Source organism: Bartonella bovis 91-4 (assembly GCF_000384965.1).
GTDB lineage: Bacteria > Pseudomonadota > Alphaproteobacteria > Rhizobiales > Rhizobiaceae > Bartonella > Bartonella bovis.
Genome location: NZ_CM001844.1, coordinates 1,552,681 through 1,610,351 on the forward strand (window position 1 = coordinate 1,552,681; position 57,671 = coordinate 1,610,351).

46 protein-coding genes, 1 tRNA gene and 2 pseudogenes (2 of these 49 only partly in view) are annotated in these 57,671 nt (G+C 37.7%); 15 read left to right on the forward strand and 34 right to left on the reverse strand.

What is annotated here, in order from left to right; translation table 11 throughout:
- The 3 genes from BBBE_RS06790 to htpX all read right to left on the reverse strand — a co-directional run.
- Nucleotides 1–404 carry the start of a heparinase II/III family protein gene (locus BBBE_RS06790; protein WP_022708798.1) on the reverse strand. 1,321 nt of this gene lie to the left of the window's left edge, so the window shows 404 of its 1,725 coding nt (coding positions 1–404); it begins with the start codon at nt 402–404; its stop codon lies beyond the left edge, outside the window.
- An 85-nt stretch (nt 405–489) separates the two neighbouring features.
- A complete protein-coding gene (locus tag BBBE_RS06795; RefSeq protein ID WP_192812773.1) occupies nt 490–1,833 on the reverse strand; it encodes an RsmB/NOP family class I SAM-dependent RNA methyltransferase in 1,344 nt (447 codons plus the stop codon).
- Nucleotides 1,834–1,890: 57 nt separating this feature from the next.
- A complete protein-coding gene (htpX, locus tag BBBE_RS06800) occupies nt 1,891–2,907 on the reverse strand; it encodes a zinc metalloprotease HtpX (protein WP_010701775.1) in 1,017 nt (338 codons plus the stop codon).
- Between the two features lie 86 nt (nt 2,908–2,993).
- Between htpX and BBBE_RS06805 the strand changes: the two genes are divergently transcribed.
- The gene (locus BBBE_RS06805) at nt 2,994–3,221 is read left to right on the forward strand and encodes a DUF1674 domain-containing protein (RefSeq protein ID WP_010701776.1); all 228 of its coding nucleotides are present in this window, start codon (nt 2,994–2,996) and stop codon (nt 3,219–3,221) included.
- Nucleotides 3,222–3,357: 136 nt separating this feature from the next.
- On the opposite strand, the gene rpsP is transcribed toward BBBE_RS06805, so the two are convergent.
- The 4 genes from rpsP to BBBE_RS06825 form a co-directional block, all read right to left on the reverse strand.
- On the reverse strand, nt 3,358–3,756 hold the full coding sequence (gene rpsP / locus BBBE_RS06810; protein ID WP_010701777.1) for a 30S ribosomal protein S16: 399 nt from the start codon (nt 3,754–3,756) through the stop codon (nt 3,358–3,360).
- 63 nt (nt 3,757–3,819) lie between these two features.
- On the reverse strand, nt 3,820–4,098 hold the full coding sequence (locus BBBE_RS06815; RefSeq protein ID WP_010701778.1) for a chorismate mutase family protein: 279 nt from the start codon (nt 4,096–4,098) through the stop codon (nt 3,820–3,822).
- A gap of 22 nt (nt 4,099–4,120) precedes the next feature.
- Nucleotides 4,121–5,683, reverse strand: a complete 1,563-nt coding sequence (gene ffh, locus BBBE_RS06820) for a signal recognition particle protein (protein WP_010701779.1) — start codon at nt 5,681–5,683, stop codon at nt 4,121–4,123.
- Nucleotides 5,684–5,931: 248 nt separating this feature from the next.
- A complete protein-coding gene (locus BBBE_RS06825; RefSeq protein WP_010701780.1) occupies nt 5,932–6,585 on the reverse strand; it encodes a carbonic anhydrase in 654 nt (217 codons plus the stop codon).
- 255 nt (nt 6,586–6,840) lie between these two features.
- Here BBBE_RS06825 and BBBE_RS06830 point away from each other — a divergent pair, with 255 nt between their 5' ends.
- Complete coding sequence (locus tag BBBE_RS06830) at nt 6,841–11,553, forward strand: NAD-glutamate dehydrogenase (RefSeq protein ID WP_010701781.1); 4,713 nt, start codon at nt 6,841–6,843, stop codon at nt 11,551–11,553.
- Between the two features lie 471 nt (nt 11,554–12,024).
- Here BBBE_RS06830 and BBBE_RS06835 read toward each other — a convergent pair whose 3' ends face one another.
- The 3 genes from BBBE_RS06835 to BBBE_RS06845 all read right to left on the reverse strand — a co-directional run bounded on the left by BBBE_RS06835 (nt 12,025) and on the right by BBBE_RS06845 (nt 15,592).
- Nucleotides 12,025–12,744 (reverse strand): glutamine amidotransferase, encoded by a 720-nt coding sequence (locus tag BBBE_RS06835; RefSeq protein ID WP_010701782.1) that lies wholly within the window; start codon nt 12,742–12,744, stop codon nt 12,025–12,027.
- Between the two features lie 115 nt (nt 12,745–12,859).
- On the reverse strand, nt 12,860–14,392 hold the full coding sequence (locus BBBE_RS06840) for a heme biosynthesis protein HemY (RefSeq protein WP_022708800.1): 1,533 nt from the start codon (nt 14,390–14,392) through the stop codon (nt 12,860–12,862).
- A 12-nt stretch (nt 14,393–14,404) separates the two neighbouring features.
- Nucleotides 14,405–15,592, reverse strand: coding sequence for a COG4223 family protein (locus tag BBBE_RS06845; RefSeq protein ID WP_010701784.1), 1,188 nt, complete (start codon nt 15,590–15,592; stop codon nt 14,405–14,407).
- A 695-nt stretch (nt 15,593–16,287) separates the two neighbouring features.
- Between BBBE_RS06845 and tsaD the strand changes: the two genes are divergently transcribed.
- Both tsaD and BBBE_RS06855 read left to right on the forward strand, forming a co-directional pair.
- Complete coding sequence (tsaD, locus tag BBBE_RS06850) at nt 16,288–17,382, forward strand: tRNA (adenosine(37)-N6)-threonylcarbamoyltransferase complex transferase subunit TsaD (RefSeq protein ID WP_010701785.1); 1,095 nt, start codon at nt 16,288–16,290, stop codon at nt 17,380–17,382.
- Nucleotides 17,383–17,477: 95 nt separating this feature from the next.
- Nucleotides 17,478–17,912 carry an EVE domain-containing protein gene (locus BBBE_RS06855; protein ID WP_010701786.1) on the forward strand — a complete coding sequence of 145 codons (435 nt, stop codon included), beginning with the start codon at nt 17,478–17,480 and terminating at the stop codon, nt 17,910–17,912.
- Here BBBE_RS06855 and BBBE_RS06860 read toward each other — a convergent pair.
- Nucleotides 17,904–18,467 (reverse strand): L,D-transpeptidase family protein, encoded by a 564-nt coding sequence (locus tag BBBE_RS06860; protein ID WP_010701787.1) that lies wholly within the window; start codon nt 18,465–18,467, stop codon nt 17,904–17,906. The two genes, BBBE_RS06855 and BBBE_RS06860, sit on opposite strands and share 9 nt — an antisense overlap.
- Before the next feature lie 67 nt (nt 18,468–18,534).
- Between BBBE_RS06860 and BBBE_RS06865 the strand changes: the two genes are divergently transcribed.
- Nucleotides 18,535–19,218, forward strand: coding sequence for a response regulator transcription factor (locus BBBE_RS06865; RefSeq protein WP_010701788.1), 684 nt, complete (start codon nt 18,535–18,537; stop codon nt 19,216–19,218).
- Between the two features lie 21 nt (nt 19,219–19,239).
- On the opposite strand, the gene BBBE_RS06870 is transcribed toward BBBE_RS06865, so the two are convergent.
- From BBBE_RS06870 to argH, 5 genes and pseudogenes are all read right to left on the reverse strand, one after another.
- Nucleotides 19,240–20,022, reverse strand: a complete 783-nt coding sequence (locus BBBE_RS06870) for a class I SAM-dependent methyltransferase (RefSeq protein WP_010701789.1) — start codon at nt 20,020–20,022, stop codon at nt 19,240–19,242.
- Nucleotides 20,023–20,295: 273 nt separating this feature from the next.
- Complete coding sequence (locus BBBE_RS06875) at nt 20,296–22,725, reverse strand: TIGR02302 family protein (RefSeq protein WP_010701790.1); 2,430 nt, start codon at nt 22,723–22,725, stop codon at nt 20,296–20,298.
- Between the two features lie 116 nt (nt 22,726–22,841).
- Nucleotides 22,842–24,116 carry a diaminopimelate decarboxylase gene (gene lysA / locus BBBE_RS06880; protein ID WP_010701791.1) on the reverse strand — a complete coding sequence of 425 codons (1,275 nt, stop codon included), beginning with the start codon at nt 24,114–24,116 and terminating at the stop codon, nt 22,842–22,844.
- 8 nt (nt 24,117–24,124) lie between these two features.
- The gene (gene lptM / locus BBBE_RS06885; RefSeq protein ID WP_022708802.1) at nt 24,125–24,304 is read right to left on the reverse strand and encodes an LPS translocon maturation chaperone LptM; all 180 of its coding nucleotides are present in this window, start codon (nt 24,302–24,304) and stop codon (nt 24,125–24,127) included.
- A gap of 97 nt (nt 24,305–24,401) precedes the next feature.
- A pseudogene (gene argH, locus BBBE_RS06890) lies at nt 24,402–25,685 on the reverse strand (argininosuccinate lyase).
- A 98-nt stretch (nt 25,686–25,783) separates the two neighbouring features.
- Between argH and BBBE_RS06895 the strand changes: the two are divergent.
- Nucleotides 25,784–26,473: a TlpA disulfide reductase family protein gene (locus BBBE_RS06895; protein ID WP_010701793.1), complete on the forward strand. Its 690-nt coding sequence runs from the start codon at nt 25,784–25,786 to the stop codon at nt 26,471–26,473.
- 500 nt (nt 26,474–26,973) lie between these two features.
- On the opposite strand, the gene BBBE_RS06900 is transcribed toward BBBE_RS06895, so the two are convergent.
- Entirely contained in the window at nt 26,974–27,828 is an 855-nt protein-coding gene (locus BBBE_RS06900) for a YihY/virulence factor BrkB family protein (protein ID WP_010701794.1), read from the reverse strand.
- Between the two features lie 514 nt (nt 27,829–28,342).
- Nucleotides 28,343–29,386: a DNA polymerase III subunit delta gene (gene holA / locus BBBE_RS06905; protein ID WP_010701795.1), complete on the reverse strand. Its 1,044-nt coding sequence runs from the start codon at nt 29,384–29,386 to the stop codon at nt 28,343–28,345.
- A gap of 827 nt (nt 29,387–30,213) precedes the next feature.
- Here holA and BBBE_RS06910 point away from each other — a divergent pair.
- The 3 genes from BBBE_RS06910 (at nt 30,214) to BBBE_RS06920 (ending at nt 32,807) form a co-directional block, all read left to right on the forward strand.
- Nucleotides 30,214–30,288 (forward strand) — tRNA-Gly (locus BBBE_RS06910).
- Between the two features lie 536 nt (nt 30,289–30,824).
- The gene (locus tag BBBE_RS06915; protein ID WP_010701796.1) at nt 30,825–31,631 is read left to right on the forward strand and encodes a lysophospholipid acyltransferase family protein; all 807 of its coding nucleotides are present in this window, start codon (nt 30,825–30,827) and stop codon (nt 31,629–31,631) included.
- Nucleotides 31,632–31,727: 96 nt separating this feature from the next.
- Nucleotides 31,728–32,807: a D-alanyl-D-alanine carboxypeptidase family protein gene (locus BBBE_RS06920; protein WP_010701797.1), complete on the forward strand. Its 1,080-nt coding sequence runs from the start codon at nt 31,728–31,730 to the stop codon at nt 32,805–32,807.
- A gap of 249 nt (nt 32,808–33,056) precedes the next feature.
- Here BBBE_RS06920 and BBBE_RS06925 read toward each other — a convergent pair whose 3' ends face one another.
- The 3 genes from BBBE_RS06925 to BBBE_RS06935 all read right to left on the reverse strand — a co-directional run bounded on the left by BBBE_RS06925 (nt 33,057) and on the right by BBBE_RS06935 (nt 35,823).
- Entirely contained in the window at nt 33,057–33,806 is a 750-nt protein-coding gene (locus tag BBBE_RS06925) for a L,D-transpeptidase family protein (protein WP_010701798.1), read from the reverse strand.
- A gap of 44 nt (nt 33,807–33,850) precedes the next feature.
- A complete protein-coding gene (locus BBBE_RS06930; protein ID WP_010701799.1) occupies nt 33,851–34,807 on the reverse strand; it encodes an acetyl-CoA carboxylase carboxyltransferase subunit alpha in 957 nt (318 codons plus the stop codon).
- Between the two features lie 77 nt (nt 34,808–34,884).
- Nucleotides 34,885–35,823, reverse strand: coding sequence for a site-specific tyrosine recombinase XerD (locus BBBE_RS06935; protein WP_010701800.1), 939 nt, complete (start codon nt 35,821–35,823; stop codon nt 34,885–34,887).
- A 248-nt stretch (nt 35,824–36,071) separates the two neighbouring features.
- Between BBBE_RS06935 and BBBE_RS06940 the strand changes: the two are divergent.
- The 4 genes and pseudogenes from BBBE_RS06940 to BBBE_RS06950 all read left to right on the forward strand — a co-directional run bounded on the left by BBBE_RS06940 (nt 36,072) and on the right by BBBE_RS06950 (nt 38,629).
- Nucleotides 36,072–36,702 (forward strand): annotated as a pseudogene (locus BBBE_RS06940) (shikimate kinase).
- Nucleotides 36,677–37,810, forward strand: coding sequence for a 3-dehydroquinate synthase (aroB, locus tag BBBE_RS06945; RefSeq protein ID WP_010701802.1), 1,134 nt, complete (start codon nt 36,677–36,679; stop codon nt 37,808–37,810). Before BBBE_RS06940 ends, aroB begins: the two are co-directional and overlap by 26 nt.
- 173 nt (nt 37,811–37,983) lie before the next feature.
- A complete protein-coding gene (locus BBBE_RS07605) occupies nt 37,984–38,109 on the forward strand; it encodes a hypothetical protein (protein ID WP_022708807.1) in 126 nt (41 codons plus the stop codon).
- Nucleotides 38,110–38,224: 115 nt separating this feature from the next.
- Complete coding sequence (locus BBBE_RS06950; protein ID WP_010701803.1) at nt 38,225–38,629, forward strand: MliC family protein; 405 nt, start codon at nt 38,225–38,227, stop codon at nt 38,627–38,629.
- Nucleotides 38,630–38,658: 29 nt separating this feature from the next.
- Here the strand turns inward: BBBE_RS06950 and mnhG are convergent, their stop codons facing one another.
- Genes mnhG through BBBE_RS06980 form a run of 6 tightly spaced genes read right to left on the reverse strand, consistent with a single transcriptional unit; the run spans nt 38,659 to nt 44,692 of the window.
- Nucleotides 38,659–39,051 carry a monovalent cation/H(+) antiporter subunit G gene (mnhG, locus tag BBBE_RS06955; protein ID WP_010701804.1) on the reverse strand — a complete coding sequence of 131 codons (393 nt, stop codon included), beginning with the start codon at nt 39,049–39,051 and terminating at the stop codon, nt 38,659–38,661.
- Complete coding sequence (locus tag BBBE_RS06960) at nt 39,048–39,329, reverse strand: K+/H+ antiporter subunit F (RefSeq protein WP_010701805.1); 282 nt, start codon at nt 39,327–39,329, stop codon at nt 39,048–39,050. The genes mnhG and BBBE_RS06960 overlap by 4 nt, the downstream gene beginning before the upstream one ends.
- Nucleotides 39,329–39,811, reverse strand: coding sequence for a Na+/H+ antiporter subunit E (locus BBBE_RS06965; RefSeq protein ID WP_010701806.1), 483 nt, complete (start codon nt 39,809–39,811; stop codon nt 39,329–39,331). Before BBBE_RS06965 ends, BBBE_RS06960 begins: the two co-directional genes overlap by 1 nt.
- The gene (locus tag BBBE_RS06970; protein WP_010701807.1) at nt 39,808–41,433 is read right to left on the reverse strand and encodes a monovalent cation/H+ antiporter subunit D; all 1,626 of its coding nucleotides are present in this window, start codon (nt 41,431–41,433) and stop codon (nt 39,808–39,810) included. The genes BBBE_RS06965 and BBBE_RS06970 overlap by 4 nt, the downstream gene beginning before the upstream one ends.
- A complete protein-coding gene (locus BBBE_RS06975; RefSeq protein ID WP_010701808.1) occupies nt 41,430–41,771 on the reverse strand; it encodes a Na+/H+ antiporter subunit C in 342 nt (113 codons plus the stop codon). Before BBBE_RS06975 ends, BBBE_RS06970 begins: the two co-directional genes overlap by 4 nt.
- Entirely contained in the window at nt 41,771–44,692 is a 2,922-nt protein-coding gene (locus BBBE_RS06980) for a monovalent cation/H+ antiporter subunit A (RefSeq protein ID WP_010701809.1), read from the reverse strand. Before BBBE_RS06980 ends, BBBE_RS06975 begins: the two co-directional genes overlap by 1 nt.
- Nucleotides 44,693–45,458: 766 nt before the next feature.
- On the opposite strand from BBBE_RS06980, the gene BBBE_RS06985 reads away from it, so the two are divergent.
- Nucleotides 45,459–46,556, forward strand: coding sequence for a carboxynorspermidine decarboxylase (locus BBBE_RS06985; protein WP_010701810.1), 1,098 nt, complete (start codon nt 45,459–45,461; stop codon nt 46,554–46,556).
- A gap of 58 nt (nt 46,557–46,614) precedes the next feature.
- Nucleotides 46,615–47,853: a saccharopine dehydrogenase family protein gene (locus BBBE_RS06990; RefSeq protein ID WP_010701811.1), complete on the forward strand. Its 1,239-nt coding sequence runs from the start codon at nt 46,615–46,617 to the stop codon at nt 47,851–47,853.
- Nucleotides 47,854–47,985: 132 nt separating this feature from the next.
- Here BBBE_RS06990 and lpdA read toward each other — a convergent pair whose 3' ends face one another.
- The 7 genes from lpdA to zapE form a co-directional block, all read right to left on the reverse strand.
- Nucleotides 47,986–49,392, reverse strand: coding sequence for a dihydrolipoyl dehydrogenase (lpdA, locus tag BBBE_RS06995; protein ID WP_010701812.1), 1,407 nt, complete (start codon nt 49,390–49,392; stop codon nt 47,986–47,988).
- 33 nt (nt 49,393–49,425) lie between these two features.
- A complete protein-coding gene (gene odhB, locus BBBE_RS07000; protein WP_010701813.1) occupies nt 49,426–50,631 on the reverse strand; it encodes a 2-oxoglutarate dehydrogenase complex dihydrolipoyllysine-residue succinyltransferase in 1,206 nt (401 codons plus the stop codon).
- A 33-nt stretch (nt 50,632–50,664) separates the two neighbouring features.
- Nucleotides 50,665–53,658 carry a 2-oxoglutarate dehydrogenase E1 component gene (locus BBBE_RS07005; RefSeq protein ID WP_010701814.1) on the reverse strand — a complete coding sequence of 998 codons (2,994 nt, stop codon included), beginning with the start codon at nt 53,656–53,658 and terminating at the stop codon, nt 50,665–50,667.
- 138 nt (nt 53,659–53,796) lie between these two features.
- On the reverse strand, nt 53,797–54,699 hold the full coding sequence (gene sucD, locus BBBE_RS07010; RefSeq protein WP_010701815.1) for a succinate--CoA ligase subunit alpha: 903 nt from the start codon (nt 54,697–54,699) through the stop codon (nt 53,797–53,799).
- Nucleotides 54,700–54,702: 3 nt separating this feature from the next.
- Entirely contained in the window at nt 54,703–55,899 is a 1,197-nt protein-coding gene (gene sucC / locus BBBE_RS07015; RefSeq protein ID WP_010701816.1) for an ADP-forming succinate--CoA ligase subunit beta, read from the reverse strand.
- An 81-nt stretch (nt 55,900–55,980) separates the two neighbouring features.
- Nucleotides 55,981–56,946: a malate dehydrogenase gene (mdh, locus tag BBBE_RS07020; protein ID WP_010701817.1), complete on the reverse strand. Its 966-nt coding sequence runs from the start codon at nt 56,944–56,946 to the stop codon at nt 55,981–55,983.
- A gap of 286 nt (nt 56,947–57,232) precedes the next feature.
- Nucleotides 57,233–57,671, reverse strand: the 3' end of a protein-coding gene (gene zapE, locus BBBE_RS07025; protein WP_010701818.1) for a cell division protein ZapE. Its footprint extends 740 nt past the window's final position; 439 of the gene's 1,179 nt are visible here — the last part of the coding sequence; the start codon falls outside the window, past its right edge; the stop codon is at nt 57,233–57,235.

Here is a 57,671-nt window from a genome sequence, read left to right on the forward strand (position 1 = left end):
TTACCACTGTGGTCAAGCCAATCTTCTAATAAAGAACGCGCATGTGCTATAGCCAATGGATTGCGTGCTACCGTCATATGCCGCAACCAATGAAAATCATGAAGTGCTGCTTCCCATTCTGGCGTTGGTGGAACTACTGTAAAAGGCGAAAGACAACAAGACTGAACAACCCGACCAGCAAAAGCAAAACGGCCATGGTAAAATTCATGCGCTACTTTTGAATCAGCTAAGTGTAAATCAATGGGGTGCGCTAAAATTCTTTGCGGATGAAAACCCAAAAATCGCCAACGAAATAAAGGTCCCATCCATAAACGCCGTAGAGATTGTAGCACTTTATACACAAAAACTGATGTCTTTATCTGATGACTTCCCACCGCAATCGCCACACTTATCTCTCCAGTCATTCTTTATCAAACAAAATGCCTAACCATTTTTTTATTAAACATAATGAATAGTGAATGTCGGCGATTTACGTAAATGAAACGTTAATTAAGCCACCTTGCGTAAACGTGCTGCAAAAAAACCATCCATTCCAAATAACAGCGGGTCCTTAATATTACAATCATCATAGCAACAATCAGCAGGCGTTGTGCGCAAAGTACCATTAGAAGATAGCAAATGCTTCATAGAACCCATCTCCTCTGCTAAAATAGGCTCTAAAACAATATCATCACGCGCAGACAAAATCTTTTCAATAAGGTCTTCCCCCTCTTCTTTCGCCAATGAGCAATTGGAAAAAATAATGCGTCCACCCTTTTTCACAAAAGCAATTGCCACTAAAAGTAAATCATATTGTACAGCCGCCAATTTAGCGATATCGTCAAGCGATTTAGTCCATAAAATATCTGGATGACGGCGTATCGTCCCCGTAGAAGAACAAGGCGCATCAAGAAGAACAGCATCAAAAAGCTGCTCAGAATAAAAATCTCTCATATCACCAGTCCAATAATGCACTGACAAATGAAGTCGATCCATATTTTCTTTTAAACGTTCTAACCGATTAACTGAACTTTCAACAGCAGTTACATCTGCCCCTTGTAAAACCAATTGTGCTGTTTTTCCACCAGGGCTTGCACAAAAATCAACAACACGTTTGCCACGAATATCTCCTAATAAACAAGCAGGTAATGCTGCTGCAAAATCTTGAATCCACCAAGCCCCTTGCGCATATCCTGGTAAATCAGCCACAGGGCCATCTAAAGTGCCAAGCCGAATCGAACCATTAGGCAAAACAATACCCCCAAGCTGCTTTGCCCAACCAACGCTGTCTGATTTTACAGTCAAATCAAACAATGGTGCTTTGTTTTGTATCGCTAAAATCTGATGCGCCTTATCAACCCCATATGTTGACACCAAAAGCTGCCCGAACCAAGATGGAACATCTTTAATGGTTGGCTCTTGCATGCGCAAACACACCGCTTTACGTGCAAAATTGCGTAAAATAGCATTCACTAACCCTGAAAAACGGCGTATACGGGGATCAATTTTAGCCATTTGCACCGCTAAATCAATTGCCGCATGATCAGGAATATCAAGATAAAGAATTTGCGCTGCACTGACATGTAAAAGATGCTGAAGTGGCAATGCTTGAAGCGGCAAAGGTCGTTTTAAAAAACGTGATAAAGCAGCTGTAATCTGACCTCTATGACGCAAAGCTGCCATTAAAATAGCTCGACACAATAAGCGATCACGATGTGAAAGTTTTAAATAATGTGGATGTCCATATTCATGGTCGGTCAAACCAGAAAGAGATTTATGCTTATCAAGTACCACACTTAAAAGACGGGCACAAACTTGGCGAACAACCAATCCCGGAACACTCTTTTCAGACATACATTCCGCTTTTTTATTTTGCACAATAACACCTCTACACCTCCCCCTTTTAAAATATTATGATCGAGGCTTTTTAAAGTTCTGATGACGAAGCCAAGAAGGACGATCTGTTGTACGCCGAAGAGCACCCCTTTCCTGATGATTAAGAGCATTGTTTTGAGTGCTAAAATTTAAATCTTTATTCTTTAAATCCAAACCACTTCCTTTTTCATCAAATATATTCATTTCCTCGGCTTGTTTATAAAGAGCTGCAATACGATTTGCAGTCGCTGGATGAGTAGAAAAAAGGCTATCAGCCCCTTCACCTTTTAAAGGATTAATAATAAACATATGAGCCGTTGCCGGATTATGCTCTGCCTCTTCATTATGCACCATATGCCCCCCACCTGCAATCTTACCTAAAGCCGAAGCTAACCATAAGGGATTACCACATATTTCAGCTCCACGCCGATCAGCAGCATATTCACGTGTGCGGCTAATAGCCATTTGTACTAACATAGCTACAAAAGGCGCCACAAATAGAGCAATAAAACCACCAAGTACCCCAGCTCCATGCGACTGCTCTGAAGAATTGCGCTGCCCTCCCATCAATAAAGCAAAATTACCAAGCATAGAAATGGCCCCTGCAATTGTTGCGCTAAGAGTCATGATCAGTGTATCATGATGTTGAATATGCGCTAATTCATGCGCCATGACCCCAGCAATTTCTTCTGGACTTAACCGTTCTAACAGCCCTGTACTCGCAACAACAGCTGCATTATGCGGATTGCGCCCTGTAGCAAAAGCATTGGGTTGCTCATTGTTCATAATATAGACCTTCGGCTGAGGAAGAGAAGCTTTTTTTGCCAATTCACGCACAATCTTATAATAAACAGGTGCTAAATGCTGATCCACTTCACGCGCACCATACATACGCAAAACTATTTTATCCGAATTCCAATAAGAAAAAAAGTTTAACCCCCCTGCCATCAAAAGCGCAATAACCATACCCTTGCTTCCTGCGATAAGATAACCAACCCCCATAAAAAGAGTAGTCATAAAAGCCACAAGTATTGCTGTGCGCAGAATATTCATTGCTTTAAAACTCCACGATAATGCGTAATAATATCTTATCTATATGATAAGGATTTTTTGATTCTTCAATGGAAGAAAGGTATAAAATGGACCAAAAAAACAAGACAATAAAACAAGATGTAACAAAACAAAATGCAGCTTCCCTTAAACAACGCCCCCTTCCTCCAGAAGCACAACGTGCCCTTAAAGAAGCTGCACAAAGACGTAAACAAGCACTCCATGAAAATATGCCTTTGGAAAATGGTGGGCGCGGCGGGAAAGACCCAGCACGCTATGGAGACTGGGAAATTAAAGGCCGCGCTATTGACTTTTAAAAGGCTCAAATTAATGGCTTAAAAAGCAAACCACTTTTTAAAGACAAAGCAAACATCTTTAAAATAAAAACAAACAACGATTGCCTGCTTAAAACACAAGCTTTCACAATTTTTCTCTTGATGAGATTTAAAGCACTCATACTTCTTCTGATGCAGCAACCTCTTCTGATACAGCTTTTTCAGCAATTGAAGCTGATGCTTCTTCAGCAGCTTGCTTTTCTGCTGCAGCACGCTCTTGTGCTTTTTTACCAGGCTCACCTTTGTGTGGGTTGTTACGTGCTGGACGTTTTTTCAAACCAGCAGCATCCAAAAATCGCAAAACACGATCTGTCGGCTGAGCACCATGACCAAGCCAATATTGAATACGTTCTTCGTTTAGCTTCACGCGCTGTTGATCTTTAGGCAACATGGGATTCCATGCACCAACACGCTCAAGAAAACGCCCATCGCGCGGACTACGCACATCCGCAACAACAATATGGTAATAAGGACGCTTCTTTGAGCCCCCACGAGACAAACGAATTTTTAATGCCATCTTTTTCTCCTGTTGATCAACTTTAACTTTTATCTAAACTAATTTGTTTTGCTTCTTTGCCCTTTAGCAATAATTATATGATGAATCACTTTTAGTAATGAAATTTAAAAATTTTTCAGCAAAATCAGGATCACGACAATTGTCTACACCCAATTGCTGCAGACTTATAGCCTGACTTTTTTTACACGTTACATAAACTGTAGGTAAATTATAACGAGCTTTTACCCCCCCAACTGCTTGTATATAATAAAAGTATTTTGCCAAAATACAAACCAGTGCCACACCGAAATTATCAATAGATATTCGTAAATGCGCCAAATTATTTGGTACTTTCTTCTGCATCAGGCTTCCCTTTTTCTTTTCTTTACGATTTCTTCTTAGGAAGCGGAGGTAACTTTTCTTCATTCCCAGAAAAACCACTAGAAAGCCCCGGAAATGGTAATCCACTCTGAGGAAGACCAGGTAATTTCTTGCCTAAATTACCATTTTTAATTTGCTTTTGTAACACCGATAACTGGGCTGGATCAATTCCCGATAAATTAGGCATATCACCAGGAACACCTCCAGCCCCAAATCCTAGTTTAGAACCAAGCCCTCCTAACATTTTTCCCATCAAACCGCCCTTGCCTTTCCCCCCCATAGCTTTCATCACATCAGCCATTTGACGGTGCATTTTTAAAAGCTTATTAATATCAGCCGCACTCGTACCAGATCCTTTAGCGATTCTTTGTTTACGGCTATGTTTCAAAATCTCAGGATTAGCACGCTCTGCACATGTCATTGACGAAATAATAGCCAATTGACGGTTCAAAAGATGATCATTAAGACCTGCAGCTGCTATTTGATCCTTCATCTTTCCCAACCCCGGCATCATTCCCATAATGCTGCCCATACCCCCAAGTTTTTTCATTTTCTGTAACTGCTCTGCAAGATCATTAAGGTCGAATTTTCCAGCCTGCATTTTTTTTGCAAAATTCATCGCCTTTTCATGATCAATCGCTTCAGCAGTCTTTTCAACTAAAGAAACAATATCTCCCATGCCAAGGATACGATCTGCAATACGACGAGGGTGAAATTCTTCCAAAGCATCTATTTTTTCACCAACCCCAATCGCCTTGATCGGCTTTCCTGTAACAGCGCGCATTGAAAGAGCCGCACCACCGCGGCCATCACTATCCATTCGTGTTAAAATAATCCCTGTAAGGCCTATACGTTCATCAAAAGAACGCGCAAGATGAACAGCATCTTGACCGGTAAGACTATCAGCAACCAACATAATTTCATGAGAAAGAGACAACGCCTTGATCTCAGCCAATTCAATCATCAAAGCATCATCAAGGTGATTACGTCCTGCCGTATCAAGAAGCAAAACATCATAACCACCCAATTTTGCTGCCTGTACTGCCCGTGCAGTAATATCAATAGCAGATTGACCAGAAATAATAGGTAAACTTGCAAGTTGCGCCTGCTCTCCTAATTGACGAAGCTGTTCTTGCGCTGCGGGACGGCGCGTATCCAATGACGCCATTAAAACTTTTTTATTGTGCTTGTCGGTTAAACGCTTTGCAAGCTTTGCTGTCGTAGTTGTTTTTCCCGAACCTTGCAAACCAATAAGCATGATAACAACCGGTGCTGGTGCGTTTAAATCACTAAGGACAGCCTCATCACCCAACATGCTCACAAGTTCATCGTGAACAATCTTAACAACCATTTGGCCAGGTTTAATAGATTTAACAATAGCAGAGCCAACAGCTTTTTCACGAACCTTATCCGTGAAAGAACGCACCACATCCAGTGCAACATCAGCTTCCAACAAAGCACGACGAATCTCACGCAGCGCTGTTGTAACATCCTGATCCGACAACGCACCACGCCCTGTCAAATTAGACAGAATGGAACCAAGACGTTCCTGCAAGGATTCAAACATCATCTACCTCATTGACTACATAACAAACAAATCAAAATGGCATCCGAGGACGCAACGCGTTATCGGATGTTGACCTCTGGGATCTGTTTATACCCTTATAAGTGGGATCCCAGTCGGTGGCTCCAAGTTAATTCTTGTCACTGAATATTCGTTTCTTCAAACAACAAAAACCACTTTTTGTCAAGATTGATCATACACTCCCTTTGCACACAAAGATCACGCAAGACAAAAAGATATTAAAGATTTACTCAAGTAAGCAACTTTTCTTCAACGCGCATAAAACGCCCCGTTTTTTTCTCTAAGCTCCACAATTCACCGTTTGAAATATCAAACCAAGCGCCATGTACTGTCAAAAGCCCCTGATCTTTACGTTCTTTTAACCATGGAAATGTCTCCAAATTCCTCAACGAATAACGAATAGAAAAATGCTCCAACGCAGCCTGTCGCTCTGTTTCACTCATCGATTCACGGCAGCAAGTCTCTTTTCCTACAGAGACCAAAAGATCCATCCATAGCCCCATACAATTATTCGATGACAAAGGCTTGTACACCTCATCAAGAACAATATTAATTCCCCCACAACGCCCATGACCTAAAATAACAACATGTTTAACTTTCAATGACTGCACCGCAAACTCAATTGCTGCTGCTGTTGCATCATATTGATCACCAGGACAAAAAGGTGGGACAAAATTTGCCACATTGCGCATAACAAAAATTTCACCAGGGCTGGCATCAAAAATCGTTTCTGGCGCTGCACGTGAATCACAACACGCAATCATCATAATTTCAGGCTTTTGCCCTTCCTCTGCTAATTGCCGATAACGCGCCGCCTGCTGCGAAAAATTATTGGCCATAAAGGACCGATAACCATTTAAAAGTCTTTCTGGTAAATCTGTCATCTTTATATCTATTGTTAGTGTGTATTTTTAGAATATTACTTTAATCATAGCAACAATATCAATAAAAATATTCACCATCTATGCAATTGTTTATCCAAAATTTACAGCATTACCCTAAATTGCATAAAAAAATTTATAATTATCTGAATAAATTACTATTCATTCAGAAATAAAATGATACAGTATAAAGATGACATAAACGACCTGCTCTTGTGAGGAGAAAAGGTCACCAAGAGCAAAAAGGGGAGTATCACTATGTCAAAACAAGAAACATTGGATATCAAGAATAATCAAAAGCAATTAGTAAAAATCCTCTTTGCCCATACCGATAAAGAAGATATTGCGTGTTATAAAAAAGATGAGCTCGAAAAAGCTGCAGCTATCGCTGCTCAAGCACTCAGCTTACATCAAGCAGGAAAAAGCACCATTTGCTTTGAACAAAAAGAACTAACGCGTAGTGGCAAACCTATAACAGCTATCACACTTGTCAACGATAACAAACCTTTTCTGCTTGATTCTGTTTTAAATGTCTTTAACCAACAAGTAAGCCACATTTATTTGATTGCACATCCTGTTCTTGATTGCCCTTCTGGACAACGCATTAGCCTTATACAAATTCATATTGAAGCATTAAGCAAACAAAAAGCTAAAATACTCAAAGATGAGCTCACTTTAGTCCTTGAACAAGTCAATGCCGCTGTGCAAGACTGGAAACCTATGTTGGAGGAACTTAAAAAGCACATCCACGCCTATCAAACAAACCTCCCACAAAATTACCAAAAAGAAGGTGAAAAAGCCATTGAGTTTCTTAACTGGCTTACAGATAATAATTTTATCTTCCTTGGAATGCGCACTTATAACTTCATTAAAAATAAAGAACCCCAAAACAGTTTGAAAGCTGGCAATGTTGAATTGGGTATTCTCACAGATGCCTCCATTCGCATTATTGGCGATACACATGTAGAAGAACGCCCCCAAGAAGTCTTATCCTTTATGGAAAACAATGACCTTCTTATTGTGACAAAAGCCAATAGCCGCTCAAAAATCCACCGTCCTATTTGGTTAGATTATATTGGAATTAAAATTTTTAATAAAGAAGGGCGTGTATGTGGAGAATTACGCATTGTAGGATTGTTCACATCTTCTGCTTATACCCGCTCTGTTTTGCAAATCCCTTTCTTAAAAGAAAAAGCACAAACCATTATTCAACGCCTTGGATATAATCAGGCTGACTATTCTGGAAAAGCACTTATTAATGTTTTAGAAACTTATCCAAGAGATGAAATGTTTCGCTCTGATGTTGATACGCTCACAGAAAATGCTGAACTTATTTTACAATTAGATGAACGCCCACGTTTGCGCGTACTTGCTCATACTGATTCTTTTGGCCGCTTTATTTCCATACTTGTTTACGTACCGCGCGACCAATACAGTAGCAATATTCCTGAAAAAATTGGCACGTATTTTGTCGATATTTATGAAGGTGATTTTTTTGAATCTTATCCACTCTTCTTAGAAAGCACACTCATCCGCATTCATTATATCATTCACCGCAAAGGAAACAACAGCGTTCCTGCTATTGAACGCACCACACTTGAACAACACATTCGTTCAATAACAAGAAATTGGGAAGATAATGTTCAAGCTGTGGCGCTTGCCCACAAAGCAACAGAACAACAAACGCTTCTAGCAAGCCAATTCCCAAACAGTTATCGCGACTTATTTTCAGCTGAAGATGCCATTGTAGATGCAGATCATATTTTAAGCCTTAATGATGAAAAGCCACTTTTTGTCACTTTTTATCACACCCATCATAAAGAAAAACACAATATTGCTCTTAGACTCTTTCATCGCCACGAAGCACTTGCCCTTTCTATACGTGTACCACTTCTTGAAAATATGGGCTTTCGCGTCATTGCTGAACAAACACTTGAATTACCAGATGGGCATGGGAAATATGTGTATCTTCATGATATGCTGCTAGAAAGTGCTTTCCAAACTTGTATTGATCTTAATAAAAATGGTCAAAAACATGCTGAAACCTTTGAAGCCATTTGGGCTAAAGATGCTGATGATGATGCCTTTAATGCCTTAACACAAACGGCTCAACTTGATTGGCGTGAAATTGTTATTTTGCGCCATTACGGGCGCTATCTCCAGCAAGCTGGAATTCCCTATTCACAAAAACGTGTCGCTCAAACCTTAAATGCTTATCCTGACATTACCAAAGATCTTTACGCTTTATTTCATTTGAAATTTCATCCAAGCCACAAAGAAAAAGAACGGCAAAACAACGAACAAATCATTCAACAACGTATTGAAGAAAAATTGCAGATGGTTCCCAATTTGGATGATGATCTCATTTTACGTCGTTATCGCAATCTTATTGCCGCAAGTTTACGGACTAATGCTTTTGTCCCCCTTCCAAATGGCAACCCACGGCGTATTTTGGCAACCAAGCTAGACCCACGCCAAATTGAAGGCTTACCTGAACCACGCCCTTATCGAGAAATTTTTGTTTACGGACCAGAAGTAGAAGGGGTTCATTTGCGCTTTGGCCCTATTGCCCGTGGCGGCATTCGTTGGTCTGATCGCGCATTAGATTACCGCACTGAAGTGTTAGATTTAGTTAAAGCCCAACAGGTTAAAAATGCAGTTATTGTCCCTGTGGGTGCAAAAGGTGGCTTCTATCCCCACCACCTTCCCAAAACAGACGATCGCGCTGTGGTGGCAGAAGCGGCACGACAAGCTTATATTGACTATATCACAGCGCTGCTTTCCATTACTGATAATCTCATCAACAGCAAAATAAGTGCCCCCACAAATGTGATTCGCCATGATGGTGATGATCCTTATTTTGTTGTTGCTGCAGACAAAGGTACAGCAACTTTTTCTGATACGGCAAACGCAATCAGTCAAGCGGATAATTTTTGGCTTGATGATGCTTTTGCTTCTGGAGGATCAGCAGGTTATGACCATAAAGCCATTGGAATCACAGCTAAAGGTGCTTGGGAAGCCGTCAAAAGACATTTTCGGGAATTGTTTGATCATAACATTCAAACAACCCCCTTTAGTTGTGTCGGCGTTGGTGATATGTCGGGAGATGTCTTTGGCAATGGAATGTTACTGTCCAAACAAACAAAGCTTATCGCTGCTTTCGATCACCGCGATATTTTCATTGATCCAGAACCTAATATAGCTGAAAGCTACGCAGAGCGTATGCGCCTATTTCAGCTCCCCCGCTCAAGTTGGCAAGATTACGACAAAGCAAAATTGTCAAAAGGTGGTGGTATTTTTTCACGAGCAGCCAAAACCATTACTCTTTCTCCTGAAGCTGCACAAGCCATTGGTTTTGAAAAACAAACAGGAACACCCTTTGAAATCATTACAGCTATTTTAAAAGCTCCTGTTGATCTTTTATGGTTTGGGGGCATTGGTACTTATATACGTGCAACAACAGAAACCGATGCTCAAGTGGGCGATCGTGCTAATGACGCGCTTCGCATTACCGGTGAGCAAGTACGTGCTAAAGTTATTGGTGAAGGAGCCAATCTTGGTCTCACCCAACGTGGTCGTATTGAATATGTCTTAAATGGTGGGCGGTGTAATACTGATGCTATTGACAATTCCGCAGGGGTCAATTGTTCTGATCTTGAAGTTAATATTAAAATCGTTCTTGCATCAGCAATGCGTGCTCAAATGCTTACGCGTAAAGCACGTGATACGCTTTTAAAACAAATGACACCACAAGTTGAACAATTAGTTCTACGCAACAATTATCTGCAAACTCTTGCCCTCTCTTTAGCTGAAAATCGTGGCATTATTGACCTGCCTTACCAAGCACGCTTTATACACGATTTAGAACAGAAAAAACTGCTCGATCGCAGGGTTGAAATTCTGCCTGATGATCAAATTTTGCGCCAAAGAATGGATCAGGGTCAAAGTCTTACACGCCCAGAACTTGCTGTTATTTTGGCTTATGCTAAATTAACACTGCAAGAAGAAATCACTAGCAATTCCATTGTTGACAATCGCTATTTCGACGCAACCTTGTTAAATTATTTTCCAACCCAGCTTCAAAAAAGTTTTAAGAACGAAATTATTGATCACCAATTGCGTCGCGATATTATTGCCACTCTCATCGCCAATGATATTGTTAATCGTGGAGGACCTACTTTCGTCAGTCGTCTGCAAGACAAAACAGGGCAAAAAGTTGAAAATATTATTCGTGTTTTCATTGCTATTCGTGATGGGTTTGAAATTCCTCAGCTTTCTGACCAAATTGATAATCTTGACAATAAAATACCTGGTCTTGTCCAAAATAAATTTTATGCAGCAATCACCTCAATGCTCTTTGAAACAACCAATTGGGGATTGCTCAATATCGATTTATCTGTGCCATTAGAAGAGCTTGTAACAACAATTCAACAAGCGCGTAAAACCATTGAAAAACAGCTTACGCACTCCAACAACAAAGATATACATGAAAAAATTGCAGAAAAAATCGCATTATATAGCGAACAAGGGATACCTAACACTTTAGCAAAACAATTAGCTCTCCTTGAAACTGCCCCAATGATTTGTGATATTTCGTTAATCGCAAAACAAAGCCAAAGTGATCTTACTAAAACTGCAAAAATCTATTTTTCATTGACTCAAATTATTCGCGTAAACCGTATTAATGAAGCCAGTCAAACAATTCCTGTTCTTGATTATTATGATGGTATGGTCTTAAGCCAAGCTAAAGAAAATATTGCTGAAAATGTGCGGCGAATTGTTATAAAAATCTTAAAAAACTATGGTGATAAAAATGATCCGCTTGCAGCATGGCTCAAAACAGAAGAAGACAAAATTTGCGATGTAACAAACCGAATTGGTGCACTTATTGAAAACGATCTTAATATTTCTCGCTTCATCTTTGCTGCCAACATGATTGCCCAGCTCAAAAATATTGCTTTCCAAACTTAAAGTGGCGCAAAGCAGCCAAGTTAAAATACAGTTTTACTCCTCCCTGTGATAACTTTAAAATGGTGAATAAGCTGGCTGCTCACTGTCTTGAGTCATCAATTTAAAAAAGCTTAAAGATTTACGTGCTGTGTATTAAGAAAACAAACACTTCCCCGTGAAGAAGAGCCTTGTGTATAAAGAGATAGAAATTTAAATTTTTCTGTCAAATATCCTTAATTGTTAAAAAAAAAGCCATTTATGTTAGATATTTCATCTGCATGAAAATCAATTGGCTGTACTTAAAAAACAAAATACCTCTCATGTACAAACGCTGTTTCTAATCACCCCATTATCTATGACCCCATCTACTCCAAAAATAAAGCACATCATTGAGATTTCATTTATAAGACTTTATCAACTTTGAGAAAATCAACAAAGCGAAAATTTTTCTTATTTAAAAGTTATTTTCAAAAATAAATATAATCTTTATATTTATTTAACACAAAAAATCTGTTGCAATGCATTTTTAAACCACTGGCGCAAAATCTTGTCATACATTAAGTGGCCTTGTAAATGTAAATAGGTAGGCTGAGCGCCTTTTTTAGTCAATTTTTTAGCTGAACGCGCCACTAAACGCTGCATCATAGTCCGTGTTAATTCGGCATGAAATTGCAAACCCCACGCACTATTTCCATAACGAAAGGCTTGTACAGGGTATGTTTGACTACTTGCTAAAAGAACTGCCTCTTTAGGTAAATCATAAATACCTTCATCATGAAAATTATAAACCATTTCAGGCCAATCCATAATCGCTTTACCTTGAGGTGTTGCTTCCAATGGATACCAACCGATTTCAACAATTTTATCACTTCTCGCACAAACACGCCCACCCAAATTTTGCGCTAACATTTGTGCTCCAAGACAGATACCTAAAAAAGGTTTATCCTCTTTTATAGACAAAGAAATCCAATTAATCTCCTCACGAATATATTCTTCCCTGTCATTGACACTCATCGGGCCACCTAAAATGACAACACCTGCGTAATGTTCCAATGTATTGGGAAGTTTTTGTCCTACAATAGGACAGTAAAGATCAAGCATAAAACCGTTTTGTTTCAGAAATTGTCCCAAACGACCAGTGTATGAAGATTGACAATGTAAAACCACTGCAATTCTTGGTTTTTTACTTTTTTGTTTTTTACCAAGACACATTTTTGCTAAAAAATTCTTTTTTAATTATTATTATAGCAAATACAGATTTAGTTACACACTTTTAAAACATAAAAAAGTGATTTTTGTCAACAAGGCTTATTCTAAATTTTTTTCTTTAAAATAATTGAAATTTCTTTTTTGATTTAGAAGCCTTTTTTTCTGTTGTTTTAATATTTAAGTCATCAACATCTAAATGAATCTGATTGAATATCTCTTCATTTTGCTTCTTTGTATAAACCTCAAAGGAGCTATTATTTTTTTCAGGAAGACATTCATCTAATAGATTATCCTTAAAAGCTATTTCGGGAACACTTTGTTTGTCTTCCTTTTTCAACATAATGTCATCAGCTTCTAATGTTAAAGGAAACCGGCGGGGAGGTGCTTTCCATTCAAAACAGCCCAATCGTCCACTTATTGGGGAGACTGCTGACCAAGAAGAAAAAAGAGTATTATCACAAATCCATGTTGGATCACGTTCTGCATTGCGTGCTAAAAAAAGCCACCGATGTACTAACCCCTGATCATTTCCTTGAACCTTTTCAATATCTGCTAGTAATAAATATACACTTTCTCGTGGATGATAATTTAATGCTTTTTGTGCCTTTTCTCTTGCTAATGTCAATTCACCTGCCTCTAGAGCAGCTTTAGCAATAAGAAAAGCTGATTCAAAAGTGTTTTTATTATAAGAAGCCAGTTTTTTAGCTCTTTTCAAACGTCCAACAGCTCTTTCTTCTCTTCCAAGATAAAGTGCTCCAAAATCAGGATGAGGATCTTTTTTCCAAGCTTCAATGATTATCTTATCAGCCTTGCGGGTTTCGTTTAATTTATAAAGAATACCTGCCGTTATAACTCTTATTGGCCCAAAATCAGGTACTAACTTATGCGCTTTTAAAATGGCGGTACGTGCTTTTACAGGGTGGGTTTTAAAGACATGAAGTGCCTTTCCACTTAGTAACAGAGCATGTGTAAGATTGCGCTCTGCAGTTAAACGAGCAGGGCGCGGTAAAGCTTTTTGCGCTTTTTCAAAAACATCAAGTGCTTCGTCCCACTGCCCTTCAGCACTCAATCGATCGAGCACAGCTTGATGAGCCCACACCAGTGATGGCGATAAAGTAAATGCCTCTTGTGCATAGTGTTGCGCTGCTTCATAAGCTTTCGTATCCATAGCCTCACGAAACAAACCATAAAGCCCAGCAAGTTTTGTCAATTTTTTTTGTCTCATCTCCTCGTAGAGATGAATAGCTCCAATAGAATCTTTCTGCAAAACTAAAGTTTGAGCTTGTAAAAGTTTTATCAACGGTTCATGATTTTCTTCAAGATATTTTAACGTTTGTATTTCCATTTTTCGCGCTGTTAGATGATCACCAACAAAAGCTGCAAGAAGGCCCTGTGAAAGAGCTTCACGACCGCGTCTTTGACGACGTGTATAAAAATAATTGTAGAGAGCTCCAGGTGCAAAACAAATAAGATACAAAAGCCACCATAAAATCCCCAAAAATATAATAAACGTACTAAAAAAAGCTAACAATGAAATAGATAATCGCATTTGCATAAATGTTATGGTCACCACACTATTATGGCCAATAACCCATCCAAAAGCTCCACCAAGAATACAAACAACAAAAATATAAATAAAAACACGTATCATTCTTGGCCCCATTTACATTTTCACAGCCTTAGAAGATCCTTGCTGCACAAAAATCAGTAATTGCTGAACAACACGTTGCACCATTAAATGCCGTTTTAACTGGCGCATAAAATCTACTGAAATATCCTGAGCATTTTGGGGTAATGTTTGCCACTCTGCTAAAGCATTTTGGTAATCTCCAACTTGAATGGCCATTTCCATCCGCGCCACAATCGCACCTACCGTTGTACCTTCAACATTCCCAACTGGCCGTAAAATAAATAAACTTTTTATCCAAGCCCAAATCCGTGCAAAAAAACCAGCATCTGATGCAACAGTATTTTGTTGCCCAACAATCGTATCTGCAATACTAGAAAAATCAGCCGCAAGTTTAGCAGGGCTTGGAAGACCTGTATCTGCTGTTTCTTGCAAAATATCAAACCCAGAAATTGAAGACGAAAAACGCTGCATTACTTCCAATTCATTGACATAAGGCTTACCATGATCGATAGCGTTTTTTAAAGCATTAATCGCCATTAAAAGTGTAGAATCTATTCCCTCTTTTGCATTATTTCTTGCAGCAATTTCTTCCCGTAGAGTGTCTATTTGTTGCTTTAATGCAGCAAAATCATTTGTATTGTCTTGCCCAGCTAATAAAGCTTTATGAACATCGTGCGACATTGCAACCAAATTTTGTATATTCTCTTCAAGAGCATTGACCTTATTCTCTAAAGCCGAAAAAACTTTTCTACTTTCCTCTTGCGATGCCTCATCCCTTTGAAAAGAATTATCATGTTGTGATGAAAAAGTAGAAAAAGCTGTCTTTAATGCATTAAGTTCTTGGATAATATGGTGTAATTGTCCCGCTGTTTCTTTAGCTTGGCTTTTTGCAATTTCAGCAATCTGTAAAGCTTGCTCTCCCTTAACACGCTCGTCCCCTAAAAAAGGAGAAAGAAAACCCACCCATTGAATTCCTACCCAAAAACTTAAAGTGATAAAACTACCAATAATTACTAAAATCAACGAATGAAACCAAGCAATACTAGATGCATTTCTCCCTTTTGGTTTTTGTTTGTTTTGTTTTTCTTTTGTCATTGATTCTGCTGAGTTTTGTATTTCTTGCTCTAAATCACAATTTATCACATCACCTTCAATCACAGATGCCTTATGGTTAATACTGGTGTAATGGGGGGGTGTTTTAGGTTTTGAAAATTTTACCATAAATGTCTCTCTTCTCCCGCTCACTTTTATTATAAAATAACAAAATGAAAGAAACTTTAAAAAAAGCTAAGCATTGATTGAATATCTCGCTTTTTAGGTATTTTTATTCAATTCCTCTCAAGTAAGCTAAATATTGCAACTAAACTAAACATTGCAATAGCCTATCTCCCTTGAAGGCACTTAACTATTTTAGAGAAAATAGTCTTGGAAATACATCAAAATCGATGCTAAAAAATCCTTAAAACTTGCTGATTATAAACATAAAATACAACAATTCCAACGATATCACCATTGATTTCCAAAAAAGTAAAACGCATATCAATTTTAGAATAAACGCACCAATTCTAAAAAAATCCAATTGTACCAAAAATTTTTTTTAGGTTTAAACGCCATCAACTTCTTACAGTTGTATATCACATGTACATCACATCGTTTGATCACAAAAATTTCCAAAACCCAATCATCAAACATAATTAGTATACAAAAAAAACACATCTCGCGTCAGTCATTTGGCCTTTTCTCATTAAAAATTCTCAAATGGAGCAATAATCCATCGTTGACTAAAGCGCCCTACAGATCGTATCCAAATGTATTGTCTTTTATATAACTGAAATTTCAAGAGGACTCTTTGCATCCTTCTTGATCCGTGATACCCACTACATGCAAAAATCTTTCAACAATAAGGTTATCCTGCAATGCGTCTGCTGGGAATAGAAACAAGCTGTGATGAAACTGCTGCTGCTATTATTGAACACAACAATAATGGAAAAAGCCGTATTCTTTCTAATATCGTTTGGAGCCAAATTGAACATCATGCACCGTATGGTGGTGTTGTTCCTGAAATTGCTGCACGCGCTCATGTCGAAATCCTTGATAGCTTAATTCTTAAAGCGCTTACAGAGGCTAATATAAAATTGAAAGACATCGATGCTATTGCAGCCACAAGTGGCCCTGGTTTGGTTGGGGGGCTTTTAGTAGGGCTTATGAGTGCAAAAACATTAGCCTTTGCTACGGGAAAGCCTTTTATTGCCGTCAATCACCTAGAAGGACACGCTTTAACAGCGCTCATGACTCATGATGTAAATTTCCCCTATTTATTGCTCTTAGTCTCAGGTGGTCATACACAAATCATTCTTGTCCACGGTATAGGAAATTACCAACGCCTAGGAACAACCATTGATGATGCCTTGGGAGAAGCCTTTGATAAAACTGCAAATCTTTTGGGTCTTCCTTACCCCGGTGGCCCAGCTCTTGAAAAGGCCGCTTTATCAGGGGATAAAAATCGTATCTCTCTCCCACGCCCTCTAAAGGGTGAAAAACGGTTGGATTTTTCTTTTTCCGGCCTTAAAACCGCTGTTCGGAAAGCCGCAACAACGATGGCTCCTTTAACACAACGCGATATCGCTGACATCGCTGCAAGTTTTCAAGCAGCAGTCATCGATACATTGCAAGACCGTATTAGTTTAGCTTTGCAATATTTTGCCCGCCATTATCCCCTTGCTCATCAGAAAGAATGTCGCCCCCCTGCTTTGGTTGTTGCAGGCGGGGTATCGGCCAATCAAGCCATTCGTTTAAGTTTGCAAGAGCTTGCTTACCAATATGGTTTTGAATTTATTGCTCCCCCTCCTTCTTTATGTACAGACAATGCTGCAATGATCGCTTTCGCCGGCGCAAAACGCATAGAACAAGGGCAGACGAGCTCTCTTGATATTGCTCCTCGCTCACGCTGGCCACTGGATGAAAAAACACCCCCCTTAATCGGTACAGGGCGGCGAGGAGCAAAAGTATGAAAACAATAAACCCCTATAGCTAAAACCCTTCCAACATTTATTTTCTATAAAATTACACGCAAAAACAAAATATAGTGCATACAAAAGGAGACTAAATGGCTTATTGGCTTTTTAAATCTGAACCCCAAAAATGGTCGTGGACCATGCAAAAGCAAAAAGGCACACATGGCGAACAATGGGATGGTGTACGTAACTATCAAGCTCGTAATAATATGCGTGCCATGAAATATGGTGATAAAGGATTCTTTTATCATTCCAATAAGGGGTTAGAAATAGTAGGCATTGTGGAAGTATGTGCGCAAGCGCATCCCGATTCTACAACTTCTGATCCACGCTGGGAATGTGTAGATATTCGTGCCCTTTGTGATATGCCAACCCCTGTTTCATTAAAACAAATCAAAGCTAATCCAAAATTGAAAAATATGGCACTGGTCAAAACCATACGCTTATCAGTACAACCTGTCACAGAAGATGAATGGAAAGAAATTTGCTCTATGGGTAGGCTCAAACCAGAAATGTTTTTAACCTAAAACAACAATTTTTGTCCGCCAATTAATATAAGGTAAAAGACGCTCCATATCACGGCGGGAAAGTGCAATACATCCTTCTGTTGGGGTATAATTATCTCGCGCTAAATGCATAAAAATAGCGCTTCCTCTTGCCATTTTGCGCTGTGTAATATTCCAATCTAGAATAAGACCAATCGCGTAAAGACCATCTTCACGGTGCATTTTTTCAGCCCTTTTAGGGTAAGGAAGGCGCACCAAACGATTATAATTGGCATCACCACTAGCATCACACCAACCATCTTGTGCACGAATATGGTGAAAAGGCAAAACTGAGCGCACGAAAGGACGATAAAAATTATCGCGAAATCCCCCTAAACAACGCATATTTGCCAAAGGTGTAGCACCATCACCCTCGCGCTTACAAGGGGAAATACCACCTCGCCCTAAAGCGCAAAAAAAACGATGCTGACCAACACAAAGAATACCCCGTGTACGCACACCTGCTTGTCGGCGAATGACCATAAAAGCAACAAAAGTTTGTTTTTTATAGGACTTCCTTTTTAATTCTACTTGCATAAAATCTTTATTTCATGAAACTATTTTCCACAAAGTATAGCGCAAATAAGCTTTATAAGGAAAAAAAATGAACAGCTACACCCTTTTAATTGTTGAGGAAGAGGATGATTTGCGCTCCATTCTGGTAGAACAATTGCAAATCCACAAAGAATTTGAAGTGCTCCAAGCAAAAACAGCTAAAGAAGGAATTGCAATAACTCATAAAGAAAAAATCGATCTTGCCGTTTTTGATATTAAACTGCCCGATCTGGATGGTCGCGAAGCTGTTAAAAAATTACGTGATCAAAAATTTCGTGCTCCCATTATTATGATAACTGATCATGATACAGACTGTGATACTTTTTTAAGTCTTCAAGCAGGTGCCAATGATTATGTAACAAAACCCTTTCGTTTTGCGATATTATTAGCGCGTATTCGAACCCAATTACATCAATACGAACACCAGGAAGATGCAACTTTTCATATTGGTCGTTACACTTTTAAACCCGGACAAAAACTTCTGATTGATTGCTATGGTAATAAAATCCGCCTTACCGAAAAAGAAGCAGCGATTCTTAAATATCTCTATGACGCTCGTAATAAAATAGTAAGCCGCGAAACATTACTGGAACACATTTGGGGCTATAATAAAAACATTGTCACCCACACATTAGAAACCCATATTTATCGTTTACGCAAAAAAATTGAAAAAGACCCCTCTAATGCCCAGATTCTCATTACAGATCACAATGGCTATCGCCTTAATCTTTAAACTTTATGAGAACGATTAGTTTTAAAATAGCTCTGACATCATCAATTTTTTATCTAAAACAAAATCAGATTCAGATAAGATATACCTCTCGCGAGCCTGTGGTGATAAAGCAGGAATGAACACACGTCGTGATTGGCGGCGTTGTATACTTATACCTTGATAAATACGTTTGTATGCCTGACACATTAAAAGTCCACCAAAATAAGGGAAAAGATGGCGTACAAATGGTCTATAGAAAAACGAAAACAACTGCGCTGTATAATTTAAGGAAGGTGTATAATATACAATTTCTTGCACAGGTCCGGATATAAAATTTGTTTCTTCAAATAACCGAACAATTTGTCGCCGACTATAAGGTTCGCCATAGCCAAAAGGTGTACGATCATTACGTGCCCAAAAACCGCTACGATTGGGAACAATGACAATCAAATGTCCATTAGGTGCTAAAACACGCCATATTTCTTTAAGAGTTTCGCATGAATTTTCTGTATACTCAAGCGCATGTACCAATAAAATACAATCAATCGAAGCATCAGGAAGAGGTAAATCTTCTTCAAAAACAAGTGCTGTAGCAACCCTATCGGCACAAGGCCAAGGTAAAGCACCTTGACTAGCAGGCATAAAAGCAAAACAGTGTTGTGTACGTGTACACAACGCAGAAAGGTAAGGAACTGCATAACCAAAACCCATCACTCGCTTATCAGCAAGATTTGGCCAATAGAAATTCAATTGGTCACAAATCGCCGTTTGCACCCGAAGACCAAGTGCAGAAGCATAAAAATCTTTGAGTGTAACTATATCCAATTTATACTACCATGAAAAAACAAAGATCAAACATTCCAGCCCTCTATAGCCAACTTATATGGGTTTGTGTCTCTTCCCCTCAAGAGCAAAAATCTCCACCTCCCGCTCTTTTAACTAAAAATATTCAAAAATAAAGTAACATAAGTAAGGCACACAAGCGTTATTATCACTGCATCAAAAGAACGGTTTACTTTGTTGTGTTCTTTATTTTGAGTGCATCTTATTTCATAAAAATTTTTGAATGTGCTTTTTTCAATATTGATTTAAAGCTGACTAACGAAAATGAAGTAATCTTTCAAGATAGCTTTTTTCTGCCTCAGGAATACGATCCTTATTAAGGCGTTTGCGAATTTCTTCCAAAATCTGTCGTGCACGCATTTGATCATTTTTCTGTGCCCCCCCTATTCCTTCTTGACCTTGACCTGTCTGTGAGGAAAGCGGACGCCCTAATGGATCTTGAGGACTATGGACATCATTGTGATTATCTCCTTCCTTTTTCAGTAGTTTGCGCATTTCTTTTAAAACACTTTGCGCACCTTGCCGCAAGGACTCTAAAGCCTCTGACTGATTTTGCATTGACATTTCATAGTCTCCATTATCAAGAGAGGTCTTTGCTAAATTCATTTTCTTTTCTGCTTCTTTCAACGCGTCATTTTGTTTAAGACCTTGTGCTGAAAGTTCCTTTTCTAATTCTGATAATTCAGACTGCAATTCAATCAGACGGTCTTCCAAAGCTTTGTTCTGCTTTTCCTCATTACTTGGAACATTTTCTCCACTATGGCGTTGTTTCTTTTCTAAATAGTGCGTATCATTAAGAATTTCCTGCTGTCGACGCATCAAATCACCAAGTTGATCTAACTTTTTTTTCATTTGCGTTTCTTGATGGTCATTTTGCTCTTTAGCTTGATTACTTTTTCGACTCTGCAAATGATCAAGTGTCTGTTCAATTTCAGCTAAAAGCTGTTCAGCTGCAGAAGAAGAACCCAATTTGGCCATTTCTTCAATTGAATCCAACTTTTGGGATAATGAATCTTTAGAAAGGGTAGTCTTACGCGCATTGCCATCTTTTGATTCTTTTTCAGGCAAAGCAGTAATATAATCATTCACAGCTTGGCGTAAATTTGCCATCAGTCGTTCAATTTCCTCACTTGAAGTGCCATTGCGCAACGCATCACGCAAAGCAGCTTGTGCTTGTTTTAACCTTTGCTGAGCAGATTCGAACTGATCACCTTCAATACCTAAAGCAATTTGCCATAAATAATGAACCACACCACGCAATTGGTCATCTGTTTTCGCCGCAGAAAGCCTTATCCATGCACTCTGCAATGCCAGGAAATGTGTTACATTTTGAAGACCATCTTCCGGGCGCACAAGCAAAGCAGAAAGCATATCGAGCACACGCTCTCGTGCACACGCATCAAGTGCTAATAAACGACGCTGCTCGTCTACTGCACGAGCAACAGGGTTGGCAAAAATACGTTGTGGTAATATCATGACAAAAGTTTTGCTACGCCCTTGTTGACCAGATCCATCTTCTGCAACCAAAGTGATTTTAACCTCACTACCAGCCCACGGATGACCAGATATATCTTGGACTGTCCGCATTTTGCCTTTTCCACCACGTGCTAAAAGAAGTTTTATCTCCGGTGCTTTATAAAGAGGAGAAGAATTTTTACTATGATCAAGAAGGGGCTCTATTGCAACAAAAGCCTTTGTTACACCATAATCATCATCCATTTCATAGCGTAATTCTAATGAACCGGCTAAAATCCGCTCTGGTTTTGCAAGCCAACCAATCGTCGGCGCTTGATCCTTAATCATATGCAAGTGCCATTGTTGTTGCCTATGACGCGATGAGACAGACAAACGTATTGAACGATCTAAGCGCGTTTCAAAACGAGTCATTGCATTATTTAAAGCCGTTTGTTCATTTTTCTCAGAAAGTAAAATTTTGTGCCCATCTTCTTCAGACACAGCCTTAACCTTAACACCAGCACCATTAACAACACGCACAACAACCTCACTACCTTCAGGAACAGTAAGCTGTGTTGTCTCACTTTGTGTTAAATAAATAGGCGCAATACCTGTATAAGCAGGTGGCGTGACCCAAGCATCAATACGTATTAATGCTTCATCAACCACAGGGCGCAGATCAAACGCGTCTGATAAACGCCCCCCAGACGAGCCAAAAGAAAAACTAAAAGCACATACACACAACAAAATAAATAGTGCCCTAAAAGCTATAGGGTCATAGGCAGCGCTATTAGGGTAAGCAAATCTGATCTGAACATGACGCAATTGTTCTGCCATGCGGCGTTGATGTTCTCGCCAAATAACCACGCTAGAACCATCATCATCTTCAACACACAAACGATCTGTTTGAACACTTAAAGGTTGGTTTTTAAATCCACTTATCTGTTCAATATAACAATCAACATCCCTTATAGTGGGAAAGCGAAAGCCAAAAAGAAAAAACAAGCTTCCCAAAATAGCAAAAAGTATGAGCCAAAGAAAAAATAAATGCCACCAATAACTTAAGAGATTAAAAACACCAAACCAACTAAGCGAAAACAAAAGACTTAACGCTAAAAAAAACGGTAACAGTCGCGGCCATATCCACTCAAAAAATAAGAAACACCAAGCCAGAAGGCGCGCAAATAAAAGCCTTATCTTTAGAAAACTTGTGATGTTTTCATTTTTCATAGGCAATCATTTGTCCTTTTTAATATAATGAGTTAAGAATCATAAGACCTATACAAAATAATTTGTATCATATAAATTGTTCCATAAAAGTTTATTGGAAATAAAGTCAAAAACATTTAAAAATTCTCAATCCAATCTGGAATATGATCAAAACCAATCAATTGTGTATAATCAAGACGGGGACGAACAATAGCATAACGTGTATCTTGAACTAAAACTTCCGGCACCAAAAGCCGGCTATTATAAGTATTTGCCATCACCGCACCATAAGCGCCCGCTCCAGTAATTGCCAAAAGATCACCCGCCTCTAACATTGGTAGACAACGATCCAATGCTAAATAATCACCAGTTTCACAAACAGGGCCAACAATATCTGCATTGATCATCACAGCATTTAATGGTGTTTTTTTCACTGGCACCACATTGTGCCAAGCCTCATAAAGTGTTGGACGCATAAAATCATTCATCGCTGCATCAACAACAACAAAATTGCGCCCCTTTCCTTTTTTGAAATACACAACAGATGTTACCAAAACACCAGCATTGCCTACAATACTGCGCCCAGGCTCTAAAATTACAGTAATCCCTAAAGGTGCAATATGCTTCTTTACCAGTGCCGCATAATCAAAAAGAGAAGGCACTAAACATGACTTTCGCCCATAAGAAATCCCCAACCCACCTCCAATATCTACATGGGTTATAGCATAACCATCATTGCGTAAGTGGCGCACAAAATCTGCGGCAATCACAAACGCTTCTTCAAATGGTTTTAAATCACAAATCTGACTGCCAATATGCATAGCCACACCACATACCTGAAGGCCAGGCAATTGCGCTGCTTTTTTATAGGCATCATACGCTAACACTAATGGAATACCAAATTTATTTTCAGACTTACCAGTTGTAATTTTCTGATGAGTTTTTGCATCTACATCTGGAGTAAGACGCAATGAAATACGTGCATTTTTTGAAAGTGCGACAGCGCGTGCTGATAATTGTTCAAGTTCTTGCTCTGATTCAACATTAAAACAACAAATATCATGTGCAAGAGCAAAATCTATCTCTCTAACTGTTTTACCAACACCAGCATAAACAATACGATGGGCAGGAATACCAACAGCTAAAGTGCGCCGTAATTCACCTTCTGACACCACATCAGCTCCCGCCCCATTGCGTGCCAAAAGCCGTAAAATAGCTTGATTGGAATTTGCTTTAACCGCATAGGCAACAATACTAGGTATATCATGAAATGCATTTTGATAGTCTTGAAAATAAGCAACAAGTGCATTAGCTGAATAACAATAAAAAGGTGTTCCCACCTCATCTGCAAGTGTAGAAAATGAAAGACCTTCAGCATAAAGCATGTCTTTATGATAAGGAAAAAAACGCATAAAAACCTCTATCGTATCAATCGATCAAGAACAAAAGGTTTATCCGTTTTTCTTTCAGAAACAAAAGCTTCTTGCGAAGGCTCCACCGTTATTGAAGAAGGTAATTCTAATGCTCCTTTACGCCCACATCCAACTATAACAACATTAAAAAAAAGGACAATTATTAAATTCTTTAAAATAGTTCTCATACGCCTTTTCTTCTTATATCGATATTTTGCTGCACTTGTTTGCATTTACAATAAAATCTATTCACGCACTCACAAGACGTTTTTCCCAATAAGCAATTTAGTAGAGCACTTCTAAAGGCGCCGTTCTATCAAAATTTTTACGACTTTCAACTGATTTTTCAACTGTTAAAACATCAAAAACAGCTACATTGATATCAGGATAGATCATCTGAAGCTCAACCAATAAATTATTAAGATGGCTTTTCTTTTTTCTGCTAATGCCACAATACGTCCGGTAATATGATGAGCCTCACGAAAGAAAAGTCTCAATTTATGCACAAGCCAATCGGCTAAATCTGTTGCTATTGCAAACCAGAATCTGTTGCTTGTTTCATCATTTCTTTATTTACTTCCAAATCACCAATGACCCTTGTCATTGCTGCAAGCCGATAATTCCAAGTTCAAAGCCCCATCAAATACATAAACTTTTATCTTCCTGCATATCCTTCGAATAAGCAAGGAGTAAATCTTTCATCACTGTAAAAACCCAATAAACGCGCCATTCACAACTGCCCCGATTTAGCTCGTATAAGCTCAGCAGCATCAGGATTTTTTTGTGGCATAATAGATGACCCCGTTAAAAAAGCATCTGATAAATAAACTGAAATTGTGCACTCGACCACAGGATAATTTCTTCTGCTAAAAACGTGAAAGATGCATTGCACAAAGCGCACCAGCGCTTAAAAATTTCAACGCAAAACCACGATCTGAAACACTATCTATTGAATTGCGCGTCGGTTTACAAAACTCTAGTGCTTATGCTTTCATAAAACGATCGATTAGAAAGCCTGTTCCTGCCAATACACAAACCTCTAAAGGCGAATCATTCACTCAAACGCATCACGCATATGTGATAATCTCAACCAAACATTTCAACATAAGCCATCATATAATGACCAAATTTACGGATTGGGTAGTTTGTAAATGTATAAAACCTGGTATAAAGGTATCAACATTTTGTTCTGCTCGAATGAGTAATCTCTCTATGAGCTTTTTTAATGCGTGCGCTATTTTTTGCGTTTCTTCACATACCCACAAACGAAAATCAACTGCAACCTGATCATTACGTGAACGCGCTGTGTGTAAACGGCCCGCTACAGGACCAATCAATTGGCTCAATCGCGCCTCAATATTCATATGAATATCTTCAAGTTCTCGTGAAAAAGTAAACGTGCTTTCTTCAATTTCTTGACTAATAAGCTTTAAACCATGCACAATTTTTTCATAATCAGAGTGTGAAATAATTTCGTTTGTGCTAACTTGCCACATAAGAAAGTGAACCTTCAATATCTTGTCGATAAAGTTTTTGATCACAATCAACGGAAGCATTAATATCTTTCATAACTACAGCAGGCCCTTGTGCAAAACGGCCACCCTACATTTTATTGCTCAATTTATTATTTGTCATACCCTAAAAAGCCCATTTAAAGGATAAAAATTATGATTCCTCAAATTTTCATCAACTGGAAAAATAAAAAAACACAATGCTTGTTCACATCCTTTATCATTGCTTTAAGTCTATACACAACAATAAACCATGATCATAAAACACCTCTCTTTTCTCACTTTATTTCAGTTGCAAAAGCACAAGAAACAAACACCAACAAAATAAAAGCGGAAAAGATAATAGCAATCAAAAAAGAAACCAAAGGCTTTTTTAAGCACATCCGATTTGCCGATACTTCCTATAATATAGGCCAGTTTTCTTTTAAAGATATTCAAGGAAAAGACCATAAATTCTCTGAATTTACCGGAAAACCATTGCTTATTAATCTGTGGGCCATTTGGTGTGCACCTTGCCGTGTGGAAATGCCAGAATTGGCACAACTAAAACGCGACATGAAGGAAGAGAATTTCGATGTCATTGCCATTAATATCGATAAAGCAGCTTCTCCTGAAAAAATTCAACAATTTTTACGTGAAGTACATGCTGATAATTTGACCTATTACCGCGACGAAAAAATGAATATTTTTACCAATATCCGCAAACAAGGATTAGCTTTAGGGCTACCCATTACACTCCTGGTTGATCAAGACGGTGACCTCATTGCTTCATTTAATGGTATAGCTCCATGGGCCAACGACGATGCTAAAGCATTCATAAAAACTATCATTAAAAAAACAAAATAATGTTTTAAATAATAATGCCTTTTAAAGCGTTGTACAATTCAATACAAAACCACTCAAAGACAAAAAAAATTATTGATAAGAAAAAAAAGGGTAAAGTCCATATTGCTCTACCCCCGCAAACCTCTTGTTGTTATAAAAGTTTGGCTAATTGAACTTGCTTAAAAAAATGCACTACTGCCCTAAGGTAAGCTTCACTTTGCTGTTCCTACCCGCATTATCCACCCTGAAGATTTTAACCTATCTTCATGATACAAACCATTATGCTTATAATTTACATTCCAATCCTTGCACCGTAAAACTCTTCTTAAAAAACAAATTTTCTTTTAAATAAGCGTTTTACTAAGAATTAAGAAAAGACAAAATATAATATTTGAAGCTGATAATGACACATAATACGACCACTTTTGCTTTAGGCACAAATATCTTTATCAATAACTAAAAAGCAACAGTAAAATGTACACTTTTTTATTCCTTAATTCTCTAATAAATAAAGAGTTCTTTTATGGATCTAAACGTTGTAAACGAGTGCGATAAAACATAATTGCTGCGTTGATTTCACCTCCCAAAATAAAAATCGCACTCAACATATAAAGAAAAATAATAGCAATCATGATAGATGCTAACCCAGCGTAAGTGGAAACATAATTAAACATTGTTAAATAATGTGCAAAAGTAATCGACGCCGCAAACCACAAAAAAAGTGTCACCACAATCCCTGGTAAAATATCTATCAATTTTCTCCGCTTTGCTGGCAACCATTTATGAACAATCAAAAGACTAATAAATAAAATAACCACCGCAATTGTATAACGCCATAAACGAATAACACCAATATATTCAGCAATAAAGGGAAAATGATTTTGCGTAATTTTTATCAATAAAGGCGCTAAAACTAATAAAAAGCTGATAACAGTAATACCGATTGCTCCAACGATCACAAAAAATAAGCTTTGAAAACGACAAAAAAACAAACTTCGATGATCAACAACGCGATAAGCCTTATTCAAGGCTGTACGTAAAGCTTCTACCCCATTTGAAGCAAAATACGCTACCCCAACAAAAGAAAGCGTTAATAAGCCTCTTCGTTGCGTTGTCAAAACATTGATGATTTCTTTAGAAAAAGGCTCTGCAATTGCATCAGGTAACAAATACATAAGCGCTTCAATCTTTTGCGGTGTATACGCAAAATCCCAAAAAAAACTGGCCAGAGACGCTCCAAAAATACAAAAAGGAAAAAATGCTAAAAGCCCTGAGAGTACGATATGACTTGCAAAAGCACTACCGTCATCACGCACATAATGACTTACTGCATTAATGAGAATACGATAGCTATACCACAACACATTTTTTATCAAATTTTCACACTCTTTGGTGACTTTTTCTTTTAAGTCTCTTTAAGCTTTAAAAAATGATCTAAACTTTATAAATAAAAGTTGTTCTCGCATAAAGCAGATACATTCTTAAGAATAACAATTATGATAGCCAAACTTAGAAAAAACTATACTAAAACCAGCAATTATAAATCAACAAATTTCATTGATATTTCAAATTGTTAAAATTACTGCGTAATTCCCATATTATCATTGATAAATGAGTACTCCCTATTATACCGCAATCCAAAATATTAAGTGACCTTGTATTTTTTACTCAAATCATGTTATACAATAGCCTTTTTAATCTTGGTGGCAAATTTAGTAATTACTAAAATAAACAATACTGACTAATTTCACGCTAATACCACAATCTTATAACAAAAATCCCTTATGAGTTATCGCTCTTTGTCTTTTGATAAAAAAACACCACAAAAGAAAAATACACTTCATAAAATTACCAAGTCACAAAAACTCTTCAATGCCGAGGTAGCCAATTTTAAGAAGAAATGCGTCTTCGTGCATTAACTGCTAATCCTAATAAAACTTGATGAACAATAATTTCACCTAAAAACGGATTTTTACGGCTATCTAAAACAGCACGTTGAATTTTTTCCATAGCATAAGCAATTTGCTCCAGTCCCCAATATTTTAGGGCTTTTTCAACTGTTTTTTCTCTACGAAAAAAAATCGGTGGCCGTGCTTGAGATATGACTGCAAAAGGAGTTTTTCCTTCAACTTCCACTTGATAGCGCAACAGCTGTAATTGTTGAAAATGCCTTTGTGCTGTACTCAAAACAAAGAAAAGCGTATTTTGCATAGCCGTATATCGACTAAAATGCATCTCAAAGCCCGTCACATCCCCCAGTAAAATAGCATCAATGACTTCATCTTGAGAAAGAGCGCTAGCTTCACTTACCACAGTCTTCACATCCTCAAGAGTAATTTGTTCTTTCTTTAGAGCATAAAGACAAAGCTTTTCCAACTCACCACGCGAAATAAGACGGTCTGCCCCCAAACTTTCGTATAACCACTTGCGCGCTTCCAAAGAAAGAGTCATTTTAAAACCACTCAAAACCTCATCTATCACTTTATCAAGAGAACGGGTATCATCCGCATAACAGGGCAAAGCCATTGCTGTTGATGCTGTTTCAACAATATTGCGTAACCCCACCCCTTTTTTCAGATCCCCTGCTTCAATTAAAATAAAACATGCTTTTGGTGGTTCTTTAATTAAAAGTTTAAGAGCCGCAAGAAAACCTTTTTGATTCGCACCATTAGATATCCATATCAAACGATCACCGCCAAAAAGTGATATAGTATGTGCTTCATCTTGTAATCGCACAGGATCTTTATCAATCTCAATTGCATTGAGACGAATCGTAGAAAAAGGGTCCTCTATTGCTACTTGCGTCAATTTAGCAAAACGCTGCGCACGCTCACAAACAAGACCACGATCAGGACCATAAATTAAAACAATAGGAAAAGAACGCGAAAAATGCGTTAGAAAATGATCAACTTCATGTGCTTTCTTTACAGCCAAAATATCAATCCATTATTGTAGATCATTTCAAAAACTTCACTGGGAACCTTTTAAACCATGCCAATAAAGTCACCAAAAAAACCACCAACACTTAACTTATACTTTTTTTAGTGCATGTCCAAGATCATTCTTCCTCCACGCACTATCTTTGTGCACATCTGTACACTGATCCCTTATATTCAAAAACCTGATAGATAAAATACATCATCATAATCGTAATTAACCCATTCTTTTTTTAACAATCTTTTCAGTTAAATATATTAAAAATCAATCACTTAACATATCTAATACTGAAACTGTATTTATTTAACTCCAAAACATCCTCTTGCATTAAAGTAGCAACCATACATGAGATAGATCTCATCTATACTGTTTACTCAATAAACTAACCTACACGATTATGAAAAACTTTAGCAAACTTAAAACTTCATTGAGTAATTCTATTTGGAAAAAACTGTCACTTCTCATGACTTAAAATTTGAATAAAATTTTCAATGTCTCCCGAAGTATCACAAACATCAATTTTTAAATTGTCAAAAAACCATCGTAACTGGATAATCAACTTGAAAAACACAAATAACGCTGCCAAACTTCCTATTTATTGATAAACAAAAGAGTATATTGCTTAAACTTGCAACCACTTACCCTCCCGCGGGAAAAATATTCTCGCTAAAACATAAAGTAAAATCAATTATTCAAAACTATTAGAAGCAATAATTGTCATAAATACTTTTTTAACATTGAAAAATAAATTTTACTGAAACGTTATTTTTTTGTTGCAATTCAAATAATGCTACGTCATACAAAAAGCGTTTAAGAATGTGTGAGCGGGTGTAGCTCAGGGGTAGAGCACAACCTTGCCAAGGTTGGGGTCGTGGGTTCGAATCCCATCGCCCGCTCCAATAAAATATATTTTACTTCCATTAAATTTACTTTGTAATGCAAAACACTTTTTCAAGTGATTCTTCACTTTTTTGAGAAGCGTTTCTCGATTTAAGTATTTACAAAAACAATGAAGTAAATTTGCTAATTAAGTGAAATGTTCTGTAATGACTTATATTATCTGAGAATCTTCGGCCATACATACTTACTTGAATTGCATCAAGTTGAATTGAATTTGATCAGCTATAAATATACCCTTTTCATGAAAACATAAGATCACCTTTACGCATTTAATGCGGCCACAACTAAATTATTACATTTACATTTTAGGTTTTTATTTCTGATAAAACTTTAAATTTGTTCAGATTCCAATCTGATAAAGATCAAAACCAACTAATAGATAATAAAATCTGTTGAGAAAATTTGCTCTTATCAGCCTGTGACATTCTTAATCTCTTGCTTTATATTTTAAAAAATTAAGTATACCATAATGAAGATATTTTCCATACATATGGTGTTATAATTAAAATCTCATTTGCAAATATTAAATAATAATATGGTACTTATCCTTCGTTCTCTTCTTTTTACATTCGTTTTTTATATAGCCACCTTTGTGCAAATGATTCTTTATGCCCCCTTTTATTTTTTAATGCCTCGTAAAAAAGCGTGGATTGTCCCTAAAACATGGGCACATGTTACATTGTTTTTACAAAAATACATTGCTGGAACACATTATGAAATTGAAGGCTTAGAAAACCTACCAAAAGGTGCATATATTATTGCTATAAAACATCAATCCGCGTGGGAAACTTTTAGCCTTGTGCCCTATTTTGATGATCCTGCCCTTATTCTAAAACGCGAATTGATGTGGATTCCTTTTTTTGGCTGGTATATGGCCAAAACACAAGTTATCCCGATTAACCGAGCAACCCCTATTCAAACCCTCAAAATCATCATACAAAAAGCAAAACAAAAAGCAAAACAAGGGCGCCAAATTTTGATCTTCCCCGAAGGAACACGCCGACAACCCGGTCAAGAACCAGATTATAAACCAGGCATTACTGCCCTTTACAATGAATTGAAACTTCAAGTTGTACCCATTGCCCACAACGCTGGTTTATATTGGCCACGTAATAATTTTCGCCGTTATCCGGGAACAATTCGTGTGCGTATTCTTCCTCCTATCGAAATTGGCTTAAATAAACGTGATTTTTTAGATAAACTAATTGAAAAAACAGAAAAAGCTTGTGATGAATTACTCTTATTAGCCGCTCAAGACTCCACTCCCCCACCTATGCCACCTTCTGCTGTTAAGAGGCTCCAAACGCTCGGTCATCCCTGGAAAGGACCTATACGTAATTAAACGTTCTTTTTTTACTTTATACGTTCAAATCTATTGTATTTTAAGCTAAAATAGTTCTAAATCGCTTAAACTAAATAATAATTGGACTTAAATTGTATGCGTCAATTTTTATACAGGCTCTGTTTGTCTTTCATTCTAAGTATGACAAGCACTTTGGCGCAAGCCTATCCTTTTATTTCTGTTGACGCTGCAACTGGACGAATATTAGAACATAATCAAGCTTTTGAACGATGGTATCCTGCCTCTTTAACAAAATTAATGACCACTTATGTCATTTTTCGCGCCATGAGCACAGGAAAAATTTCACCACAAACACACATCACTATAAGCCAAAACGCATCACAAGCTTCTCCCTCTCACTCAGGTTATGAAACTGGTACCATCCTTACACTCGAGACAGCTTTAAGCGTCACTTTAGTTAAATCTGCTAATGATTTGGCCATTGCTTTAAGCGAAGCCGTTTCTGGTTCACAAAAAGCTTTTGTGCAACAAATGAATGCTCAAGCCCAACGTTTAGGTATGTTTGGAACTCATTTTGCCAATGCAAGTGGTCTGCCACATCCAGACAATTACACCACAGCACGTGATATTGCTCTTCTCGCTGTTCAAATCCGTCGGGAATTTCCCCAATATGCTCATTATTTTTCTATTCCGGCTATTGATTTTGGTGATGGGCGAAAAATTAAATTCAACTCAAACAATCTCATTAACCGTTTTAACGGAATAGATGGTATGAAAACTGGCTTTACTTGTGCCTCTGGTTTTAATCTTGTTGCTTCAGCAACTCGTAACAAACGCACGATTATCGCTGTTGTTTTAGGCTCAGATAACATTAACACAAGAGAAGGAAAAGCAGCACAATTGCTTGAAAAAGGCTTTTCTCTTCAAGGCTCTCCACAATCAACATTAGCCACTCTAAAACCTTATGGCACTAAAATGACGCAAATCACCGATATGGATGAACAAATTTGCGATCCTGAGGTTGTAAAAAAACGCCTAGAAGACACCTTCGATAAAGAAGGGAATATTATTTTTACTTCTCCTTTAATAAACGTTTCGCCTTCTTCCGTTCTTCCTTTAACAGTACAACTCATTGCTACACCACAGGCACATAAAACTAATACAAGAATACCGCGCAAAATCCCCATTCCACATAAACGACCTTCCTATATATAATGAAAATAATAAATTATTATTGATGATTCACGTGGAACATAGGAAAGAAAGTAGATTATATTTCTATTACCTTCATGATCAGCTTTTCATGTTTTTCCAGTAGTTTTACTCAAATTTCTCACTAAAACATGATAACATTATCGTCGTAAATAAATTTAGCAAAATGAATATTGATCCTTTTTTGATTTTAAAAAATTATAAAATGTACGATATTTTTTACAATAATATTTTTTACAATAAATGTCATATTTATGGTTTTATCGCACTTAAATTTTTCTCGTTAAAATGATCGAAAACATAACGTTTTTCGTGAACATCAATTTTTGAAAGCACACGCTTTTTCTCAAAGCGATCATAACCTTCTTTGAGCATCACCCAAAATTGATAATGAGGATTGTCACGATAGCGCTTCATATTAGCATCGGTCATGCGAAAGGGGAAGGTATGTAACTGAAACTCTTTCTGCCCACCTTTAAAAGCATCCCGTGCAAAAGCATAAATTTGCCCCATATTGCTATCAGTCATTGCATAACAGCCTACAGAAGTACAACCCCCATGAACCATAAGATAACTACCTGTACGTCCATGTGCTTGATCATAAAGATTGGGAAAACCGATGTTAAAAGAAAGATAACGACTCGAATAAGGATTCATTTGGCTTGCGTTAACGGTATAAAAGCCTTCTGGTGTTTGATAATCCCCTTCCTTATATTTAGGCCCAAGTTCACCTGACCATTTGCAAATGTCATAACTTGCCATAAGTACAAAGCGTCCACTACGATCTTGTTTCCAAATTTCAGCAGTATTTTCTTCCTTAAAAAAACGCATCATAATCGGTGCATATGGATCAACATTATACTCAACCATTTTACGTTGAATTTCTTTTGGCAATGGCTGCTTAACTTTAGCCCGAATAGAGGGGGGCAACCGCTCCTGACACGCTGACAATATCCCAGTTGCTAACAAAAAAAATAATAAAAAACATCGATTTAATTTCATTAAAATAAAACCTAATCTATAAAATCTCACACAAACTGCTTCAATTAAGCCAAAGAACGCCCAATTTGAAGATATTTTTCCCAACGCTCCTGCTTTATAGTTTCACCATCCTTACCCGCCATAGACTGTAAAGCAATAGAAATAATATTGCCTGTCGTTTCCATAACATTTTCCTTCCCTCGATGTGCTCCCCCCAAAGGCTCAGGAATAATGCCATCAATAACCTTTAGCTTATAAAGATCTTGAGCAGTAATATGCATATTGGTTGCCGCATCTTTCGCACGAGTTGAATCACGCCATAAAATAGAAGCTGCCCCTTCTGGTGAAATAACTGAATAAATCGAATGCTCCAACATATACACCTTATTAGCTGCAGCGATCGCTATCGCCCCTCCAGAACCACCTTCTCCAATAATGACCGAAACAACTGGAACGCGCAGACGTAAAGTTGCCGCTGTTGACTGTGCAATTGCCTCTGCTTGTCCACGTTCTTCAGCACTCACACCCGGATAAGCACCCGCTGTATCGACAAAAGTTAACAATGGCAAGTCAAAACGGTCAGCCATTTCCATGATGCGCACAGCTTTGCGATAACCCTCCGGGCGAGCAGAACCAAAATTATGGCGCAAACGCGTTTGTGTATCATGGCCTTTTTCTTGACCTATATAAGCGACTGCCTCACCTTTAAAGCGCGCAAAACCAGCCTGAATAGCCTCATCTTCAGCAAATTTACGATCGCCGGCCAAAGGTGTAACATCACTCAACAAATATGACGAATAATCCATAAAATGAGGTCGATTAGGATGGCGTGCCACTTGTGTTTTTTGCCACGGTGATAATTTTTTATAAAGATCGCGCAAAGCTATTTGAGAACGCATCTCAAGACGCGCAATCTCATCTTTCATATCAAGACTACCCTTTTCTTGAGCAATCTTTTTCAATTCAAGAATTTGCACATCTAAATCAGCAACAGGTTTTTCAAAATCAAGATAATTATACATTGTCTCTAACTTACTTATATATAAGTTATATATCTATAATTTATTTTTAAAATATTCTTCAAAATATTACTCCCTGTTTACCCGGCCTTATGCTGATCGGCAAGTGGGTGATTCTCATTAACCAAACAATACAGCCTTTCTTCCAATACATGTGTATAAATCTGAGTAGTAGAAATATCACAATGCCCTAATAAATTCTGAACCACACGTAAATCAGCACCATTTTGCAAAAGATGACTAGCAAAAGCATGGCGCAACACATGGGGAGAAAAGCTGCTGCTTTTCACCCCTGCTCTTGTAGCGAGATCTTTTAATCCTCGTGCAACAAACTGGCGGGCAATATATCCTGTTGATGAGCGAGCAGGAAAAAGATAAAAGTTTGCCGCATCTTTACCTTGATCACGCAACACCAACCACTGAGAAATAACTTGGCACGCCTTAGCTGATAAGAGGACCATACGTTCTTTTTCTCCCTTACCACGAACAACAATAAATTGCTCCTTTCCCCGTACTGCTTGAACCGGAAGACTCACCAACTCACTAATACGTAATCCTGTTGCATAAAGCATTTCAACCAATACTTGAAGACGCAACGCGCGCAGATGATCTTTCGATCCATGATCTGCTTGATCTACTTCTAGTTGCGCACGATCAAGTAACTTTGTCACCATATTTTCACTTATAGTTTTTGGCAAAAGACGTCTTTGACGAGGCGTATCAATATCATGAGAAGGATCATCTGTCCTTAATCCTTCAGCATAAAGAAATTGATAAAACTGACGCAAAGTCGATAAACGACGTGCTTGTGAAGTAGCTGCAAAACCAGCAGTATGCATAAATGACAAAAGACTAATTAAATCTTCTCTTTGTGCCGAAAAAAGTGAAACAGAGCGTGAACACAATTGCTCATGTGCCCATTGTAAATCATGCTGATAAGCTGCAAGTGTATGGAAACAAGCCCCTCGTTCAGCACTCATCATTTCAAGAAAACGATCTATCACAACACTACTTTTCATGGATCTGCTTTCAAAAACACATTACATAAATTAAAAAACATTGCTATGCATATTTTTTGTTATGAATTCAATCCAAAACAAACACTACCATAAGATTGAAAAAAGCCGATTACAATGGAAGAAACTTATCAAAAACCGGGTTAATATTGGCATAAATAAATTATCCTAAAAACATTACCTAATGTTTATCATGCCTGACAAAGATTAACAGAAATTGATTTTAAAGCAGATAAATGCCGAAAAAAATCATGGAAAATAAACAGCCTCAAAATATTCCAATAACACAAATAAAAAACCAGCTACTATCACATCTTAACCAAAAAGCACTTGTATTTGTTGGTCTCATGGGTTCAGGAAAATCCGTTATTGGAAAACATGTCGCCACTATGCTCAATTTACCATTTTATGATTCCGATCAAGAAGTCGAAAAAGCTGCGCAAATGACAATTACCCAATTATTTGAAATGTATGGTGAATCAAAATTTCGCGCTCTTGAACAGCAAGTTATTCTAAATATCATCAAAAAAGGTCCTCTTATTTTGGCGACAGGTGGGGGTGCTTATATGAACGAAGACATCCGAAAAGCTATTCATCAAAATGGTATATCCATATGGCTTAAAGCAGATCTTCACGTTCTCATAAAGCGCATTTTATGGGGGGGTGCGAGACCATTGCTTCAAACAGCAAATCCTAAAGAAACGATGCAAAAACTCATGGAACAGCGCTACCCTATTTATGCACAAGCAAACTTAACAATTAATAACCATGCAGAATATTGTCATATAGTAGCACACAATGTGATACGGTCTGTACAACGCTATTTGTCCACGAAATAACGATAAAGATAAAAAGCATGCAAACCAAAATCGTTACTGTTAAACTGAACAAACACTGTTATGATGTTGTTATTGGCTCAGGTTTGATTGCACAAGCAGCTTTAAAGATTAAGCATTATTTGCATCAAAAGAGTTCTTATCAAACACGTTTAGCTATCGTTACAGATAAAAATGTCGCTGCTTTTCATTTAGACACATTGCAGGCAAAATTAGCAGAAAATAAAATCTGTATTATCCCTATTATCGTAGAAGCAGGAGAACAATCAAAATCGTTCTCAATTTTGCAAAATGTGATCGATAAAATTCTTGCTGCTCGTTTAGAAAGAGGCGATAGCATTATTGCTTTTGGAGGTGGTGTCATTGGTGATCTTGCAGGATTTGCTGCAAGCATTATACGCCGAGGTATGCATTTTATTCAAATGCCTACAACACTTCTAGCACAAATTGATTCATCTGTTGGTGGAAAAACTGGAATCAATAGTCTTTATGGCAAGAATCTCATTGGTACCTTTTATCAACCCCAATGCGTTATTGCTGACACTGATGTCCTTAATACATTACCTTCACGTGAATTTCGCGCAGGTTATGCAGAAATGGCTAAATATGGCCTCATTAATCAACCTCATTTTTTTGAATGGCTTGAAAAAAACTGGCAAAAAGTCTTTTCTACGGGTCCAATACAAATAGAAGCCATTGCCCGCTCATGTCAATTTAAGGCTGATATTATAGTTCACGATGAATATGAAACGGGCCAACGTGCATTACTAAACCTTGGTCATACATTTGGACATATGCTTGAAACAGCAACCGCTTATGATTCAAACCGTTTAATCCATGGTGAAGCTGTAGCTATTGGAATAATTTTAGCCCACCAATTTTCTGAACAATTAAATTTAATCAGCCCCACAGTGACGCAACGTATTGAAACACATTTTAAAACCGTTGGTTTACCAACACAATTACAAGATATCCCTGGCAAACTTCCAAATGCTGAAACACTTATGACCTTTATTACCCAAGATAAAAAAGTTTCGCAAAATAATTTAACCTTTATCCTAACACGCGCACTAGGCCAATCATTTATCGCTAAAAATGTTTCACCAAATGCAGTCTTGACCTTTCTGGAACAAAAATTAGTGAAAACTGATTAACTTCTATTTATTAATTGATTAATTTTTATACTTTAGTTAAAAGAATATAGGTGATTTGAGTCTGCGTAGCTCAGTAGGATAGAGCACAGGATTCCTAAATGAATTGGGCGCTTTGAGGAGAAATCCTTGAAGTGGATCTGCTCAAATTCGGGGAAAGCTTCACAGGAGACTGTATGCCAATCCCGAGCCAAGCCTGTTTTAAAGGAAACAAGGAAGGTGTAGAGACTGAACGGGTAGCACCTAAAAAGTGTATCCTTCAAGGTGAAGAGACAGTCCAGACCACAAACAGCTTACAATAACGAAGACTGGCGATGAAAATCGAAGTGGTATGAATCCTGGGGTCGTGGGTTCGAATCCCGCCGTAGACACCATTTCATTAATTAAAGTTATTACATAAATAAGAAGGAAAGCGTCATGAAAAAAACTCTATTTATTTTAGGACTTTTTGCTTTAGGAGCTTTTGTTATTTTTTGTTTCTTGTTCAGTAAAACCAACATCTTTTCTAGCTCTTTGGTCATTGAAGTACCAAGCAATTCAAACCCCACTAAAGAGACAATTGCCTATCAATGTGGCACACAAACCAATAAAGAGCGCATTGAAGTTACTTATCTTAATGCTGGTAATATTTCATTAGTCGATTTCACATGGAAAGATGAACGCATTGTTGGAGCAAATGTAATCTCAGCTTCAGGTTCAAAATATGCGGGAGCCCAATATATTTGGTGGACAACTAAAAATGAAGCCACACTTTATGACCTTATTAATGACCCTAATGAGGAAAAACCTATTATGTGTGAAGAAGAAAGAAACACAAAATAAAATAGGTTTTAGATTAAAAGTCACATGGTTTAATGCGATGTTTGATCTTCTAATGTAGGCAGCTTTTCTTCTGTCTGATTTAATAAAAAGGTTGGCGGCTTTTGCAGCCAATCTTGTGAGTGGTCTCGGTGAGCTGCGGCCTGTGAGAGAAGCATAGTAGTAACAGGTATTGTTACAAGAGTAAAAATTACCAGCAAAGCGTCATGCACAACAAAATAACCATCCACAAATATTGCATAAAGGATTGCAGCAATAACAATGCTTCCAGTTCCCAAACTTGCACCCAATGAAGGCATATGAAGACGTTCATAAAAGCAAGAAAAACGCATAAGTCCTATTGCTCCAATAAGTGTAAGCCCCGATCCCAGCACTAAAAAAATAGTAATAATAATGGCAATCCAAAGTGAAACATCATCTTTCATTCAATAATTTCTCCACGCATCAAAAATTTTGCTAAAGCAACACTTGAGATAGGACCTAAAAAACCAATCATAAGAGCAACATCAAAATAAATATTTGTCCCTGAACGAATATCAAATATAAGAAATAATAGAACAGTCGTCATATAAAGAGTATCTAATCCCACAACCCGATCTTGCGCCCTTGGACCATAAATTAATCGAAAAAACGCTAAAATCATTGCTAAACTTAAGAAAATCTGTGAGAGGAAAATTCCCCAATAAAGGATTACCATACTCATTAGAAAATCTCCAAAAGTAATTGCTCATATCGTTGTTTGATCAACTTTTGGTAATCATTTCCATCCGTTAAATTAAGCACATGAACTAAAAGTTCACTATTTTTGCTGTTATACGCAATCCAAACAGTACCCGGAATTGCCGAAAAAATACATGCCAAAACAGCTAAAGCCGTACGGCTCTTAAGTGCAAGAGGCACAATAATAAAACCTGAGTGTTGTTCTTTGCGTTTTTTTGTTAAAATAAACCAAGCCATCATAATATTTGCACAAATAGAATCTATAAATACTCGAAAAGCTAACCGGAAAACCGCATTCCAATTTTTAATTGTGATTTTTTCCGGCTCAAGCAGCTGAATCATCCAACCACCAAACAAAGAGATTATACTTCCTAAAAGGAGCTGGCCTAAAGTAAAACCGTTTAAAATAAGCCACATAAAAACAATCGCACTATTTAGGAAAGGATGAGGAAAAAAGCGTTTCATTGATTCCTCTCGGTTTTTTTGAGAGAAAAATTAAATAAAACACTCTCAATATAATTTTTAGGATCATGCAAAGTTTTAGCAGTTTCAGACATATAATGACTCACAGGGCTAGCTATAATCGTCATAATAAAACATAAAGAAAAAAGAACAGCGATAGGTGCAAATTCGATCACTTGTATAGGTGGGACTTTGCCTTCGAAAGAAACCCAAAAAGTTCGAATGCCCATGCGTATCATTGCGACCAAAGTTGCAAAACTAGATAGAATAACAAAAACTATAAAAAACCAATCACGTAAAACTGGTACGTAAGTAGAAAAATTTCCCTCGTTTGCATTTAAAATGGCTGTAAGCATCATAAATTTTGCAACAAAACCAGAAAAAGGAGGCAATCCAATAATCAAAATTGCACAGATACTAAAACAAGCTCCAAGAACAGCTAAGGTTACTGGCAAATAAGTACCAATTTCATCTTCTTGCTCTTCTTCATCCTCACCATACATTTCCAGCGTAACAGCTAAAACATTGGTAGCCATATCTCGACTGCGCTCAATCAATTCAACCAAAAGAAAAAAAACCCCAAGCGCCAAAGTCGAAGAAACAATATAAAAAAGTATCCCCGTAGTTAGTGCCACATTACCTGTGCCAATCGCCGTTAACACTGTACCAGAAGATACAAGAATACTATAAGATGCTAAACGTCCTAAAACTTGACTACCTAATACGCCAATAACACCAAAAGTCAGCGTGGCAAGCCCACCATAAAATAAAACCGTATGACCAAAATGAGTTAAATATTCGCTTTCAGCTCTAAACCACAACAGCGTTAACCGTAAAATAACATAAATACCCACTTTGCTTAAAATCACAAAAGAAGCACCAACAGGCGCCGCTACTATACTATAAGCTGGCACCAACCAAAAATTAAGTGGCCACATACCAGCTTTGAGCAAAAATGCAATACCTAAAAAGGTTGCACCTACTTTAAATAAAACAATATCCTCATCAGTTATATGTTTTATCTTGATAGCTAAATCAGCCATATTCAGTGTACCAACAATCCCATAAATGAGCGCTGCACCAATTAAGAAAAACAATGAAGCAACAAGGTTAATGACCACATAATGCATACCTGCACGCACCCGTGATTGACCCAAACCGTGCAACGCAAGCCCATAAGAGGCAGTTAACATAACTTCAAAAAATACAAATAAATTGAATAAATCACCCGTTAAAAAAGCGCCATTTATCCCCACCATCAAAAATTGCATCAACGACTGAAAATGGGAACCTGCTTTATACCAATAAGCTTGCGAAAAAATCAAACCGCCAGAAATCAACACGCTTGAAAGTAAAAGCATCATAGCACTTAAGCGATCAAGAACCAAAATAATACCGAAAGGAGAAGGCCAATTACCAAGCCGATACACACCTGAAACTGGAGTCATTTCAAGAGTACGTATAAGCAAAATAATAGAAACAACAACCAATAAACCTGCAGAAAAAAGGCTAATGTGTGACTTAAGTTTTGAACGACGTTCATCATAAAATAGAAGAATTGCCCCAACAGTTAATGGCACAAGAATAGGTAAAATAAGTAAATGATTTAGCCAAATTTCTGTCATCTTACCTCACGCCCATCAACATGGTCTGAATTTGTTAAACCGCGTGAAACCAAAAGAATGACTAAAAATAAAGCCGTCGTTGCAAAACCAATTACAATTGCCGTCAAAACTAAAGCCTGAGGCAGAGGATCAACATAATTTGCTGGATTAATCACAACAGAAGGGTCAACAATAGGTGCGGCATTGTTGCGTGGCCTGCTCATTGAAAATATAAAAAGATTAACCCCATAAGAAAGCAACGACAAACCAAGAATAACTTGAAAAGTTCGTGGACGTAAAAGAAGCCAAATGCCAGATCCAATAAAAATACCAATACCTAAAGAAAGAACAACTTCCATTAACTTTCCTTTTTCTTTGCAATAGATTTCTTGCTAATTCGGTAAAAGCGAATTGATTGATGTGCAAGCGCAATTAAAATAAGAACACTCGCTCCCAAAACTACAGAAAATACCCCAAAATCAAACAACAAAGCAGATGCCACTGGAATGTTTCCAATTAAAGGTAGCTTAGTATATTGAAAAAAGGATGTTAAAAAAGGATATTCGAAAAACCAGGAACTTGCCCCCGTTGCCACTGACAATAATAAACCAAAACCAATCCAACGTACAGGTAAAACACGTAAATGGCTTTCTACCCAGCGAATATTAGTAGCAAGATACTGTAGAATAAATCCCACTGCTAAAGTAATACCACCAGCAAACCCACCTCCTGGAAAATCATGTCCACGCATTAATAAATAAACCGCAATAGCGATAATAACAGGAAAAAGCCAACACATAATAACAGAAGGAATAGTTAAATAATCCGATAAAGTATCTCCAACTTCACGATCAGGTTGCGCTGCATCAAAAGCTGTTTGAATGCGTTGTTGAAAAGGCGCATCAATACTTTCAGGAGCAGGGCGAAAACGCCGCAAAAGAGCAAAAACCGTGAGCGAAACGATACCCAAAACGACAATTTCCCCCATTGTATCAAAGCCACGCAAATCAACCAATAACACATTCACAACATTGCGACCACCAGCATCAGAATAAGCGTGAGTAAGAAAAAAATCAGAAATTGTTACCCCTTGAGGACGCGTCATCATCGCAAATGATAACCACGCCATACCTGCTCCTCCCACAAACGCTATAATAAAATCACTTATACGACGCAAGCGCACAACGAAGCCAACAGGTAGTGGAGCAGGATCATATAAACGCTTAGGCAACCACCGCAAACCAAGAAGTAAAAGAATTGCCGTCACAACTTCAACAACCAATTGTGTCAGTGCCAAATCAGGCGCAGAAAGCCATAAAAAAGACGCACAAGTCATCAAACCAGCGCCCCCCAAAAACATTAATGAAGCAAAACGATGAAACTTTGCATACAAAGCAACCAAAAATGCACAAACCCCACCAATTAACCAAATTGCTATGAAGGGTAAATCAAGTGGAAAAAGTGACAATGGACCAGCTGAAATCAAACCATCATGCCACAGTAAAAAGCCAATGAACACAAAACAAACCAAAAGCACCCAATGCAATTGAATTTGTAAACGACGTGTTGACAAAAACGCTTCTGCCGCGCGCGCCCATTTCCAAGAAATCATTATAAGAATTCGTTTAAAAATGCGCTGCTTCTTTAAATAACGAAAAAAAGGAGGGCCTTCACCACAAGATAGAAAATAATGACGCCCTAAAATATAAAGCAGAACCCCTCCCGATAAAGCGACAAAACTCATCATTAAAGGGGTATTAAAACCATGCCAAACAGCTAAACTATAAGAAACTGTCGCAGGCCCTAAAACAGCTATAACAGCATTATCCAAGATAAATCCCATTGTTAAGCTGGGAAAAATACCAACTGCCAAACAAATAAAAACCAAAAATTCTATTGGAAAACGCATAAAACGTGGTGGTTCATGTGGTATTTTAGGTAGATTGATAGGTTTTGGCCCCAAAAAAACACCATGAATAAAACGCACAGAATAGGTCACACTAAACAAGCTAGCAAGTGTTGCTACGTAAGGTGCAATCCAATCCAACCACGACTCCATATGCGTTTCAACCGCTTCAGCAAAAAACATCTCTTTTGATAAAAAACCATTCAATAAAGGAACACCTGCCATCGCCGCACTCGCAACCAAAGCAAGAGTTCCCGTAATAGGCATATAACGAAAAAGACCTGTTAATTTACGCATATCACGCGTTCCTGTTTCATGGTCAACAATACCGGCTGCCATAAATAAAGACGCTTTAAAGGTAGCATGATTAACAATATGAAAAATTGCCGCAACACATGCAAGTGGACTACCAAGACTTAAAAGTGTTGTAATTAAACCAAGATGACTAATGGTTGAATAAGCAAGAAGACCTTTTAAATCCTTCTGAAACATTGAAAAATAAGCCCCAAGAAGCAATGTCGTTAATCCTGAAAAGCCTATCAGAAAAAACCAAGATTCTGTTCCCGATAAAACTGGCCATAAACGAATAAGCAAAAATAACCCAGCTTTTACCATTGTTGCCGAATGCAAATAAGACGATACAGGCGTTGGAGCAGCCATGGCATTTGGTAGCCAAAAATGAAAAGGAAACTGTGCACTCTTTGTTAATGTCCCCAATAAAATACAAATAAGCACGGGTATATAAAGAGAATTTGACCGAATGAGATCCCCAGATCGCAACACCTCATCTAAATCAAAACTGCCAACAATATGACCAATGAGCAAAACTCCCAAAAGTAGCGCAAAACCTCCAAAACCCGTGACTATTAAAGCCATACGTGCTCCATCACGCGCGCTAGCATTATGATACCAATAACCAATCAATAAAAAAGAAAAAATACTGGTTAATTCCCAGAAAATGACTAAAAAGACGAGATTTCCTGATAAAATTACTCCTGTCATAGATCCCATAAAAGCTAGAAAAAAAGAAAAAAACCGTGGAACAGGATCTGTCGGGTTCATATAGTAACGTGCATAAACAACAACAAGAAGACCTATCCCTGTAATTAAAAGGCAAAAAAGCCACGATAAACCATCCATGCGCAGAGTTAAATTAACACCCCACTCAGGCAACCAAAAAATATCTAAGCGGACCAAACGATTTCCATAAACCGTTGGATAAAGTATCAATGTGAAAAGAAGACTAAAAAATGCTATTACCCCAGCAAACCATGCTTCGTTATTTTTGGCAGTTGAGCCCAAAAAACTAATGATAACGCTACCACAAAGGGGAAGCAAAACTAGCAATATCAACATTGCTTCCCGTATTGTCATTATCCAAGTTCCACCCTATTCTTAAGCGCTCTGCTATCGGCAAAATAAAAATTTCTTTATTTCACAATTATGATAATAAAATTTAAACAAAATTAAAAAAATGTCGCAAATTCTTTAGAAAATAATTACTTTTGAAAGAAAACTGCACACAACGCACCGTCTTAGCATTTTGTGATTTTAAAAAAACATTTGTTTACAAAGCTGACAACACAATAAATAATTATAATTGTTGGGATCATAAAAACAATCAAAATACAAATCAATATATTAAAAGACTATAATTTTCTTCTCTGAAAGCGTCTTTAATAGCACTTATTTGATATGGGGATGTGCAAACACAACAAATACCATTCCAAGATACTACCACTTATCACCACATTTACAATAACAACATTGATTATGACGATAATCCTAAAATTCTTAAAGCTTCCTGATATCTTTGTAACTATTGAAATTTCTCAAGCAAAATATCTAATAAAACATCCCCATCTCAATGCTATTTTCTACGCTTAATCAGTGGCATTTCGTTATCATAAATACTTCTCACAAAATATATAAGCTTAAAAATAGTACAAATTCTTAAATTACGCACATGAGCACAAATCTTAAAATAATTTAAAACAAAATGAGATGACAGATCGTCTTTTTATAACTAGATACAACAGATTTTCTTTTATGATATTTTTTCCCTTGAGACATCCTATTTCTATAGGTACTTAAACATCGACACGAATAATAAAATTCTTCAAAAGAGAATGGATAAGCAATGATTAAAACCCCTTATTATCTTATAGATAAATCCAAACTCATAAAGAATATGGAAATTATTGCTCGTTTACGAGAAATGTCGGGAATAAAAACCTTGCTAGCTTTGAAATGTTTTGCAACATGGAGCGTGTTTGATTTTATGTCTGAATATATGGATGGAAGTACCTCATCATCTCTTTATGAATTACGCTTAGGAAGAGAAAAATTTGGGAAAGAAACTCACGCCTATTCGGTTGCTTGGGCAGATGATGAAATTGATGAAGTATGCATCTATGCAGATAAAATTATCTTTAATTCAATTCAACAACTTCAACGTTTTGCAGATGCTACCAAAACTATTCAACGAGGATTAAGGCTAAATCCAGGTATCAGTGCATCAAATTTTGATCTTGCAAATCCCTCTCGTCCTTTTAGCCGTTTGGGTGAAACCAACCAAAGTGCAATCGAGGAAGTCTTACCCCTTATAAACGGTTTAATGATTCACAATAATTGTGAAAATGCTGATTTTAATCTCTTCAATCAAATGCTTAACTACATTGAAGAAAAATTTAAAAAACTCTTCATCGCTATTGACTGGATTAGCCTTGGTGGTGGAATTCATTTTACTGGTGATAATTATCCTTTAGAAGCTCTTGCAGAGCGTTTAAAACATCTTTCTCAAACTTATAATGTAACTGTTTTTCTGGAACCAGGAGAAGCTGCTGTCACAAAAAGTACTACATTAGAAGTTAGTGTTCTTGACACACTATATAATGAAAAAAGCCTCGCTATTGTTGACAGTTCAATCGAAGCACATATGCTTGATCTTCTTATTTATCGTGAAAATGCCAAGTTAGAACCAAATCAAGGACCACATGAAATCATGGTTTGTGGAAAATCCTGTCTTGCTGGCGATATCTTTGGAACATTCCAGTTTCCTGAACGGCTTAAAATAGGTGACAGACTGTCTTTTCAAGATGCCGCAGGCTATACAATGGTTAAGAAAAACTGGTTTAATGGCATTGTAATGCCTGCCATTGTTATCAAAGAATGCAATGGAAATCTAACTATTCAACGTCAATTTAACTATAATGACTATAAAAACAGTCTTTCATAATCAAAACAACATTACAAAAAACTATTATGCAGCGATATTAAAAAGGAGACAAACTACAATGAAAAAAAATGTTCTCATTATTGGTGCCGGCGGTGTTGCACAAGTTGTCGCGCATAAATGCGCCCAAAACAATGATATACTTGGAGAAATTCATATCGCTTCACGAACACTCAAAAAATGTGAAGCTATAATTACTTCCATTAAAGATAAAAAAGCAATGAAAGTAACAGATGTTCTTAAAAGCCACACGCTTAATGCAATGAACATTGAAGAAACTGTAAAACTTATCCAACAAACTAAATGTGAAATTGTTATCAATGTTGGTTCTCCTTTTTTGAATATGTCTGTTCTTTCAGCCTGTATTAAAACAAAATGCGCTTATATTGATACCGCAATTCATGAAGATCCTTTAAAAATTTGTGAAACACCACCTTGGTACAACAATTACGAATGGCCCAGACGTAAAGAATGTGAACAAGCTGGTATAACAGCTATTTTAGGTGCAGGTTTTGATCCTGGTGTTGTTAATGCTTATGCAGCGTTAGCGCGTGATACTTATTTTGATACAATTTCTGACATTGATATTATTGATATTAACGCCGGAAAACATGGGCGTTGGTTTGCAACCAATTTTGATCCAGAAATCAATTTTCGAGAATTTACAGGACAAGTATGGTCATGGCAAAATAAAAAGTGGGTTTCCAATAAAATGTTTGAAATTAACCATGAATGGGATCTACCAGTTGTTGGAAAACAAAAAGCTTATATGACAGGGCATGATGAAATTCACTCATTATCTAAAAATCTCGATGTTCAAAATATCCGCTTTTGGATGGGTTTTAGTGAACTCTATATTACTGTTTTTACCGTTTTAAAAAATCTTGGGCTTTTATCAGAACAGGTTATTAAAACAGCAGAAGGTCAAGAAGTTGTTCCTTTGAAAGTCGTAAAAGCTGTCTTACCTGATCCAGCTTCTTTAGCGCCAAACTATACAGGAAAAACCTGTATTGGAAATTTCATTAAAGGTATAAAAAATGGAACTCTAAGAGAAGTTTTTATTTATAATATAGCTGATCATAAACAAGCTTTTAATGAAACAGGCGCGCAAGGAATTTCCTATACAGCCGGTGTACCCGCAGCAGCTGCTGCCATTCTTATCGCCACTGGAACGTGGGATGTAAAGACCATGGTTAATGTAGAAGAATTACCACCACTCCCCTTTCTTAAACAACTTGATCATATGGGGCTTCCAACCTGTATAAGAGAAAAACAAGAAGATAAGAAATTACAATTTTAACCCGTCAATATACCAAAAACAAAAAACCGCCCTCTTAAAGGCGGTTTTAATAAAACCATAGATACAGATTAATTTGTAAAACAGGCCGCTCTCTGTCAAGCAGCATCACAAAAATTCTTTTTAAAATTTTTCTTAAGTGTGAAGTGGCTTAGAAAATGTTGCTAAAGCTGCTTCTCGTACCGCTTCTGATAAAGTGGGATGTGCATGACAACAACGGCTCAAATCTTCTGATGAACCGCCAAATTCCATCAATACCGCAACTTCATGAATCATTTCACCCGCACCAAATCCGAGAATGTGCCCACCCAATATTCGGTCTGTCTTCTTATCAGCAAGAATCTTAACAAAACCATCACTTTTTTGCATCGCACGTGCACGTCCATTAGCCATAAAAGGAAATTTCCCAACATTATAATCAATTCCAGCAGCCTCAAGCTCTTCTTCTGTCTTACCTACACTTGCAATCTCTGGTTGTGTATAAACAACACTGGGAATAACATCAAAATTCACATGACCTTTTTGACCAGCCAAAATTTCAGCCACAGCAATGCCTTCCTCTTCAGCCTTATGCGCTAACATCGGACCTTTAATGACATCACCAATTGCATAAATTCCTGGAATATTGGTCTGCCAATGCTGATCTGTTACAACACAACCACGCTCATCTAACTGAACACCTACCTCTGCTAAACCAAGACCCTCAACATACGGATGACGACCCGTTGCAACCAAAACAACATCTGCCTCTAGAACTTCTTCTGTACCACCTTTAACTGGTTCAAAAATCACCTTAGTAGTCGACTTAGATTTAGTAACAGCCTTAACTTTCGCACCAAGTTTATATTCAATTCCTTGTTTTTCCATCAACTTTTGGAACTGACGCGAAACTTCACCATCCATTGATCCTAAAACTTTATCAAGAAATTCAACAACGGTAACCCTTGCACCCAAACGGCTCCACACTGAACCAAGCTCTGAACCAATAACACCTGCACCCACAACAACCATATGTGCTGGAACTTTCTCAAGCGCAAGTGCTCCTGTGGAAGATACAATAACCTTTTCATCAATTTCAACATTGACACCTGGAATACTCGAGCTATCTGAACCTGTAGCAATAACAATATTCTTGGTTGCAATTGTTTGTTGGCTACCATCTTTAGCAGTAATCTCAATTTGACCCGCATTAAAAATCTTTGCTGTACCAAAAAAAGTATCAATTTTATTTTTCTTCATCAAAAAAGAAATACCACTTGTATTAGCCGTTATAACAGTTTCTTTATGCTCCATCATCTTTTTAAGATTAAGCTTAGGTTTGGAGACAGAAACACCAAGTGTTTCAAAACCATGCTGCGTTTCAGCAAATACCTCCGAAGCATGCAACAATGCCTTAGAAGGGATACAACCAACATTGAGACAGGTGCCACCCAATGTCGCACGTTTTTCAACAATCGCAACTTTAAGACCTAATTGTGCCGCTTTAATCGCTGCAACATAACCACCTGGGCCTGCTCCAATCACAACAACATCATAAGACATCTGCTTTTCCTTTCATCCCCAAAAACTGTACTTTTACAAATCAAGAACAAGACGTTCTGGATCTTCTAAACTTTCCTTGACACGTACGAGGAAAGTTACAGCCTCTTGCCCATCGACAATACGGTGATCATAAGAAAGCGCTAAATACATCATTGGACAGATTACAATTTGACCTCCAACAACCATTGCACGTTCTTTAATCGCATGCATTCCTAAAATACCAGATTGTGGTGCATTCAAAATTGGCGTCGACATTAATGACCCATAAACACCACCATTGGTAATAGTAAATGTTCCGCCCTGCATATCAGAAACCGCCAATTTTCCCTCACGAGCAAGACGTCCCAAACGGCCAATTTCTTTTTCAATCTCTGAAATTGACATTTGATCTGCATCACGAATCACCGGAACGACAAGCCCTTTATCTGTTCCAACCGCAATTCCAGCATTGACATAATTTTTATAAATAATATCCGTCCCATCAATCTCAGCATTAATTGCAGGAAGCTCTTTTAATGCATGGCAAACAGCTTTGGTAAAAAAACCCATAAAGCCAAGCTTAACACTGTGTTTCTTTTCAAAAATGTCTTTATAACGCTTACGCAAATTCATTACTGCAGACATATCAACTTCATTAAATGTCGTTAACATAGCCGCTGTATTTTGTGCATCCTTAAGACGTCGAGCAATTGTTTGACGTAATTTTGTCATACGAACACGCTCTTCACGCATTTCATTAAACGATGAAGATGAAGAAACTGACACAGAAGCATTTACTCCTATTTTTTGCGTTAATGCATCAAGAACATCCCCTTTAAGAATTTGCCCGCGCTTGCCAGAGCCTAAAATCTTATCTTTTTCAATGTTATTTTCAGCCATCAATTTTGCTGCTGAAGGAGCAGGAGGCATTGCACTGCTCAAAGAAGGTGAAGCTGGCTCAGATGCTGTAACCGGACTTGGTGCACTAGGAGAAGATACAGATAATGAAGAAGCACCAACAGCTCCTGCTTCAATCAACCCTAAAAGAGCATTCACTTCAACTGTATCGCCTTCTTTTGCAAGAATTTCTGATAATTTTCCCGCAACAGGCGCAGGAATTTCAACCGTTACTTTATCAGTCTCTAATTCAACCAAAGGCTCATCTACAGCGACAGTTTCACCACACTGCTTAAACCATTTGCCGATTGTTGCTTCAGTAACCGATTCGCCCAAAGTAGGAACACGGATTTCACTAGCCATAATATTTTTCCATACGTCAGAGTAATAATTAAGTTAAGAACCCAACGCGTCTTCAAGAAACGCGGCAAGTTGTTCAAGATGTTTTGACATTAATCCAGCAGCTGGTGACGCACTCGCAGAACGTCCAGTATAACGCGCACGTGAATATTTTGCATTAATATGGGTTAAAACCCATTCTAAATAAGGCTCAATAAACGACCACGCTCCCATATTCTTGGGCTCTTCTTGGCACCAAACAATCTCAGCTTGTGAAAAACGTGATAGCACATCCACTAAAGCTTTCGCTGGAAAAGGATAAAGCTGTTCAACGCGAAGCAAATAAATATTATCAATTCCCCTTTTTTCACGCTCCTCATAAAGATCATAATAAACTTTACCTGTACAAAGAACAACACGGCGGATTTTATCATCTTTTTGTAATTTAATCGTAGAATCTTTAAGACATTGTGCATCATCAAGCAATAAATGGTGGAAATTTGTTTTTGGCCCTATCTCACTCAAAGAAGAAACCGCTCGTTTATGACGTAAAAGTGACTTAGGTGTCATCAAAATCAATGGTTTCCGGAAATTGCGTTTAACCTGCCTACGCAAAATATGAAAATAATTTGCAGGAGTTGTACAATTAGCAACCTGCATATTATCTTCCGCACAAAGTTGAAGATAACGTTCCAAACGTGCCGAAGAGTGTTCTGGTCCTTGACCTTCAAAACCATGAGGCAACAGACAAACAAGACCAGACATACGAAGCCATTTATGTTCCGCAGATGAAATAAATTGATCAAAAATAACCTGTGCGCCATTAGCAAAATCACCAAATTGCGCTTCCCAAAGTGTTAAACCACGCGGTTCAGCAAGTGAATATCCATATTCAAAACCAAGAACAGCTTCTTCAGAAAGCATGGAATTTACAACTTCATAAATAGCCTGCCCTTTTTGTAAATTGTTCAAAGGAATATAACGTGTTTCATTTTCTTGGTCATAAAGAACTGAATGACGTTGCGAAAAGGTCCCACGTTCAACATCTTCACCAGAAAGACGAATTGGTGCTCCCTCTAAACAAAGTGAACCAAAAGCTAAAGCCTCAGCTGTTGCCCAATCAATTCCTTCACCAGTCTCAAACATTTTTGCACGATTGTTTAAAAAACGTTGAATAGTTTTATGAACACGAAAATCTAATGGAATCTCGACAAGCTTTTGTCCAATTTCCTTTAAAGTTTTTAACTCAACGCCTGTTGCACCACAACACTGTTTTTCATCAGCATCACTGGCTGCTTTCAAACCTGCCCAACTTCCATCAAGCCAATCAGCTTTATCAGGCTTATAAGAAGCACCTGCTTCAAATTCAACCTCAAGTTTATCGCGCCATTCTTTCTTTTGTTGCTCAATTTCTTCTAAACTAATAACCCCTTGTGCTATCAATTGCTCACTATAAAGCTGAACTATCGTTTTGTGATTACGAATTGCTTTATACATAAGAGGCTGCGTAAAAGAAGGCTCATCGCCTTCATTATGTCCATAACGGCGATAACAAAACATATCAATCACCACCGGTTTATGAAAAATTTGACGGAACTGTGTTGCTATTTTTGCTGCAAAAACAACAGCTTCAGGATCATCACCATTCACATGAAAAATCGGTGCACCAATCATCTTTGCAATATCCGATGCATAAGATGAAGAGCGTGAAAAGCGCGGATTAGTGGTAAATCCAATTTGATTATTGACAATTACATGGATAGAGCCCGCAACACTATAACCTTTTAAACCTGAAAGACCAAAAGTTTCCTGAAGGACCCCTTGCCCTGCAAAAGCTGCATCACCATGAATCAACACAGGCATCACTTTTGAACGCTCACTTAATGGAATAACATCAGTGCGTGTAGGACCAATAAGTTGATCTTGTTTAGCGCGCGCTTTCCCAATAACAACCGGATCAATAATTTCAAGATGAGACGGGTTAGGCAAAAGCGATAAATGAACTTTTTGACCATTAATTTCACGATTAGCTGAAGCTCCTAGGTGATATTTTACATCACCCGACCCTGCCACATCATCAGGCTTATAAGAACCACCTTTAAATTCATGAAAAATAGCCCGGTGCGGTTTTGCCAGAACTTGTGAAAGAACATTTAAACGACCACGGTGAGCCATTCCAATAAGAATCTCCTGAACACCTAAAGCATTTCCACACTTAATAACCTGTTCAAGAGCAGGAATAAGCGCCTCACCACCATCAAGACCGAAACGCTTTGCCCCTTTATATTTTGTATCCAAAAACTGTTCAAAACCTTCTGCTTCTATAAGCTCGTTAAGAATAGCTTTTTTGTCTTCTTTTGTGAAAGCACTCTGTTTATCTTTCCCCTCAATACGCTCTTGAATCCATGCTCTCTGAGCAGGATCAGAAATATGCATATATTCCACGCCAATTGTTGAACAATAAACACGACCAAGAATTTCAAGTATTTGCGCAATTGTTGCGTATTCTAACCCTAACACATTATCAATAAAAATCGGGCGCTCATAATCTGCAGAACTAAAACCATAAGTCTCTGGAGACAGCTCTTTATAATCCTCAGGTTTTTCTGCTAATTGGAGTGGATCAAGCTGCGCACGAAGATGCCCATATGTCCGATAAGCACGAATCATCATAAGCGCTTGAATAGAATCTCGCGTCGCTTGAGCAATATCTTGTTTGCTAGAAACGGTTCCCTTTTGTGCAGCGGCTTTTTCTTTTAATTTGTCACCTACATGCTTTTCAAGAGCAGACCAATCACCATCTAAAGCACAAACTAACTCCCCACTTGCTTTTAACGGCCAATGGTCACGTTGCCATGTTGCCCCTTCAGCATTCTTAAAAACATCTTCTTTATTATCCTGAAAACTCTCAAAAAAAGCACGCCATTGCTCATCCACATTAGTGGGATTTTTTTCGTATTCGGCATAAAGCTGATCTATATAATCTGCATTTCCACCATACAGAAACGACGTTTGCGCAAAAAGACTATTTATCTCATCCTGCCTTGCCATATATTTTCCCGGAATATTTGTTCCATCTCCTTAATATACCCACCTTACTTTTAACTAAGAGTCGGGACATTGTAAAAAAGTTTTTACTCTTTGTTTTATCTGAATGGATACAAAAACTCACCCAGATAAAACCTTCTTTTATTCCTTTAAAACTGAAACCAAAGTTTTACCAATTTGTGATGGTGAAGGAGAAACACGAATTCCAGCAGATTCCATTGCAGAAATCTTATCTTCTGCACCACCTTTACCACCAGAAATTACCGCACCAGCATGACCCATTGTACGACCAGGAGGAGCTGTACGACCAGCAATAAAACCAACCATTGGTTTTTTACGGCCTTTTTTGGCTTCATCTTTGATAAATTGTGCTGCTTCTTCTTCAGCGGAACCACCAATTTCCCCAATCATAACAATAGATTCGGTTTCATCATCAGCCAAAAACATTCCCAATACATCAATAAATTCAGTTCCCTTAACAGGGTCACCTCCAATACCAATAGCAGTTGTTTGCCCAAGACCTTCACGACTTGTTTGAAACACTGCTTCATAGGTTAAAGTTCCCGACCGCGAAACAATACCAACAGACCCCTTCTTAAAAATAGAACCAGGCATAATACCGATCTTACATTCATTAGGTGTGAGGATACCTGGGCAATTAGGACCAATTAAGCGAGATTGTGATTGCTCTAATCTAGCCTTAACCTCAACCATATCCATAACCGGTATACCTTCTGTAATACAGACAATTAAACTAATCTCAGCCTCAATAGCTTCTATAATAGCTGCCGCAGCCCCTGCAGGGGGCACATAAATAACAGAAGCATCAGCTCCTGTTTTTTCTTTACCTTCTGCAACACTAGCAAAAATAGGGAGAGTTTCCCCTTTTGATCCTTCCCACGTTTCACCACCTTTTTTAGGGTTGATACCACCAACCATTTGCGTACCATAATAAGCAAGTGCTTGTTCTGTATGAAACGTTCCCGTTTTTCCTGTAAGCCCTTGAACTAAAACTTTTGTATTTTTATTGACAAGAATTGACATAATTTAAGCTTCCTTCACGGCTGTAACAATCTTGTGAGCAGCATCATCTAAATCATCAGCAGAAATAACATTCAATCCACTATTATTGATAATCTCTTTACCGCGCTCAACATTGGTGCCTTCAAGACGAACAACTAAAGGAACTTTTAAACCAACATCCTTAACAGCAGCAACGACACCTTCAGCAATAACATCACAACGCATAATTCCACCAAAAATATTGACCAAAATACCTTTAACATTCGGATCAGCGGTAATAATTTTAAAAGCAGAAGTAACCTTTTCTTTTGAAGCACCACCACCAACATCAAGGAAATTGGCTGGCTCAGCTCCGTAAAGTTTGATGATATCCATTGTTGCCATAGCAAGACCCGCACCATTTACCATGCAGCCAATCGTACCATCAAGAGCAATATAAGCAAGATCATGTTTTGATGCTTCAATCTCTTTTGGATCTTCTTCTGAAAGATCACGTAATTCTAAAATATCTGGATGACGAAACAAAGCATTATTGTCAAAAGAAACTTTCGCATCAAGAACACGCAAATGACCGTCTTTCATGACAATAAGAGGATTAATTTCAAGAAGACTCATATCCTTTTCACAAAAAGCTTTATAAAGAATTGGAAAGAGTTTTTCGCCATCTTCACGCGCACTATCACGCAAATTTAATGCATCGCAAAGCTTTGCACAATCTACAGAAGTCACACCCTTTACAGAATCAATAGGAAGAGTGAGTATCTTTTCCGGCGTTTCTTCAGCAACCGTTTCAATATCCATACCCCCTTCCGTTGACACAACAAAAACAACCCGACCAACTGTACGGTCAACTAAAAGTGAAAGGTAAAGTTCTCGTTCAATGTCAGCACCATCTTCAATATAAAGACGGTTAACTTGCTTGCCTTCTGCACCTGTTTGTTTGGTTACCAAAGTTTTACCAAGCATTTCTTTTACATTAGCGACAACTTCTTCAACCGATCGAGCAAGTCGAACACCACCTTTTGCATCAGAGTCAAGTTCTTTGAACTTCCCCTTACCACGACCTCCAGCGTGAATCTGACTTTTTACCACATAGAGTGGTCCCGGTAATTTTTTCGCCCACTTTTCAGCTTGCTCTACAGAATAAACAGCCACACCATTTGCAATTGGTGCACCATATTCGTGAAGTATACGTTTGGCTTGATACTCATGAATATTCATTCGTTTTCCCTTTTCTTTTATGGACCACTAAACCAACCTTCAAACACTTAAAGCATCTTATTTTAAGCGTAGAATTGAGTTTCATTTTTTAAGATTAGGTGCAATAGAAACGCAAGTTTCACAAAGCTTTTGCACTGCATCAACTGACTTCTCAAAAGCATCTTTTTCATCTCTATCAAGATCAATTTCAATTACTCGTTCAACACCACCAGCGCCAATAATAACAGGAACACCGACATACATATCTTTGATGCCATATTCACCTGAAAGATAAGCAGCAACAGGAACAACACGCTTAGTGTCTTTTAAATAAGCTTCAGCCATAGAGATAGCAGAAGAAGCTGGCGCATAAAAAGCAGAACCTGTTTTGAGCAAACTTACAATTTCCGCACCACCATCACGCGTACGTTGAACAATTTGATCAAGCTTTTCTTGAGTTGTCCAACCCATCTTGACAAGATCAGGCAAAGGAATACCACCAACAGTTGAATAGCGCACTAAAGGCACCATCGAATCACCATGCCCCCCTAAAACAAACGCTGTTACATCTTTAACAGAAACGTTAAATTCTTCAGATAAGAAATAACGAAAACGTGCCGAATCAAGAACACCGGCCATACCAACAACTTTTTGTACTGGAAGACCTGAAAATTTCTGTAATGCCCAAACCATTACATCAAGAGGATTAGTAATACAGATAACAAACGCTGAAGGTGCATATTTTTTAATTCCTGCACCAACCTGCTCCATGACTTTCAGGTTAATCCCCAAAAGGTCATCACGACTCATACCAGGCTTGCGCGCAACACCTGCAGTTACGATAATAACATTAGCCCCTTCAATTGCCTCATAAGCATTAGAGCCTGTTAAATTAACATCAAAACCATCAACTGGAGAGGATTCAGCTATATCGAGAGCTTTACCTTGCGGCATTCCTTCCATAATGTCAAATAAGACGGCATCACCAAGTTCTTTAAGCCCAATCATATGTGCTAAAGTACCCCCAATCATACCGGAGCCAATAAGAGCTATTTTCTTTCGTGCCATTTTTTCTTTCTCAATTTTTATCAGATAACCAAACGCAAAATTTCCAGCGTTAATTTAATAATGAATAATATTGAAATATTTCCCCTAAATTTATCAAAAATGGGAAAGTATGAAATTAATCACATTTCTCTCTTCATTGACATAAAATCCCTCTATAAATCAAAAATTAGAAATTTACTGTGTTCTACCGATAAGATGAATTTTAAAAAAATACAATAGATTATTACAATACTTTTAAATTCAAAGAATTATTATTTTTATAGTTTACGTAAAGACAAAGTAATAATCATTCTTTTTTATCCAAAAACTGTTTTTTCCAAATATCTAGATAGTCTTGGCTTTGCATCTCAAAAAGACGTGATTGTATTCTCTGAAACTCAAATGTTTCTGTTGTCTGCCAGCACCCTTGATATAAATTTTCAAGTTCTGTTGCCATCGACATAAATAGTCTTATGTGGCGTTCATAAAGGGTATCAATAAGTAAAATAAACCGTTTTGTTTCATTGCGATGTGTATCATCCATCACTGGAACATTATCAATAAAAACTGTATGATAGCGTTCTCCTAACGCTAAATATTCAGCCGCTGCCAAAGGTTTTGCACATAAGTCTTGATAATCAAAGCGCACACACCCTGCACCAGAACGTGTAATATGAATGAAGTGCCCTCTTACAGATAGAGTATCAGGTACTTCTTTTTGACCTTGCAGCACTAATGCCCATGTT

Excerpts from the sequence above, each read along its gene's own strand:
- lpdA (WP_010701812.1), bottom strand. The coding sequence starts at position 49,392 with ATGTCTTATGATGTTGTTGTGATTGGAGCAGGCCCAGGTGGTTATGTT.
- BBBE_RS06860 (WP_010701787.1), bottom strand. The coding sequence starts at position 18,467 with ATGCAAGTAGAATTAAAAAGGAAGTCCTATAAAAAACAAACTTTTGTT.
- lysA (WP_010701791.1), bottom strand. The coding sequence starts at position 24,116 with ATGCGTTTTTTTCCTTATCATAAAGACATGCTTTATGCTGAAGGTCTT.
- BBBE_RS06980 (WP_010701809.1), bottom strand. The coding sequence starts at position 44,692 with ATGACAATACGGGAAGCAATGTTGATATTGCTAGTTTTGCTTCCCCTT.
- BBBE_RS06965 (WP_010701806.1), bottom strand. The coding sequence starts at position 39,811 with ATGAAACGCTTTTTTCCTCATCCTTTCCTAAATAGTGCGATTGTTTTT.
- BBBE_RS06935 (WP_010701800.1), bottom strand. The coding sequence starts at position 35,823 with ATGAAAAGTAGTGTTGTGATAGATCGTTTTCTTGAAATGATGAGTGCT.
- BBBE_RS06795 (WP_192812773.1), bottom strand. The coding sequence starts at position 1,833 with ATGTCTGAAAAGAGTGTTCCGGGATTGGTTGTTCGCCAAGTTTGTGCC.
- odhB (WP_010701813.1), bottom strand. The coding sequence starts at position 50,631 with ATGGCTAGTGAAATCCGTGTTCCTACTTTGGGCGAATCGGTTACTGAA.
- lptM (WP_022708802.1), bottom strand. The coding sequence starts at position 24,304 with ATGAGAACTATTTTAAAGAATTTAATAATTGTCCTTTTTTTTAATGTT.
- BBBE_RS06835 (WP_010701782.1), bottom strand. The coding sequence starts at position 12,744 with ATGTGTCTTGGTAAAAAACAAAAAAGTAAAAAACCAAGAATTGCAGTG.
- sucC (WP_010701816.1), bottom strand. The coding sequence starts at position 55,899 with ATGAATATTCATGAGTATCAAGCCAAACGTATACTTCACGAATATGGT.
- BBBE_RS06840 (WP_022708800.1), bottom strand. The coding sequence starts at position 14,392 with ATGATACGTGTTTTTATTTATATTTTTGTTGTTTGTATTCTTGGTGGA.
- BBBE_RS06845 (WP_010701784.1), bottom strand. The coding sequence starts at position 15,592 with ATGGTAAAATTTTCAAAACCTAAAACACCCCCCCATTACACCAGTATT.
- BBBE_RS07605 (WP_022708807.1), top strand. The coding sequence starts at position 37,984 with ATGCCAATCCCGAGCCAAGCCTGTTTTAAAGGAAACAAGGAAGGTGTA.
- BBBE_RS06865 (WP_010701788.1), top strand. The coding sequence starts at position 18,535 with ATGAACAGCTACACCCTTTTAATTGTTGAGGAAGAGGATGATTTGCGC.
- tsaD (WP_010701785.1), top strand. The coding sequence starts at position 16,288 with ATGCGTCTGCTGGGAATAGAAACAAGCTGTGATGAAACTGCTGCTGCT.
- BBBE_RS06925 (WP_010701798.1), bottom strand. The coding sequence starts at position 33,806 with ATGAAATTAAATCGATGTTTTTTATTATTTTTTTTGTTAGCAACTGGG.
- BBBE_RS06975 (WP_010701808.1), bottom strand. The coding sequence starts at position 41,771 with ATGGAAGTTGTTCTTTCTTTAGGTATTGGTATTTTTATTGGATCTGGC.
- BBBE_RS06805 (WP_010701776.1), top strand. The coding sequence starts at position 2,994 with ATGGACCAAAAAAACAAGACAATAAAACAAGATGTAACAAAACAAAAT.
- aroB (WP_010701802.1), top strand. The coding sequence starts at position 36,677 with ATGCAAACCAAAATCGTTACTGTTAAACTGAACAAACACTGTTATGAT.
- ffh (WP_010701779.1), bottom strand. The coding sequence starts at position 5,683 with ATGTTTGAATCCTTGCAGGAACGTCTTGGTTCCATTCTGTCTAATTTG.
- BBBE_RS06815 (WP_010701778.1), bottom strand. The coding sequence starts at position 4,098 with ATGCAGAAGAAAGTACCAAATAATTTGGCGCATTTACGAATATCTATT.
- BBBE_RS06985 (WP_010701810.1), top strand. The coding sequence starts at position 45,459 with ATGATTAAAACCCCTTATTATCTTATAGATAAATCCAAACTCATAAAG.
- BBBE_RS06915 (WP_010701796.1), top strand. The coding sequence starts at position 30,825 with ATGGTACTTATCCTTCGTTCTCTTCTTTTTACATTCGTTTTTTATATA.
- BBBE_RS06930 (WP_010701799.1), bottom strand. The coding sequence starts at position 34,807 with ATGTATAATTATCTTGATTTTGAAAAACCTGTTGCTGATTTAGATGTG.
- BBBE_RS07005 (WP_010701814.1), bottom strand. The coding sequence starts at position 53,658 with ATGGCAAGGCAGGATGAGATAAATAGTCTTTTTGCGCAAACGTCGTTT.
- BBBE_RS06920 (WP_010701797.1), top strand. The coding sequence starts at position 31,728 with ATGCGTCAATTTTTATACAGGCTCTGTTTGTCTTTCATTCTAAGTATG.
- rpsP (WP_010701777.1), bottom strand. The coding sequence starts at position 3,756 with ATGGCATTAAAAATTCGTTTGTCTCGTGGGGGCTCAAAGAAGCGTCCT.
- BBBE_RS06950 (WP_010701803.1), top strand. The coding sequence starts at position 38,225 with ATGAAAAAAACTCTATTTATTTTAGGACTTTTTGCTTTAGGAGCTTTT.
- BBBE_RS06830 (WP_010701781.1), top strand. The coding sequence starts at position 6,841 with ATGTCAAAACAAGAAACATTGGATATCAAGAATAATCAAAAGCAATTA.
- htpX (WP_010701775.1), bottom strand. The coding sequence starts at position 2,907 with ATGAATATTCTGCGCACAGCAATACTTGTGGCTTTTATGACTACTCTT.
- BBBE_RS06855 (WP_010701786.1), top strand. The coding sequence starts at position 17,478 with ATGGCTTATTGGCTTTTTAAATCTGAACCCCAAAAATGGTCGTGGACC.
- mnhG (WP_010701804.1), bottom strand. The coding sequence starts at position 39,051 with ATGAAAGATGATGTTTCACTTTGGATTGCCATTATTATTACTATTTTT.
- BBBE_RS06825 (WP_010701780.1), bottom strand. The coding sequence starts at position 6,585 with ATGACAGATTTACCAGAAAGACTTTTAAATGGTTATCGGTCCTTTATG.
- mdh (WP_010701817.1), bottom strand. The coding sequence starts at position 56,946 with ATGGCACGAAAGAAAATAGCTCTTATTGGCTCCGGTATGATTGGGGGT.
- BBBE_RS06970 (WP_010701807.1), bottom strand. The coding sequence starts at position 41,433 with ATGACAGAAATTTGGCTAAATCATTTACTTATTTTACCTATTCTTGTG.
- BBBE_RS06875 (WP_010701790.1), bottom strand. The coding sequence starts at position 22,725 with ATGAAAAATGAAAACATCACAAGTTTTCTAAAGATAAGGCTTTTATTT.
- sucD (WP_010701815.1), bottom strand. The coding sequence starts at position 54,699 with ATGTCAATTCTTGTCAATAAAAATACAAAAGTTTTAGTTCAAGGGCTT.
- BBBE_RS06895 (WP_010701793.1), top strand. The coding sequence starts at position 25,784 with ATGATTCCTCAAATTTTCATCAACTGGAAAAATAAAAAAACACAATGC.
- BBBE_RS06960 (WP_010701805.1), bottom strand. The coding sequence starts at position 39,329 with ATGAGTATGGTAATCCTTTATTGGGGAATTTTCCTCTCACAGATTTTC.
- BBBE_RS06990 (WP_010701811.1), top strand. The coding sequence starts at position 46,615 with ATGAAAAAAAATGTTCTCATTATTGGTGCCGGCGGTGTTGCACAAGTT.